This window comes from Streptomyces sp. NPDC005805 (assembly GCF_040630445.1).
Lineage (GTDB): Bacteria > Actinomycetota > Actinomycetes > Streptomycetales > Streptomycetaceae > Streptomyces.
The window spans coordinates 1-55,291 of sequence record NZ_JBEXXN010000046.1 but is presented as its reverse complement, the minus strand read 5'-3'; the positions used below and the strand labels follow the sequence as shown (position 1 = coordinate 55,291).

At 72.2% G+C, this 55,291-nt stretch carries 54 protein-coding genes and 2 pseudogenes (1 of these 56 cut by a window edge); 26 read left to right on the top strand and 30 right to left on the bottom strand.

The annotated features are described in order from the left end of the window. The 3 genes and pseudogenes from ABZ457_RS22850 to tkt form a co-directional block, all read right to left on the bottom strand. A pseudogene (locus ABZ457_RS22850) lies at positions 1-38 on the bottom strand (glucose-6-phosphate dehydrogenase); its annotated part reaches 640 nt to the left of the window's first position; the annotation flags it as partial. A 6-nt stretch (positions 39-44) separates the two neighbouring features. Next, on the bottom strand, positions 45-1,163 hold the full coding sequence (tal, locus tag ABZ457_RS22845; RefSeq protein ID WP_359160047.1) for a transaldolase: 1,119 nt from the start codon (positions 1,161-1,163) through the stop codon (positions 45-47). A 34-nt stretch (positions 1,164-1,197) separates the two neighbouring features. Next, the gene (tkt, locus tag ABZ457_RS22840; RefSeq protein WP_359160044.1) at positions 1,198-3,300 is read right to left on the bottom strand and encodes a transketolase; all 2,103 of its coding nucleotides are present in this window, start codon (positions 3,298-3,300) and stop codon (positions 1,198-1,200) included. 363 nt (positions 3,301-3,663) lie between these two features. Between tkt and ABZ457_RS22835 the strand changes: the two genes are divergently transcribed. Together ABZ457_RS22835 and ABZ457_RS22830 are read left to right on the top strand one after the other, a co-directional pair. After that, positions 3,664-4,611 carry a heme o synthase gene (locus ABZ457_RS22835; RefSeq protein WP_359160041.1) on the top strand — a complete coding sequence of 316 codons (948 nt, stop codon included), beginning with the start codon at positions 3,664-3,666 and terminating at the stop codon, positions 4,609-4,611. A gap of 133 nt (positions 4,612-4,744) precedes the next feature. After that, the gene (locus tag ABZ457_RS22830; RefSeq protein ID WP_359160038.1) at positions 4,745-5,101 is read left to right on the top strand and encodes a hypothetical protein; all 357 of its coding nucleotides are present in this window, start codon (positions 4,745-4,747) and stop codon (positions 5,099-5,101) included. Positions 5,102-5,252: 151 nt separating this feature from the next. Here ABZ457_RS22830 and ABZ457_RS22825 read toward each other — a convergent pair whose 3' ends face one another. The 4 genes from ABZ457_RS22825 to ABZ457_RS22810 form a co-directional block, all read right to left on the bottom strand. Further along, a complete protein-coding gene (locus tag ABZ457_RS22825; protein ID WP_359160035.1) occupies positions 5,253-6,245 on the bottom strand; it encodes a COX15/CtaA family protein in 993 nt (330 codons plus the stop codon). A gap of 27 nt (positions 6,246-6,272) precedes the next feature. After that, a complete protein-coding gene (locus ABZ457_RS22820; protein WP_359160032.1) occupies positions 6,273-7,391 on the bottom strand; it encodes a hypothetical protein in 1,119 nt (372 codons plus the stop codon). A 48-nt stretch (positions 7,392-7,439) separates the two neighbouring features. Beyond that, positions 7,440-8,207, bottom strand: coding sequence for an ABC transporter permease (locus ABZ457_RS22815; protein WP_359160029.1), 768 nt, complete (start codon positions 8,205-8,207; stop codon positions 7,440-7,442). Positions 8,208-8,274: 67 nt separating this feature from the next. Continuing rightward, entirely contained in the window at positions 8,275-9,198 is a 924-nt protein-coding gene (locus ABZ457_RS22810; protein ID WP_359160026.1) for an ABC transporter ATP-binding protein, read from the bottom strand. Positions 9,199-9,416: 218 nt separating this feature from the next. On the opposite strand from ABZ457_RS22810, the gene ABZ457_RS22805 reads away from it, so the two are divergent. From ABZ457_RS22805 to ABZ457_RS22765, 9 genes are all read left to right on the top strand, one after another. Then, positions 9,417-10,172: a metalloregulator ArsR/SmtB family transcription factor gene (locus tag ABZ457_RS22805; protein WP_359160023.1), complete on the top strand. Its 756-nt coding sequence runs from the start codon at positions 9,417-9,419 to the stop codon at positions 10,170-10,172. Beyond that, positions 10,169-11,590, top strand: coding sequence for a Fe-S cluster assembly protein SufB (gene sufB / locus ABZ457_RS22800; RefSeq protein WP_359160021.1), 1,422 nt, complete (start codon positions 10,169-10,171; stop codon positions 11,588-11,590). The genes ABZ457_RS22805 and sufB overlap by 4 nt, the downstream gene beginning before the upstream one ends. Positions 11,591-11,657: 67 nt before the next feature. Continuing rightward, a complete protein-coding gene (gene sufD / locus ABZ457_RS22795) occupies positions 11,658-12,839 on the top strand; it encodes a Fe-S cluster assembly protein SufD (protein ID WP_359160018.1) in 1,182 nt (393 codons plus the stop codon). Then, positions 12,839-13,156 (top strand): non-heme iron oxygenase ferredoxin subunit, encoded by a 318-nt coding sequence (locus ABZ457_RS22790; protein WP_018848616.1) that lies wholly within the window; start codon positions 12,839-12,841, stop codon positions 13,154-13,156. The genes sufD and ABZ457_RS22790 overlap by 1 nt, the downstream gene beginning before the upstream one ends. Positions 13,157-13,163: 7 nt before the next feature. Then, a complete protein-coding gene (gene sufC / locus ABZ457_RS22785) occupies positions 13,164-13,928 on the top strand; it encodes a Fe-S cluster assembly ATPase SufC (RefSeq protein ID WP_359160016.1) in 765 nt (254 codons plus the stop codon). After that, the gene (locus ABZ457_RS22780; RefSeq protein ID WP_359160013.1) at positions 13,925-15,193 is read left to right on the top strand and encodes a cysteine desulfurase; all 1,269 of its coding nucleotides are present in this window, start codon (positions 13,925-13,927) and stop codon (positions 15,191-15,193) included. The genes sufC and ABZ457_RS22780 overlap by 4 nt, the downstream gene beginning before the upstream one ends. Positions 15,194-15,207: 14 nt before the next feature. Then, complete coding sequence (sufU, locus tag ABZ457_RS22775) at positions 15,208-15,678, top strand: Fe-S cluster assembly sulfur transfer protein SufU (RefSeq protein WP_359160010.1); 471 nt, start codon at positions 15,208-15,210, stop codon at positions 15,676-15,678. Continuing rightward, positions 15,675-16,019, top strand: a complete 345-nt coding sequence (locus ABZ457_RS22770) for a metal-sulfur cluster assembly factor (protein ID WP_359160007.1) — start codon at positions 15,675-15,677, stop codon at positions 16,017-16,019. Before sufU ends, ABZ457_RS22770 begins: the two co-directional genes overlap by 4 nt. Before the next feature lie 92 nt (positions 16,020-16,111). Then, positions 16,112-16,477 carry a VOC family protein gene (locus tag ABZ457_RS22765; RefSeq protein WP_359160004.1) on the top strand — a complete coding sequence of 122 codons (366 nt, stop codon included), beginning with the start codon at positions 16,112-16,114 and terminating at the stop codon, positions 16,475-16,477. Between the two features lie 38 nt (positions 16,478-16,515). On the opposite strand, the gene ABZ457_RS22760 is transcribed toward ABZ457_RS22765, so the two are convergent. Together ABZ457_RS22760 and ABZ457_RS22755 are read right to left on the bottom strand one after the other, a co-directional pair. After that, complete coding sequence (locus ABZ457_RS22760; protein ID WP_359160001.1) at positions 16,516-17,916, bottom strand: helix-turn-helix domain-containing protein; 1,401 nt, start codon at positions 17,914-17,916, stop codon at positions 16,516-16,518. 153 nt (positions 17,917-18,069) lie between these two features. Beyond that, positions 18,070-19,218 carry a hypothetical protein gene (locus tag ABZ457_RS22755; protein ID WP_359159998.1) on the bottom strand — a complete coding sequence of 383 codons (1,149 nt, stop codon included), beginning with the start codon at positions 19,216-19,218 and terminating at the stop codon, positions 18,070-18,072. Positions 19,219-19,473: 255 nt separating this feature from the next. Between ABZ457_RS22755 and dapD the strand changes: the two genes are divergently transcribed. Then, positions 19,474-20,475: a 2,3,4,5-tetrahydropyridine-2,6-dicarboxylate N-succinyltransferase gene (gene dapD / locus ABZ457_RS22750; RefSeq protein ID WP_359159996.1), complete on the top strand. Its 1,002-nt coding sequence runs from the start codon at positions 19,474-19,476 to the stop codon at positions 20,473-20,475. A 522-nt stretch (positions 20,476-20,997) separates the two neighbouring features. On the opposite strand, the gene ABZ457_RS22745 is transcribed toward dapD, so the two are convergent. Continuing rightward, positions 20,998-21,594, bottom strand: a complete 597-nt coding sequence (locus ABZ457_RS22745; protein ID WP_359159993.1) for a DUF4276 family protein — start codon at positions 21,592-21,594, stop codon at positions 20,998-21,000. Next, positions 21,591-22,772 carry an AAA family ATPase gene (locus tag ABZ457_RS22740; protein ID WP_359159990.1) on the bottom strand — a complete coding sequence of 394 codons (1,182 nt, stop codon included), beginning with the start codon at positions 22,770-22,772 and terminating at the stop codon, positions 21,591-21,593. The genes ABZ457_RS22745 and ABZ457_RS22740 overlap by 4 nt, the downstream gene beginning before the upstream one ends. 343 nt (positions 22,773-23,115) lie before the next feature. Between ABZ457_RS22740 and ABZ457_RS22735 the strand changes: the two genes are divergently transcribed. Then, positions 23,116-23,676 (top strand): HD domain-containing protein, encoded by a 561-nt coding sequence (locus tag ABZ457_RS22735; RefSeq protein ID WP_359159987.1) that lies wholly within the window; start codon positions 23,116-23,118, stop codon positions 23,674-23,676. On the opposite strand, the gene ABZ457_RS22730 is transcribed toward ABZ457_RS22735, so the two are convergent. Further along, the gene (locus tag ABZ457_RS22730) at positions 23,664-24,134 is read right to left on the bottom strand and encodes an NUDIX domain-containing protein (protein WP_359159985.1); all 471 of its coding nucleotides are present in this window, start codon (positions 24,132-24,134) and stop codon (positions 23,664-23,666) included. The genes ABZ457_RS22735 and ABZ457_RS22730 overlap by 13 nt on opposite strands. A 51-nt stretch (positions 24,135-24,185) precedes the next feature. Further along, positions 24,186-24,917 (bottom strand): XRE family transcriptional regulator, encoded by a 732-nt coding sequence (locus tag ABZ457_RS22725; protein ID WP_359159982.1) that lies wholly within the window; start codon positions 24,915-24,917, stop codon positions 24,186-24,188. Positions 24,918-25,082: 165 nt separating this feature from the next. On the opposite strand from ABZ457_RS22725, the gene ABZ457_RS22720 reads away from it, so the two are divergent. The 6 genes from ABZ457_RS22720 to ABZ457_RS22695 all read left to right on the top strand — a co-directional run bounded on the left by ABZ457_RS22720 (position 25,083) and on the right by ABZ457_RS22695 (position 29,160). Next, positions 25,083-25,553 carry an ATP-binding protein gene (locus ABZ457_RS22720; protein WP_359159979.1) on the top strand — a complete coding sequence of 157 codons (471 nt, stop codon included), beginning with the start codon at positions 25,083-25,085 and terminating at the stop codon, positions 25,551-25,553. 132 nt (positions 25,554-25,685) lie between these two features. Then, positions 25,686-25,829: a hypothetical protein gene (locus ABZ457_RS22715; RefSeq protein ID WP_359159976.1), complete on the top strand. Its 144-nt coding sequence runs from the start codon at positions 25,686-25,688 to the stop codon at positions 25,827-25,829. 15 nt (positions 25,830-25,844) lie between these two features. Further along, entirely contained in the window at positions 25,845-27,029 is a 1,185-nt protein-coding gene (locus tag ABZ457_RS22710; RefSeq protein WP_359159973.1) for a cupin domain-containing protein, read from the top strand. Beyond that, positions 27,026-27,949: an aldo/keto reductase gene (locus tag ABZ457_RS22705; RefSeq protein WP_359159970.1), complete on the top strand. Its 924-nt coding sequence runs from the start codon at positions 27,026-27,028 to the stop codon at positions 27,947-27,949. The genes ABZ457_RS22710 and ABZ457_RS22705 overlap by 4 nt, the downstream gene beginning before the upstream one ends. 38 nt (positions 27,950-27,987) lie before the next feature. Further along, positions 27,988-28,788: a phosphotransferase gene (locus tag ABZ457_RS22700; protein WP_359159967.1), complete on the top strand. Its 801-nt coding sequence runs from the start codon at positions 27,988-27,990 to the stop codon at positions 28,786-28,788. A gap of 144 nt (positions 28,789-28,932) precedes the next feature. Beyond that, on the top strand, positions 28,933-29,160 hold the full coding sequence (locus tag ABZ457_RS22695; protein WP_359159965.1) for a hypothetical protein: 228 nt from the start codon (positions 28,933-28,935) through the stop codon (positions 29,158-29,160). Positions 29,161-29,172: 12 nt separating this feature from the next. On the opposite strand, the gene dapA is transcribed toward ABZ457_RS22695, so the two are convergent. Then, positions 29,173-30,093, bottom strand: coding sequence for a 4-hydroxy-tetrahydrodipicolinate synthase (gene dapA, locus ABZ457_RS22690; RefSeq protein ID WP_359159962.1), 921 nt, complete (start codon positions 30,091-30,093; stop codon positions 29,173-29,175). 166 nt (positions 30,094-30,259) lie between these two features. After that, complete coding sequence (locus ABZ457_RS22685; RefSeq protein ID WP_359159959.1) at positions 30,260-32,125, bottom strand: endonuclease/exonuclease/phosphatase family protein; 1,866 nt, start codon at positions 32,123-32,125, stop codon at positions 30,260-30,262. 300 nt (positions 32,126-32,425) lie between these two features. Between ABZ457_RS22685 and ABZ457_RS22680 the strand changes: the two genes are divergently transcribed. Both ABZ457_RS22680 and ABZ457_RS22675 read left to right on the top strand, forming a co-directional pair. Further along, entirely contained in the window at positions 32,426-33,967 is a 1,542-nt protein-coding gene (locus ABZ457_RS22680; RefSeq protein ID WP_359159956.1) for a hypothetical protein, read from the top strand. A 285-nt stretch (positions 33,968-34,252) separates the two neighbouring features. Further along, positions 34,253-34,483 (top strand): hypothetical protein, encoded by a 231-nt coding sequence (locus tag ABZ457_RS22675; protein WP_018848602.1) that lies wholly within the window; start codon positions 34,253-34,255, stop codon positions 34,481-34,483. Between the two features lie 97 nt (positions 34,484-34,580). Here the strand turns inward: ABZ457_RS22675 and ABZ457_RS22670 are convergent, their stop codons facing one another. The 8 genes and pseudogenes from ABZ457_RS22670 to ABZ457_RS22635 form a co-directional block, all read right to left on the bottom strand. Continuing rightward, the gene (locus ABZ457_RS22670) at positions 34,581-35,792 is read right to left on the bottom strand and encodes a TerD family protein (RefSeq protein ID WP_359159953.1); all 1,212 of its coding nucleotides are present in this window, start codon (positions 35,790-35,792) and stop codon (positions 34,581-34,583) included. 144 nt (positions 35,793-35,936) lie between these two features. Then, positions 35,937-36,155: a hypothetical protein gene (locus ABZ457_RS22665; RefSeq protein ID WP_359159951.1), complete on the bottom strand. Its 219-nt coding sequence runs from the start codon at positions 36,153-36,155 to the stop codon at positions 35,937-35,939. Between the two features lie 70 nt (positions 36,156-36,225). Continuing rightward, complete coding sequence (locus ABZ457_RS22660) at positions 36,226-37,047, bottom strand: NAD(P)-dependent oxidoreductase (protein ID WP_359159949.1); 822 nt, start codon at positions 37,045-37,047, stop codon at positions 36,226-36,228. A gap of 97 nt (positions 37,048-37,144) precedes the next feature. Continuing rightward, positions 37,145-37,564: a hypothetical protein gene (locus ABZ457_RS22655; protein ID WP_359160055.1), complete on the bottom strand. Its 420-nt coding sequence runs from the start codon at positions 37,562-37,564 to the stop codon at positions 37,145-37,147. A gap of 292 nt (positions 37,565-37,856) precedes the next feature. After that, positions 37,857-39,302 (bottom strand): penicillin-binding protein 2, encoded by a 1,446-nt coding sequence (locus tag ABZ457_RS22650; protein WP_359159946.1) that lies wholly within the window; start codon positions 39,300-39,302, stop codon positions 37,857-37,859. 184 nt (positions 39,303-39,486) lie between these two features. Next, positions 39,487-40,106: pseudogene (locus tag ABZ457_RS22645) on the bottom strand (response regulator transcription factor). Between the two features lie 89 nt (positions 40,107-40,195). Further along, positions 40,196-41,527, bottom strand: coding sequence for a histidine kinase (locus ABZ457_RS22640; protein ID WP_359160052.1), 1,332 nt, complete (start codon positions 41,525-41,527; stop codon positions 40,196-40,198). Positions 41,528-41,631: 104 nt separating this feature from the next. Continuing rightward, positions 41,632-42,624: a hypothetical protein gene (locus tag ABZ457_RS22635; RefSeq protein WP_359159944.1), complete on the bottom strand. Its 993-nt coding sequence runs from the start codon at positions 42,622-42,624 to the stop codon at positions 41,632-41,634. Between the two features lie 185 nt (positions 42,625-42,809). On the opposite strand from ABZ457_RS22635, the gene ABZ457_RS22630 reads away from it, so the two are divergent. Further along, the gene (locus tag ABZ457_RS22630; RefSeq protein WP_359159942.1) at positions 42,810-44,354 is read left to right on the top strand and encodes an aldehyde dehydrogenase family protein; all 1,545 of its coding nucleotides are present in this window, start codon (positions 42,810-42,812) and stop codon (positions 44,352-44,354) included. Between the two features lie 168 nt (positions 44,355-44,522). Beyond that, complete coding sequence (locus ABZ457_RS22625; RefSeq protein ID WP_359160049.1) at positions 44,523-45,239, top strand: DsbA family oxidoreductase; 717 nt, start codon at positions 44,523-44,525, stop codon at positions 45,237-45,239. 98 nt (positions 45,240-45,337) lie between these two features. On the opposite strand, the gene ABZ457_RS22620 is transcribed toward ABZ457_RS22625, so the two are convergent. Further along, the gene (locus ABZ457_RS22620; protein WP_359159940.1) at positions 45,338-45,835 is read right to left on the bottom strand and encodes a GNAT family N-acetyltransferase; all 498 of its coding nucleotides are present in this window, start codon (positions 45,833-45,835) and stop codon (positions 45,338-45,340) included. A gap of 115 nt (positions 45,836-45,950) precedes the next feature. On the opposite strand from ABZ457_RS22620, the gene ABZ457_RS22615 reads away from it, so the two are divergent. Further along, the gene (locus tag ABZ457_RS22615; protein WP_359159938.1) at positions 45,951-47,021 is read left to right on the top strand and encodes an aminotransferase class V-fold PLP-dependent enzyme; all 1,071 of its coding nucleotides are present in this window, start codon (positions 45,951-45,953) and stop codon (positions 47,019-47,021) included. Positions 47,022-47,220: 199 nt separating this feature from the next. Here ABZ457_RS22615 and ABZ457_RS22610 read toward each other — a convergent pair whose 3' ends face one another. Beyond that, the gene (locus ABZ457_RS22610) at positions 47,221-47,748 is read right to left on the bottom strand and encodes a MarR family winged helix-turn-helix transcriptional regulator (RefSeq protein WP_359159936.1); all 528 of its coding nucleotides are present in this window, start codon (positions 47,746-47,748) and stop codon (positions 47,221-47,223) included. 205 nt (positions 47,749-47,953) lie between these two features. Here ABZ457_RS22610 and ABZ457_RS22605 point away from each other — a divergent pair, with 205 nt between their 5' ends. Continuing rightward, entirely contained in the window at positions 47,954-49,024 is a 1,071-nt protein-coding gene (locus tag ABZ457_RS22605; RefSeq protein WP_359159934.1) for an alkene reductase, read from the top strand. 151 nt (positions 49,025-49,175) lie between these two features. Here the strand turns inward: ABZ457_RS22605 and thpD are convergent, their stop codons facing one another. From thpD to ABZ457_RS22580, 5 genes are all read right to left on the bottom strand, one after another. After that, complete coding sequence (gene thpD / locus ABZ457_RS22600) at positions 49,176-50,072, bottom strand: ectoine hydroxylase (protein WP_359159932.1); 897 nt, start codon at positions 50,070-50,072, stop codon at positions 49,176-49,178. 5 nt (positions 50,073-50,077) lie between these two features. Next, positions 50,078-50,476 (bottom strand): ectoine synthase, encoded by a 399-nt coding sequence (locus tag ABZ457_RS22595; protein ID WP_018848584.1) that lies wholly within the window; start codon positions 50,474-50,476, stop codon positions 50,078-50,080. A 135-nt stretch (positions 50,477-50,611) separates the two neighbouring features. After that, the gene (gene ectB, locus ABZ457_RS22590) at positions 50,612-51,880 is read right to left on the bottom strand and encodes a diaminobutyrate--2-oxoglutarate transaminase (RefSeq protein WP_359159929.1); all 1,269 of its coding nucleotides are present in this window, start codon (positions 51,878-51,880) and stop codon (positions 50,612-50,614) included. Positions 51,881-51,931: 51 nt separating this feature from the next. Next, positions 51,932-52,489, bottom strand: a complete 558-nt coding sequence (ectA, locus tag ABZ457_RS22585; RefSeq protein WP_359159927.1) for a diaminobutyrate acetyltransferase — start codon at positions 52,487-52,489, stop codon at positions 51,932-51,934. A gap of 376 nt (positions 52,490-52,865) precedes the next feature. Further along, positions 52,866-53,969: an aminotransferase class V-fold PLP-dependent enzyme gene (locus tag ABZ457_RS22580; RefSeq protein ID WP_359159925.1), complete on the bottom strand. Its 1,104-nt coding sequence runs from the start codon at positions 53,967-53,969 to the stop codon at positions 52,866-52,868. A gap of 145 nt (positions 53,970-54,114) precedes the next feature. Between ABZ457_RS22580 and ABZ457_RS22575 the strand changes: the two genes are divergently transcribed. Next, a complete protein-coding gene (locus tag ABZ457_RS22575; protein ID WP_359159923.1) occupies positions 54,115-55,200 on the top strand; it encodes an amidohydrolase family protein in 1,086 nt (361 codons plus the stop codon). Positions 55,201-55,291 lie beyond the last annotated feature (91 nt).

Genomic DNA, 55,291 nt, shown 5'->3' with positions numbered 1-55,291 from the left:
GCATCACGGAGCGGATTGGCTCCGTCAATACCGGACAAGGTAGGTCAGCCCTCCGAGGGAGCGAGGCGCTTGAGCTCCGCCTCGGTCGAGGCCAGCAGCTCGTTCCAGGACGCCTCGAACTTCTCCACGCCCTCGTCCTCCAGGAGCTGGACGACGTCGTCGTAGGAGATCCCGAGCTTCGCCACGGCCTCCAGGTCGGCGCGCGACTGGTCGTAGGTGCCGCGCACCGTGTCGCCGGTGATCCGCCCGTGGTCGGCGGTGGCCTCCAGGGTGGCCTCCGGCATGGTGTTCACCGTGCCCGGGGCGACCAGGTCGTCCACGTACAGGGTGTCCTTGTACGCCTTGTCCTTGACGCCGGTGGAGGCCCACAGCGGACGCTGCTTGTTGGCCTGCGCCTTGTCCAGGGCCGCCCAGCGGTCCGAGGAGAACACCTCCTCGAAGGCCTCGTAGGCCAGGCGGGCGTTGGCGAGGGCCGCCTTGCCGCGGGCCTCCTTCGCCTCCGGGGTGCCCAGCGCGTCGAGGCGCTTGTCGATCTCGGTGTCCACCCGGGACACGAAGAAGGACGCCACCGAGTGGATCTTGGAGAGGTCCAGCCCGCGCTCCTTGGCCTTCTCCAGACCGGCCAGGTAGGCGTCCATGACCTCGCGGTAGCGCTCCAGCGAGAAGATCAGCGTGACGTTGACGCTGATACCGAGGCCGATGACCTCGGTGATCGCCGGCAGGCCCGCCCTGGTGGCCGGGATCTTGATCAGGGTGTTGGGGCGGTCCACCAGCCAGGCCAGCTGCTTGGCCTCGGCCACCGTCGCCCGGGTGTTGTGGGCGAGGCGCGGGTCGACCTCGATCGAGACCCGGCCGTCCTGGCCCTGGGTTGCCTCGAACACCGGGCGCAGGATGTCCGCCGCGTCCCGCACGTCCGCGGTGGTGATCATGCGGACGGCTTCCTCGACGGTCACCTTGCGGGCGGCGAGGTCGGTGAGCTGCGTGTCGTAGCCGCTGCCCTCGGAGATCGCCTTCTGGAAGATCGACGGGTTGGTGGTGACACCGACGACGTGCTGCTGGTCGATCAGCTCGGCGAGGTTGCCGGAGGTGATCCGGGTGCGGGACAGGTCGTCCAGCCAGATCGCCACGCCCTCGTCGGAGAGGCGCTTGAGTGCGTCTGTCATGAGAGTTGCATCTCCTGTTTGTCGTATACGGGCGTCAGCGCGCGGCGGCGGCGATCGATTCCCGGGCGGCCGCCACGACCGCCTCCGGGGTGAAGCCGAACTCGCGGAAGAGGACCTTGCCGTCCGCGGAGGCGCCGAAGTGCTCCAGCGAGACGACGCGCCCCGCGTCGCCGACGTAGCGGTACCAGGTCAGACCGATGCCGGCCTCGACCGCGACCCGCGCCCTCACCGACGGCGGCAGCACCGAGTCCCGGTACCCCTGGTCCTGCTCCTCGAACCACTCGACCGAGGGCATCGAGACGACCCGGGTGGGCACCCCGGCGGCCTGGAGCTGCTCGCGCGCCTCGACGGCGAGCTGCACCTCGGAGCCGGTGCCGATGAGCACGACCTGCGGCTCGGCGTCCTGCCCGTCCGCCCCGGCGGCCTCGAAGAGGACGTAGCCGCCCTTGGCCGCGTCCTCGTTGCGCTCGTAGGTGGGCACGCCCTGGCGGGTCAGCGCGAGGCCGTGCGGGGCGCCCACGCCGTACTGCTTGGTCCAGCGGCGCAGGATCTCGCGCCAGGCGACCGCGGTCTCGTTGGCGTCCGCCGGGCGGACCACGTTGAGGCCCGGGATCGCGCGCAGCGAGGCCAGGTGCTCGACCGGCTGGTGGGTCGGGCCGTCCTCGCCGAGGCCGATCGAGTCGTGCGTCCACACATAGGTGACCGGCAGGTGCATCAGCGCGGAGAGGCGGACGGCGTTGCGCATGTAGTCGGAGAACACGAGGAACGTGCCGCCGTAGATGCGGGTGTTGCCGTGCAGCGCGATGCCGTTCATCACGGCGGCCATCGCGTGCTCGCGGATGCCGAAGTGCACGGTGCGGCCGTACGGGTCGGCCTCCGGCAGCGGGTTGCCCTCGGGGAGGAAGGACGAGGTCTTGTCGATCGTGGTGTTGTTGGAGCCCGCGAGGTCGGCCGAGCCGCCCCACAGCTCCGGGATCACCGCGCCGAGCGCCTGGAGGATCTTGCCGGAGGCGGCCCGGGTGGCCACGCCCTTGCCGGTCTCGAACTCGGGCAGCTTCTCCGCCCAGCCCGCCGGCAGCTCGCCCGCGCGGATCCGGTCGAACTCGGCCGCCCGCTCCGGGGCGGCCGAACGCCACTCCGCGAAGCCCTTCTCCCACTCGGCCCGGACCTCGCGGCCCCGGTCGAGCGCCCCGCGGGTGTGGCCGAGGACCTCCTCGGAGACCTCGAAGTGCCGCTCCGGGTCGAAGCCGAGGACGCGCTTGGTGGCCGCGACCTCCTCCTCGCCCAGCGCCGAACCGTGCGCCGCCTCGGTGTTCTGCGCGTTCGGGGCGGGCCAGGCGATGATCGAGCGCATCGCGATGAACGACGGTCGGCCGGTCTCCGCCTTGGCGGCCTCGATCGCCGCGTACAGCGCGGCCGGGTCCAGGTCGCCGTTCTCCTTGGGCTCCACGCGCTGGACGTGCCAGCCGTACGCCTCGTACCGCTTCATGGTGTCCTCGGACACGGCGGTCTCGGTGTCGCCCTCGATCGAGATGTGGTTGTCGTCCCACAGCAGGATCAGGTTGCCCAGCTTCTGGTGCCCGGCCAGCGAGGACGCCTCGCCGGAGATGCCCTCCTGGAGGCAGCCGTCACCCGCGATGGCGAAGATGTGGTGGTCGAACGGGGAGGTGCCCGGGGCCGCCTCCGGGTCGAACAGGCCGCGCTCGTAGCGGGCGGCCATGGCCATGCCCACCGCGTTGGCGACACCCTGGCCGAGCGGGCCGGTGGTGGTCTCCACACCGGTGGTGTGCCCGTACTCCGGGTGGCCCGGGGTCTTGCTGCCCCAGGTGCGGAACGCCTTCAGATCGTCCAGCTCCAGACCGAAGCCGGCCAGGTAGAGCTGGATGTAGAGGGTCAGCGAGGAGTGGCCCGCGGACAGGACGAACCGGTCGCGGCCGGTCCAGTCCGCGTCGGACGGGTCGTGCCGCATCACCTTCTGGAAGAGGGTGTAGGCGGCGGGGGCCAGGCTCATGGCCGTACCCGGATGGCCGTTGCCGACCTTCTGTACGGAATCCATGGCCAGGACGCGGGCGGTGTCGACTGCCCGCTGGTCCAGTTCGGCCCACTCGAGGTCTGTGGTGGTCGGCTTGGTGCTCACCCTGGGTCAGGGCTCCTCTCCACATGTCGAATCCCGGTGACGAGGGGTGTACCGGGCGCTGTCGAGCCTACCCTCGCAGCACAGCCCGTCCCTTCGTACAAGCGTCTTACCAGTCGGCCGGGCCCACATCCGCACACGTGCCGGGGTGCGCCCACCGGGTGCCGCCCGCCTGTCGGGCATGTGTACGTGCGGTGGCGGCGCGGGGCTCAACACGAGCCCACCCCCGCGAAGATCGGCGTACGGGCAACGTCTAGAGTGGCGTGGTACGCGCAGGCCGTACCGGGTCTCCATATCCCCCCTCGCCCACCGGCAGGGGTGGCTCCTCCCCGGGGGCCTGCTGGGATTTCTCTGTCAGGGGTGTACGTGACGGCCGTCGAGTCCCGACCCGCAGGGGTCGTCTTGGCCACCGGCCCGGGGGGCCATCGACCGTTCGGGGCCCGTGTCAAGGCGTTCGTCGCGCTGACGAAGCCGCGGATCATCGAGCTGCTCCTCATCACGACGGTGCCGGTGATGTTCCTGGCCGAGCAGGGTGTGCCGGACCTCTGGCTGGTGCTCGCCACCTGCTTCGGCGGCTATCTGTCGGCGGGCGGCGCCAACGCGCTGAACATGTACATCGACCGCGACATCGACGCGCTGATGGACCGCACGGCACAGCGTCCGCTGGTCACCGGGATGGTCTCGCCGCGCGAGGGCCTGGTCTTCGGCCTCACCCTGGCGGTCGTCTCCACCCTCTGGTTCGGCCTGCTGGTCAACTGGCTCTCCGCGGCTCTCGCCCTCGGCGCCCTGCTGTTCTACGTCGTCGTCTACACGATGATCCTCAAGCGGCGCACCGCGCAGAACATCGTCTGGGGCGGCATCGCGGGCTGTATGCCCGTCCTCATCGGCTGGTCCTCGGTCACCGACTCGATGTCCTGGGCCGCGGTCGTCCTCTTCCTCGTCATCTTCTTCTGGACGCCGCCGCACTACTGGCCGCTGTCGATGAAGGTGCGCGAGGACTACGCGCGGGTCGGGGTGCCGATGCTCCCCGTGGTGGCGGGCAACGCCACCGTCGCCCGGCAGATCGTCCTCTACAGCTGGGTGATGGTCGCGGTCTCGCTGCTGCTCACCCCGCTCGGCTACACCGGCTGGTTCTACACGACGGTCGCGCTGGCGGCCGGCGGCTGGTGGCTGTGGGAGGCGCACGCCCTCCAGAACCGGGCCAAGGGCGGCGTGACCGGGGCCAAGCTCAAGGAGATGCGCCTGTTCCACTGGTCCATCACCTATGTGTCGCTGCTCTTCGTGGCGGTGGCCGTGGACCCGTTCCTGCGCTGAGCACGCCCGCACCGCCCCCGTCCGACCGCCAGGCCCCGGTTCCGCCGGGGCCTTTCGCGTGGGCCCTGCCGGGTGGGGTACGCCACTCGCCCCGGCGTCGCCACGCCGTATACCCGCCGGTAGCATCCTGGCCATGGCAGACACCGAGGTTGACGACAACGCGCAGGACGCCAAGCGGGACGCCCGGGCCGAGCGCAGGGCGGCGAAGCTCGCCAAGCAGATCCAGGCGTTCTCCAAGGCGCACGGCGGCGCCGAGGGCCAGCTCGCCTACATCGGTCAGGCGGGCACCCGCATCGTGCTGGTCGGCGGGGACGGCGACTGGGGCGACCTGGTCGCGCCCAGCCAGGCCGTGGCCGTCAGCGCCGCCGAGAAGTCCGGGATCACCCTGCACGACGAGTTCGACGGGGACTTCGCGGCCAAGGTCCGCACCGGCCCCTACGAGTGGACCCGCATGGCGGGCATCCAGGTCGGCGGCCCGTCCAACGGCTGAGGCCCGTTCCGGCGGCTGACGCCCCGACGCGGCCCGGACACACCACTGCCCGCCTGTTCCCCGCCCCGCTTCGGCGGGTCCGGGAACAGGCGGGCAGTGGTGTGCGCCGAGGGGCCCGGGCCGGGAGTCCGGCGGGGGCCCGGGCCGGGTCTCAGGCGCGGGTGAGCGCCGGGTCCGCCTGGGCCGGGACGACCGCCGCGGGCAGGGCCTCGCGCTCGCGCAGACTCAGCGCCAGGCGCACCACCGCGATCCACATCAGCGCCGAGCCGAGCATATGCAGGCCGACCAGCAGCTCCGGCACGTCCAGGAAGTACTGCACATAGCCGATCACGCCCTGCGCCAGCACCACCAGCAGCAGGTCCCGGGCGCGGGCCCGGATGTCGTCGGGGGCGTCCACCACCCGCAGCACCAGCCACATCGCCACGGCCAGCGCGCACACCACCCACGCGGCGATGGCGTGGACATGCGCGGCCACCGCCCAGTCCCACGGCATCCGCGGCACATCGCTGCTGTCGCCCGCGTGCTTGCCCGAGCCGGTCACCGAGGTGCCCAGCACGATCAGCACGGCGCTCACGCCCACGATCGCCCAGGACAGCTTCCGCACCGGCCGGGGCACCCGGGGGCGCGGCGGCCCGTCGCCCTCACCGGCGCGCACCCAGGTCACGGTGGTCACCGTCAGCAGCCCGGTCGCCAGCAGGAAGTGCCCGGCCACCGTCCACGGGTTGAGGCCCGCCCAGACGGTGATACCGCCCAGGACGGCGTTGCCCATGACGATCCAGAACTGCGACCACGCCAGCCGGGACAGCCCCCGGCGGCGCGGCTTCACGGACCGGCTCGCGACGATCGCCCAGCCGACGGCCGCCGACAGCACATAGGTCAGCAGCCGGTTGCCGAACTCGATCGCCCCGTGGAGCCCCTGCTCCGGGGTCGCGAACAGACTGTCGTCCGTGCACTTGGGCCAGGTGTCGCAGCCGAGGCCGGAACCGGTCAGCCGGACGGCGCCGCCGGTCACGATGATGACGACGCTCATCACGACGGCGGCGAGCGCCGCGCGTCGCACGATCCGGGTCGACGGCGTCCAGCGCCGGGCGATGAGGGAGAGGGGGGTCTGCACGGCCCCTATCGTAGGCGGGGGCTTGTGCACGCTTTCACGAGGGGGCCGTGGCCCGCGTCACGACGGCACCGGACCGGGCGGGGAGGTCATCCGGAACCGCGACCCGTCCAGGTGGTCCTCCTCGTCCCACCACAGGGCGAAACGCCAGCGTGCCGGGGCCGGGGGCAGGGCGGCGGAGTCCCGGAACGCCTCCGTCAGCTCGGTGGCCACCGCGTGCGCCGTGCGGTCCGTCACCGCGTCCATCCCGCGCCACGGGTACGCCAGCGGCCGCCAGGAGCCGTCCGCGCCGCACACGTCGAACCGCCAGACCGCGCGCCAGCAGTGCGCCCGCAGGATGCGCCGCACCTCCGTGCGTTCCAGGCCCAGCCCCTCGGCGATCGCGTCCGGGCCCACCCCCTCGATCCGGCCGGCGACCACCGCCAGCGGAAGCAGCCGGTCCGGCAGCAGTTCCCGTTTGCGCAGCTGGGTCAGCCCGCCGTCGAAGGGGCAGCGCCGCAGCCGCCGCTGCAGCTGGTCCCCGAGGTGCTCCAGGACGGCCGCGTGCGCCCGCCGGGCCGGGTCCGGCTCGGTCCACACCGCGTGGAAGGCCCGCTCCGCGCGGACCGCCCACTCCGCCGCGTCCACCGGCCGGCCCAGCTCCTCCAGCCGGTCGCCGAGGAAGGCGTGCGCCTGGGCCAGGCCCTCCTGGTTGCGCGGGTCGCCCTGGTCCAGCCCCTCCCAGACCGCGATCGCCCGGTGGGTGGACTCCACGGCCGCGAGGCCCGCGAGCCGGTCCTCGGCGGACGGCTGCTCGCCGTGCGGGTGGAAGGCGTAGCGCGGCAGGCCCAGCTCGTCGCTGAGGGGTTCGGCGAGGTAGACGGCCTGGCTGATCAGGGCCCGCGCGTACTGGCGGGCGTGCTCCGGGTCGTGGGCGGCGGGGCCGGCGGAGTGCCGGACGGCGGCGGAGGCGGCGGCCAGCGCCTCCTCACGTCTGCCGATGTCGAAGTGGTGCCGGGCGAGGTCGCCGTACCGCAGCCCCAGGGTGGCGGTCAGGGCCGGGTCGTCCACGGCGTGCGGGGCGAGCGCGGTGATCAGATCGGTCAGCATGCGTTCGCGTCTCTCGGGGGCGGAACCGGGCCGTCCGGCCCTTACCTTCGCCCACTGGGCGTCCAGTCGCAGTGCTGCGCGTCGTTCCATCCAGACCTCCGGTCGAGCGGGCCCGATGGAAGCATCCTGGCGCGCGCCTCACTCCCAGCGGAAGAGCCGGGCTGCGGCACCCAGTCCGAGCACGGCCCACACGGCGAGGATGCCCATGTCACCCCACGGCACGCCGGACCCGTGCTGCAGGATGTCCCGCAGCCCCTCGGAGAGGGCCGAGATGGGCAGCAGACCCAGCGCGGCTGCGGCCGGCTCCGGGAAGCGGTCCAGCGGCACGATCACCCCGCCGCCGACGAGCAGCAGCAGGAAGACCAGGTTGGCGGCGGCGAGGGTGGCCTCCGCCTTCAGCGTCCCGGCCATCAGCAGCCCGAGCCCGGAGAACGCGGCGGTGCCGAGCACCAGGAGCAGCAGCACGGCGAGCGGGTTCCCCTGCGGCGACCAGCCCAGCGCGAGGGCGATCGCCGTCAGCAGCGCGATCTGGAGTACCTCGGTGACCAGCACCGCCAGCGTCTTGGCGCACATCAGCGCCCAGCGGGGGAGCGGCGAGGCGCCGAGCCGCTTGAGGACCCCGTAGCGGCGCTCGAAGCCGGTGGCGATGGCCTGCCCGGTGAACGCGGTCGACATCACGGCGAGCGCGAGGACCCCGGGGGCGAGGAAGTCGACGGCCGGCCCGTCTCCGGTGTCGACGATGTCGACGGTGGAGAACAGCACCAGCAGCAGCGAGGGGATGACCACGGTGAGCAGCAGCTGCTCGCCGTTGCGGAGCAGCATCCGCGTCTCGAACGCGGCCTGCACGGCGATCATCCGCCCGAGCGGCGCCGCGCCCGGCTCCGGCGTGTACGTACCCGTGCTCATGCCTGCGGCTCCCTGGCGGTCCCGTGCGGTGTCGTCCCCCGGCCGGAGCCGGTGTCGTGGTGTGTCGTCACCGCAGCTCCCGCCCGGTCAGCTCAAGGAACACGTCCTCCAGCGTGTGCCGCTCCACCGAGATGCCCTCGGGCATCACACCGTGCTGGGCGCACCAGGAGGTCACCGTGGCGAGGAGCTGCGGGTCCACCTGGCCGCTGATGCGGTACGCCCCGGGGGTGAGTTCCGCCGCCGCCGTGCCGTCCGGGAGGGCCTTGAGCAGGGAGCCCACGTCCAGGCCCGGGCGGCCGGTGAAGCGCAGGGTGTTCTCGGCGCCGCCGCGGCACAGCTCCTCGGTGGTGCCCCGGGCGATGACCCGACCCGTGTCCACGATGGCGACGTCGTCCGCCAGGGCCTCGGCCTCGTCCATGAAGTGCGTGGTCAGGACGGTCGTGACGCCGTCGGCGCGCAGCTCGCGCACCAGGTCCCAGGTGGAGCGTCGGGCCTGCGGGTCCAGCCCGGCGGTGGGCTCGTCGAGGAAGAGCAGCTCGGGGCGGCCGACCACCGCCATCGCCAGCGCGAGGCGCTGCTGCTGGCCGCCGGAGAGCCGGCGGTAGGTGGTGCGGCCGCAGCCGCCGAGGCCCAGGCGCTCGATCAGGGCGTCCACGTCCAGCGGGTGGGCGTGCAGCTTCGCCATGTGCCGCAGCATCTCGTCCGCCCGCGCGCCGGAGTAGACGCCGCCCGACTGGAGCATCACGCCGACCCGGGGCCGCAGCCGCGCCGCGTCGGCGACCGGGTCGAGGCCCAGGACGCGCACGGTGCCCGCGTCCGGGCGGCGGTAGCCCTCGCAGGTCTCGATGGTGGTCGTCTTCCCGGCCCCGTTGGGGCCGAGGACGGCGGTCACCCCGCCGGGCGCGACATCGAGGTCGAGACCGGCCACGGCCGTCTTCGGTCCGTACCGCTTGACCAGGCCCCGGACCTGGACAGCAGGCTCGTTTGACATGCCGGGAAGTCTAGGCGCGCGGTGCGGCGCGCCGGTCCGCGGGGCGGTGGGGGAGAGGTCCCCGAGGGGGTCCCGGGGCCCCTGCCGTGCCTGGCCGGGGCGGCCCCGGAGTGATCGTTTCCGCAGGTCAGCTTAGGTATGCCTAAGTGATGCACGGCACCGCGCGGTGATCGCTTCGCGGCTTGTCAGTCCCCGAGGAATTACGCAACAATGGTGTTGTGAAAAACGTCGGCGAGCCCCTTCAGGCGGAACTCGCGGCGGGGATGCGGTCGGACCACTCGACCCGCAACCGCGTCGCGCGCTCCATCCTGGACCACGGCCCGTCCACCGTCGCCGACCTCGCCGGCCGCCTCGGCCTCACCCAGGCCGCCGTCCGGCGCCACCTCGACTCCCTCGTCTCCGAGAACGTCGTGGAGGCCCGTGAGCAGCGGGTCTACGGCGCCCGCACCCGGGGCCGCCCCGCCAAGGTGTTCGCCCTCACCGACTGCGGCCGGGACGCCTTCGACCAGTCGTACGACGCACTGGCCGTGGACGCCCTCCGCTGGATCGAGGAGAACGCCGGCGGCGAGGCAGCCGTCGCGGCCTTCGCCCGGGACCGGATGGAGGCGCAGGGCGAGCGCTACCGCGCCGCCGTCGAGGCCGCCGCGCCCGAGGACCGGGCCGACGCCCTCGCCAAGGCCCTGAGCGCCGACGGGTACGCTGCTACGGCCCGGACCGCGCCGGTCGGTGAGCAGCTCTGCCAGCATCACTGCCCGGTCGCCCACGCGGCGGAGAAGTACCCACAGCTCTGCGAGGCGGAGACCGAGTTCTTCTCGAGACTCCTCGGGACACACGTCCAGCGCCTCGCCACCATCGCGCACGGCGACGGGGTGTGCACCACCTTCATCCCGCGCAGCTCGCCCCCGGGCGGCGGCGCCGCACAGACCACCACACCATCAGCATCCGCCAGCAAGGCCGGGAGGAACCCCGCATGACTCTCCCCACGGAGACTGCCCACCCCGAACTCGAGGGTCTGGGTAAGTACGAATTCGGCTGGGCCGACTCCGACGCGGCCGGCGCCGTGGCCAAGCGCGGCCTCTCCGAGGACGTCGTCCGCGACATCTCCGCGAAGAAGAACGAGCCGGAGTGGATGCTGAAGCTGCGGCTCAAGGGTCTGCGCCTGTTCGACAAGAAGCCCATGCCGAGCTGGGGCTCCGACCTCTCCGGCATCGACTTCGACAACATCAAGTACTTCGTGCGCTCCACCGAGGCGCAGGCCGCCTCCTGGGAGGACCTGCCCGAGGACATCAAGAACACGTACGACAAGCTCGGCATCCCCGAGGCGGAGAAGCAGCGCCTCGTCGCCGGTGTCGCCGCCCAGTACGAGTCCGAGGTCGTCTACCACCAGATCCGCGAGGACCTGGAGGCGCAGGGCGTCATCTTCCTCGACACCGACACCGCGCTGAAGGAGCACCCGGAGCTCTTCCAGGAGTACTTCGGCACGGTCATCCCGGTCGGCGACAACAAGTTCGCCTCGCTGAACACCGCCGTGTGGTCCGGCGGCTCGTTCATCTACGTGCCCAAGGGCGTCCACGTGGACATCCCGCTCCAGGCCTACTTCCGCATCAACACGGAGAACATGGGCCAGTTCGAGCGGACGCTGATCATCGTCGACGAGGACGCCTACGTCCACTACGTCGAGGGCTGCACCGCCCCGATCTACTCCTCGGACTCGCTGCACAGCGCCGTGGTCGAGATCATCGTCAAGAAGGGCGGCCGCTGCCGCTACACGACCATCCAGAACTGGTCGAACAACGTCTACAACCTGGTCACCAAGCGCGCTGTCGCCTACGAGGGCGCCACCATGGAGTGGGTCGACGGCAACATCGGCTCCAAGGTGACCATGAAGTACCCGGCCGTCTACCTCATGGGCGAGCACGCCAAGGGCGAGACCCTGTCCATCGCCTTCGCGGGCGAGGGCCAGCACCAGGACGCCGGCGCCAAGATGGTCCACATGGCCCCCAACACCTCGTCGAACATCGTCTCCAAGTCGGTGGCGCGCGGCGGCGGCCGGACCTCCTACCGCGGTCTGATCGAGATCGGCGAGGGCGCCCCCGGCGCCAAGTCCAACGTGCTGTGCGACGCGCTGCTCGTGGACACCATCTCCCGGTCCGACACCTACCCCTACGTCGACGTCCGCGAGGACGACGTCTCCATGGGCCACGAGGCCACCGTCTCCAAGGTCTCCGAGGACCAGCTCTTCTACCTGATGAGCCGCGGCCTCTCCGAGGACGAGGCGATGGCGATGATCGTGCGCGGCTTCGTCGAGCCGATCGCCAAGGAGCTCCCCATGGAGTACGCCCTGGAGCTCAACCGGCTGATCGAGCTGCAGATGGAGGGTTCGGTCGGCTGACGCCGGCCGTCCCCCGCCACCCGCACTTCTCACGCAGTTCACGCAGGAAGAGAGCAAGACGACAGCCATGGCTGAGGCTCAGAATGTCCCGGTGGGCTCCACCACCGCCGGTTCGATCGCGGTCGCCGCAGAGTCGACCGTCGCCACCCGTATGAGTGCGCCCCCGTCCTTCGACGTGGCGGACTTCCCGGTTCCGCACGGCCGCGAGGAGGAGTGGCGCTTCACTCCGCTGGAGCGGCTGCGCGGGCTGCACGACGGCACCGCCGTCGCCACCGGCTCGGGCGTCAAGGTCGCGATCGAGGCGCCCGAGGGCGTCACCGTCGAGACCGTCGGCCGCGAGGACGCGCGGCTGCGCACGGCGGGCACGCCCGTCGACCGGGTGGCCGCCCAGGCGTTCTCCGCCTTCGAGCAGGCGTCCGTGATCACCGTGCCCAAGGAGACCGTGCTCACCGAGCCGGTCCGGATCGCGGTCCACGGCGAGGGCGGCACCGTCTTCGGCCACCAGGTGATCGAACTCGGCGCCTTCGCCGAGGCGGTCGTCGTCATCGACCACACCGGCGACGCCGTCCTCGCCGCCAACGTGGACTACGTCCTCGGCGACGGCGCCAAGCTCACCGTCGTCTCCGTGCAGGACTGGGACGACAAGGCCGTGCACATCGGCCAGCACAACGCCCTCGTCGGCCGGGACGCCTCCTTCAAGTCGGTCGTCGTCACCTTCGGCGGCGATGTCGTCCGCCTCCACCCGCGGGTCTCCTACGCGGGCACCGGCGGCGAGGCCGAGCTGTTCGGGCTGTACTTCACCGACAAGGGCCAGCACCAGGAGCACCGCCTCCTCGTCGACCACAACGTCCCGCACTGCACCTCCAACGTGGTCTACAAGGGCGCCCTCCAGGGCGACGAGGCCCACGCCGTGTGGATCGGCGACGTCCTGATCCGGGTCGCCGCCGAGGGCACCGACACCTACGAGATGAACCGCAACCTCGTCCTCACGGACGGCGCGCGGGTCGACTCGGTGCCCAACCTGGAGATCGAGACCGGCGAGATCGCCGGCGCCGGCCACGCCTCCGCCACCGGCCGCTTCGACGACGAGCAGCTCTTCTACCTGATGGCCCGCGGTATCCCGGAGGCCGAGGCCCGCCGCCTCGTCGTCCGCGGCTTCTTCGCCGAGCTGGTCCAGCAGATCGGGCTGCCCGACGTGGAGGAGCGCCTCATCGCCAAGATCGAGGCCGAGCTGGAGGCGTCGGTCTGATGGCCTTCGTCAAAGCCTGTGCGCTGAGCGAGCTGGAGGAGGACACCCCCAAACGGGTGGAACTCGACGGCACGCCGGTGTCCGTGGTCCGCACCGAGGGGGAGGTGTTCGCCATCAACGACATCTGCTCGCACGCGAACGTGTCCCTCTCCGAGGGCGAGGTCGACGACTGCGCCATCGAGTGCTGGCTGCACGGCTCGGCCTTCGACCTGCGCACCGGCAAGCCGTCCGGCCTTCCCGCGACGCGCCCCGTCCCCGTATACCCCGTAAAGATCGAAGGGGACGATGTGCTCGTCTCCGTCACCCAGGAGTCCTGAGTCACCCATGGCAACGCTTGAAATCCGCGACCTGCACGTCTCCGTCGAAGCCGACAACGCTTCCCGGGAGATCCTCAAGGGCGTCGACCTGACCGTGAAGCAGGGCGAGACCCACGCCATCATGGGCCCCAACGGCTCCGGCAAGTCGACCCTCGCGTACTCCCTCGCGGGCCACCCCAAGTACACGATCACCGGCGGCACCGTCACCCTCGACGGCGAGGACGTCCTGGAGATGTCCGTCGACGAGCGCGCCCGCGCCGGCGTCTTCCTCGCCATGCAGTACCCGGTCGAGGTTCCCGGCGTCTCGGTCTCCAACTTCCTGCGCACCTCCGCCACCGCCATCCGCGGCGAGGCCCCCAAGCTGCGCACCTGGGTGAAGGAGGTCAAGGAGGCCATGCAGCGCCTCAACATGGACCCCTCCTTCGCCGAGCGGAACGTCAACGAGGGCTTCTCCGGCGGTGAGAAGAAGCGCCACGAGATCCTCCAGCTCGAACTGCTCAAGCCGAAGATCGCGGTCCTCGACGAGACCGACTCCGGTCTGGACGTCGACGCCCTGCGCATCGTCTCCGAGGGCGTCAACCGCGTCCGCGAGAGCGGCGAGGTCGGCACCCTGCTGATCACCCACTACACGCGCATCCTGCGCTACATCAAGCCGGACCACGTCCATGTCTTCGCCGGCGGCAAGATCGTCGAGTCGGGCGGCCCCGAGCTCGCCGACAAGCTGGAGGCCGAGGGCTACGAGGCGTACACCAAGGGAGGAGTCACCGCGTGACTGACGCCCATCAGGGGCTCACCGGCCTCCTGGACACCGAGGCGATCCGCAAGGACTTCCCGGTCCTGGACCGGGTGCTCCACGACGGCAAGAAGCTCGTCTACCTGGACAACGCGGCCACCTCGCAGAAGCCGCGCCAGGTCCTGGACGCGCTCAGCGCCTACTACGAGCGGCACAACGCCAACGTCCACCGCGGCGTGCACGTCCTCGCCGAGGAGGCCACCGCGCTGTACGAGGGCGCCCGCGACAAGGTCGCCGCCTTCATCAACGCGCCCAGCCGCGACGAGGTGATCTTCACCAAGAACGCCTCCGAGTCGCTGAACCTCGTGGCCAACATGCTCGGCTGGGCCGAGGAGCCCTACCGGGTGGACCGCGAGACCGAGATCGTCATCACGGAGATGGAGCACCACTCCAACATCGTGCCGTGGCAGCTGCTCGCGCAGCGCACCGGCGCGAAGCTGAAGTGGTTCGGCCTCACCGACGACGGCCGCCTCGACCTGTCCGACATCGAGGAGATCATCACGGAGAAGACGAAGATCGTCTCCTTCACCCTGGTCTCCAACATCATGGGCACCGTCAACCCGGTCGAGGCGATCGTCCGCCGCGCCCAGGACGTCGGCGCGCTGGTGCTGATCGACGCCTCGCAGGCCGCCCCGCACATGGTGCTGGACGTACAGGCCCTCCAGGCCGACTTCGTGGCCTTCACCGGCCACAAGATGTGCGGCCCGACCGGTATCGGCGTGCTGTGGGGCCGGCAGGAACTCCTGGAGGACCTGCCCCCGTTCCTCGGCGGCGGCGAGATGATCGAGACCGTCTCGATGCACTCCTCCACCTACGCCCCCGCGCCGCACAAGTTCGAGGCGGGCACGCCCCCGATCGCGCAGGCCGTCGGCCTCGGCGCGGCCGTGGACTACCTGTCCTCGATCGGCATGGAGAACATCGCCCGGCACGAGCACGCCATCACCGAGTACGCGGTGCGGCGGCTGCTGGAGGTCCCCGACCTGCGCATCATCGGCCCCACCACGGCCGAGGACCGCGGCGCGGCGATCTCCTTCACGCTCGGCGACATCCACCCGCACGATGTGGGCCAGGTCCTCGACGAGCAGGGCATCGCGGTGCGCGTCGGCCACCACTGCGCGCGGCCGGTCTGCCTGCGGTACGGAATTCCCGCGACCACGCGGGCGTCGTTCTATCTGTACTCCACGCCGGCGGAGGTCGACGCCCTCGTCGACGGCCTGGAGCACGTCCGTAACTTCTTCGGATGAGGGGCTGACGACGCGTGAAGCTGGATTCGATGTACCAGGACGTCATCCTGGACCACTACAAGCACCCGCACGGGCGGGGCTTGCGGGACGGTGACGCCGAGGTGCACCACGTCAACCCGACGTGCGGCGACGAGATCACGCTCCGCGTGAGGTACGAGGGCTCGCGCATCGCGGACGTGTCGTACGAGGGCCAGGGCTGCTCCATCAGCCAGGCCAGCGCGTCCGTCCTGAACGAGCTGCTGGTCGGCAAGGAGCTGGCCGAGGCGCAGAAGATCCAGGGCACCTTCCTGGAGCTGATGCAGTCCAAGGGCCAGATCGAGCCCGACGACGCGATGGAGGAGGTGCTGGAGGACGCGGTCGCGTTCGCCGGCGTCTCCAAGTACCCCGCGCGGGTGAAGTGCGCGCTGCTGAGCTGGATGGCGTGGAAGGACGCGACCGCCCAGGCGCTGGGCGACTCCGCCGACGCCGAGAGGAAGACGGCATGAGCGAGAACGAGACCGAGACCGTGACGGCCAAGCCGGCCTCCGAGGAGGAGGTCCGCGAGGCGCTGTACGACGTCGTCGACCCGGAGCTGGGCATCGACGTCGTCAACCTCGGGCTGATCTACGGCATCCACATCGACGAGTCCAACGTCGCGACCCTGGACATGACGCTGACGTCGGCGGCCTGCCCGCTGACCGATGTGATCGAGGACCAGGCGAAGGCCGCGACCGACGGCATCGTCAACGAGCTGAAGATCAACTGGGTCTGGATGCCGCCGTGGGGCCCGGACAAGATCACGGACGACGGGCGCGAGCAGCTGCGGGCGCTGGGCTTCAACGTCTGAGCGATCTTTCGGCGTCTGAGCGCTCTTCGGCGACGCGCGTGAGACGCGGGTCGCCCGGTGACGGCCGTGTCCGCCAGTGCAGACTGGCGGACATGGCCGTTTCGCTGTATCAGATCTCCGTCGACTGTCACGACCCCGCCCGGCTCGCCCGCTTCTGGTGCGAAGTCCTGGACTGGCGCGTCCTCTTCGAGGACCCGGAGGAAATCGTCATCGGCGCCGCGCCGGACGCCCTGCCGGGCATGGTCTTCCTCCCCGTCCCGGAGACCAAGGCGGTCAAGAACCGCCTCCACCTCGACCTGACCCCCGACGACCGCGACGCCGAGGTCGCCCGCATCCTCGCCCTCGGCGCCCGCCGGGTGGACGTGGGGCAGGGTGCGGACGCGACCTGGGTGGTCCTGGCGGACCCGGAGGGGAACGAGTTCTGCGTGCTCAGGCCGAAGCGGACGCTGCTGGACTGAGGGCGTGTGGGGCGCCGGCCCGGGGCGTGCGGACGCGTTCAGGCCGTGCGGCGCTCCGGGGCCGGGACCCCCGGGGGCCGGTCCGCGGCCCGGTCCCGTTCCTGAGCCCGGTCCCGGTCCGGGAGCAGGCCGGGCTCCGTGGACGTGGCACGCGCGTCGTAGGCGCTGAGGGCCGCGCGGACGCGGACGACGTCGTTGCCGGAGGTGGCGTCCAGGCCGGTGGCGTCGGCGGCACGGCGGAGGCGGTAGTCGACCGTGTTCGGGTGGACGCGCAGGCGCTCCGCCGTGAGCTGGCGGCTCAGCCCGCACTGGAGGAACGTCCGCAGCGTGGCGAGGAGTTCGGGGCGGTCCGCGAGCGGGCCCATCAGGTCGGCGAGGGCGTCGCGGGCCGGGCCCGGCTGCATCAGCTGGTACTCCAGGAGGACGTCGGAGAGCCGGTGGACGCCCGGGCCCCGGCCGGAGGCGATCGCCACCCGGCGGATGTCCTGGGCCAGCCGCGCGGCCCCCGGCACGTCCTCCGGGGCGGCCGCGGCGGCCCCCGCCACGATCTCCACCCCGGCGACCCGGCTCATGTGCGAGACCGCCGCCGCAAGCCGCTCCCAGTCCGCGGCGGTCGGCTCGCCGGGCCGCTCCCCGCGGTGCGGGACCAGGGCGATGCCGCCGCCGCTGTCCAGCGAGGAGAGCACGGTCCCGTCCCCGTGCCGTTCCAGCTCGACCCGCAGCCGGCGCAGTTTCCGCTTGGCGGCGATCACCGGGCTCACGCCGTCGGCCGTCTCGTCCGGATGGCTCCCGACGGCGAGGGCGAGCACCAGATAGCCGGACGGCAGGTCGAAGCCCCACTGCCGCGCCCGGAGCCGTACGTCCCCGCCCTCCAGCAGGGCGCTCAGCACGGCCTGCCGCACCGACTGCTCCTCGCCCGCGACCGCCGTGCGCTCGGCGAAGTAGCCCTCGACCACCGTCGCGGTCATCTGCTCCACGAAGCGCAGCACCAGCAGCCCGACCTGCTGCACCGCCGCCATGTCCGCGGGCGTCGCGTGCGGCAGCATCCGCTCCAGGCACTCCTGCGCGCCGACGTGGTACGCCCGGATCACCGCCGCCGCCTGGATGCCCTCCTCCGCGCGCTTGGCGGCGGACTGCCGCAGCACCTGGAGCTGCGCCTCGTCGGGGAGTTCGCCCGTGCGCAGGATCGCGACGAACGCGCGGATGCCCTGCTCGATGACCCGCCGGACCTCGCTGCGCAGCTGCTCGGCGGGGAGGGTGCCGTATACGGGCACATGGTCGACGAGCCGGTCGAGGACGGCGGAGGAGAGGTCGGGCAGGGCCGCCGCCAGCCGCTTGTGGAGGGGGACACCGCCGAAGGAGAGCGGTGCGCCCTCGTCACCGTCCACGTTGCCACCGCCCACGCTGTCACCCCCACGGTGCGACGTCGTCGGCGCCATCGGCACCTCCGACCTTACTTCCGGGTAACCTCCCGGATACCAAGGTCGCCGCAGCGGCACGGAGTGTCAAGCACTGGCCCACGCTCGCGTTTCGACTCCGGCGGCCGGGTTCGGCTCCGGCCGGGTGCCCGGCCGCCGTGGGGGCGGTCGCCGTCAGGGCGCGGGAGCGTACGGCGGGGCCTGGGGCGGGGCCCCCGGAGTCCCCGGCGGGGTCTGCCTTGCCGCCGCCGCTGCCTCCGCGAGCGCCGGCGCCAGGTTCTCCTTCCGGAACCGCGCGTCCATATAGAGCAGTCCGAGCACCAACTGCGGGAACGCGGCGGTCAGGATCTGCGAGACCAGGGCCGCGAGCATCATGATCACCATCATCACGACCATGAAGACCGCGAACGCCCCGCCGTCGAAGGAGTCCCCGGTCGCGCTCAGCGGACCCGGCACCAGGCTCAGCATCTGGAACGGGAGCTGGATGAGGTACGCGGCCACCATGGCGATCAGATAGGCCAGCAGCGAGATGCCGAACACCCGCCACCAGGCCCCGCGCACCAACTGCGCGGACCGCTTGAGCGAGTCGACCGCGCCCCGGCCCTCGATCACGGCGACGGCGGGCGCGAAGGAGAAGCGCACCCACAGCCAGATCGCGAGGGGCCCGGTCGCCAGCATGCCCAGCAGTCCGACGAAGAACAGCCAGCCCCAGCCGAAGGTGCTGTCGTCGACCGTGGCCACGAACCACAGGACGACGGAGATGAACGCCGCCATCATCAGCACCACCGGCACCGCGATGATCAGGGCGACGAGGAGCTGGGCCCCCAGCACCGCCCACACCCTCGGCCGCACCCGGTTCCACACCGACCGCAGCGTGGACGGCACGCCGAGCACCGCGTCCTGGAGGACCGCGGGGCAGCTCCCGTAGAGCAGGGCGTTCGCCAGCATCAGGGCCAGCGCGCCCACGAGGTACACCGCGCCGAAAGCGCCGACGATCGTCAGGACCTCGTCGAGGACGACGTCGGCCGAGGGGCCACTCCCGGCGCGCGACTGCTCTTCGAGTACGTCGAAGGAGTCCGCGAACACGGCGAAGGCCGCGACCACCAGCAGCGTGAACAGCACCGCCGCCGCGCCGTAGACCAGGGCCGCGAAGCCGAGGAGCTGCTTCCAGTGGCGTCCGATCGTGGTGAAGGCGCCGCCCAGGACGTCACCGAGGCCGAGCGGCGCCAGCGGTATCACGCCGGGCTTCGGCGGCGCGGGCGGTGGCATCCAGCCGCCGCCCCAGCCGTGCGGGCCGGGGTGGGGCGGGTGCGGGTACGTCATGTCAGGTCCCCCTGTTGGTGCGTTGTCTGTGCTGTCCGCACTGTCTGTGCTGTCCGCGCCGACTGCCGGACGTGCCGGTCGCTGTCGGACGGTGCCGGTCCGGGCGCTGCTCGGCCGGACTCCGGCGAACAAGGTAGCCCCCGGCCCGGACACTCCCCGGCGAGGGGGCCCCGCGGACACGACCGGGAGAGCGGACACGACCGGGAGATGAGACCGGTTCGCCCGCGCCGGGTCCGGACGGTTAGGTTTCCTGTCATGACTGACTCGCCCGACAGCACCACCGCTCAGCGCACCACCGGCGCCGTGGCCGCCGGTCTCGCCACGATCACGTCCGAGGGCGTCGTCCTCGACACCTGGTACCCCGCCCCCGAGCTCACTGCCGAGCCCGGCCCGGCCGGCACCGAACGGCTGACCGCCGAGCGGGCCGTCGAACTCCTCGGCGCGGGCGCGGCCAAGGCCGTCGGCCCGGACGCCCGCCGGGGTGTCGAGGTCGTCGCCGTCCGCACGGTGATCGCCTCCCTGGACGACAAGCCCCTCGACGCGCACGACGCCTATCTGCGCCTCCACCTGCTCTCGCACCGGCTGGTCAAGCCGCACGGGCAGAACCTGGACGGGCTCTTCGGCCTGCTCGCCAACGTCGCCTGGACCAGCCTCGGCCCGGTCGCCGTGGACCAGCTGGAGACCGTCCGCCTCAACGCGCGTGCCGAGGGCCTGCACCTCCAGGTCACCTCGGTCGACAAGTTCCCGCGCATGACGGACTACGTGGCCCCCAAGGGCGTCCGCATCGCCGACGCGGACCGGGTCCGCCTGGGCGCGCACCTGGCCGAGGGCACCACGGTCATGCACGAGGGCTTCGTCAACTTCAACGCGGGCACCCTGGGCACCTCCATGGTCGAGGGCCGCATCTCCGCGGGCGTCGTCGTCGGCGACGGCTCGGACATCGGCGGCGGCGCGTCCACCATGGGCACCCTCTCCGGCGGCGGCAACGTCCGCATCGTGATCGGCGAGCGCTGCCTGGTCGGCGCGGAGGCGGGCGTGGGCATCGCCCTCGGCGACGAGTGCGTCGTCGAGGCCGGCCTCTACGTCACGGCCGGCACCCGCGTCACCCTCCCGGACGGCCAGGTCGTCAAGGCCCGCGAACTCTCCGGCGCGAGCAACATCCTCTTCCGCCGCAACTCGGTGACGGGCACGGTGGAGGCGCGTCCGAACAACGCGGTGTGGGGCGGGCTGAACGAGGTCCTGCACAGCCACAACTGACGACGGCGGGCGGCCGCGCTTTGCGGCGGCCGCCGCATCGACCGACGCCCTGACCTGCTGCTGCGCTGTCGGCGGCGGGTCGGGGCCGGTCAATGTAGAGCGCCCTCCACGGCCAGAGGACGGCCGGGGAGGGCGCTCGCGTGTGAGCACCACACTGGGATTTCGATACTCGGCATTTGCCAGAAACAGTGCAGCTACGGTCAACTGGGGATGCCTTCAGGTATGCAATCACTGGCCTGGTCAGGATCCCAGAACATGTGCGTTTCCTTGGTTGGGCAACAGCTCGCGGTCGGCGTTCCCCGCAGCCGCCATGTTTCGGCGAGCGTTCAGCGACTACCAAGCCAGGTACCACGCGGTGTTCGCCTAGCGCTGGGCAATCTCCGGGCTTAGGTATGGCCGTACTGCCACTTGCGTAGCCGTCGGTCACTGTTGAGCGGCCTCGGATGGCCAGAGACGGCCCGAGGCGCTCACTGCCACGCTTGTCACGCTGCGGGTCGATCGAGTGCTGGCTCCCCTCTGGTCCTAGGGGGCCAATCCGCTCAGCTTCTCAACAGCATGGATCATTCTCCGAAACGAGCGACTTTTTTCAGATGCTGCGGACAAGTCAATCAGTGATGAGAATTTCGCTTGATGCAAGGTCTCCCTGTACGACTCATGCATCATGGACTCCAGCTGCCCCTTGGCGCTCCTCCTCTTCTCTGGATCTGCAGGGGAAGTCGCATCGTCACGGACAGACGAATGATTTCGAACAGATTCCATCGAGGCTAGGAACCACGTTTCATACTCGTGATAAGCAATCACGACCTCCACGGGCACTGCAAATTTGCCAGCATTTGGAGCTATCAGTTTAGCCAGCTCCACCGGGCAGCGAATGTCATTGTCATCACCGTCACGCAGAATCAAAACTCCGCCTTTTCGGGCTTTGACCCTCGCTTCTTGCAGGCGAATAGCCTTATCCAGCTCCTCAGGCTTCCTCATTTTCCCTGCGTCGAGCCTGAATGGCTGAGCCACTTCGATCCAAACGCCGTGTTTCTCTCCGACCAAACTAATCAGCTGTCGCACGGCTGCAACTTCACCATACCCCTCGACAATGGGGGCCAGGATTGGCGCTTGAGTCACGATGCGACTCCTGGGAGAAGCTGGTCGTTACGAAGGAGCTCTCCTGGTGTGTATAGGTGCTCACGAAGGGCCAAAGCCCCAGCCTCATCCAACTCGCCGATCCGCGTGTCTCCGGCGATGGAGCGTACTGCGCGAATTTCCTTCAAGGTGAAGTCATCTCGATCAAGCAGGTCAGGGCTGTGGCTGGTGACAATGACCTGGCGACGTTCACTGGCATCACGCAGCGCATCAAGCAAGACACCGGCCGCCGCTGGGTGCAACGCGCTTTCCGGTTCTTCAATCCCGACTGTGCTGAGAGTTGATCCCGTACCTGCAAATAGGGAAACTAGGACACCTAGCGCACGCAAGGTGCCATCGGAAACCGATTGAGCTTGAAACCGCCACGGGTTCTTCGCTCCCGGGACATCTTGATTAAATACCAGGGTTTCCCAGTTTCCAAGTTCGGAGCGCGAAACCCCGTGCATGCCTGGCACGATATTTTGCAGGTAGCTTTCAATCCGTGCCTTGTCTTGCCGTCCTCGCTCACTGCGTTCTAGTCGGTGCAGCACACTGGCGATATTGGATCCGTCGCGATGGAGAAATTCTCCAGCGTCCGGGGTTTGCGGCTGCCGTATCACGTCAGGGTTCAGACTGAATACGCTCATACCAGCAAGCCCGTCAAAAATCGGTCGAAAAACCTCCAGGCCAGCAGCAGATACCAAATAAAGGCGCTGCTCCGTCGCTGGAGGCATCACAGGCTCGCTGTGCTCGGTTAGTTGGCCACTTTCCACCCGGAAATGAGCGCGCGCAGGGAGTGGCCCATTGTCGCCTCGGGGGTCACTCGAAACAGTGCAATACTCCTTAGAGATTCGATACCCAAGCCCCTTTACGGCGCCCACCTCAAAGCCGTACTCGCCTGAAAATTCAGGGGACTCAAAGGATAGATCGATCGAGAAGTGGGTGGGGTGACCTGTGGAGCGGCGTCGAACTTCAGAGACTCCTCCACGTGTACGCAGTGCCTGGTCCAAAGAAGTCTGCAGGGACTCAGACACGAGCCGCAGGGCGTCCAGGAAGTTGCTCTTCCCTGAGCCGTTAGGGCCGACGAGTAGTAGGAGGCGACCCAGTTCAACATTGGCCGCAGCGATGCTCCTGTAGTGCCGCAGCCGGACGCGGGTAAGCGAGAAGTAGTTGTCCTGCATGTGATCAGTCTGGCATCGGCTAGGCAACAGATACGAGCACCTGGTCGGTACATCGCAGAGATGATGCCCTAGGTCAACGAGAGCGTCGGGTGATTTATCCGCTTTTGTGTGCGCTAGTGTCAGTGACGCAGGTTGGTGGAGCGGCTTTGGGGCGAGTGATCATGGCCCGGTAAGCATCCAGTGCGTCGGGCAACCTGTGGACAGCCTCAGGCAGTGTCCCCACTTCGTGCCCGCGCGGGGCGAGGGGCTTGATGGAGGAGGGATAGTTCTACCCGCGTCCATGATCCGGAACGGACACTTCCGAGCCGTCGGCTACGCGCCCGTCTCGACTACCGTGCGATCTATGCCCGCTGGATTGGACACGCCCCAAGGCGCGGCCGAGTTGGCCGAGTTGCTGTTGGCCCCGCTCGGGAGCCGGTGGCTGCACACTCAGGCCGTCGCGGCTCGTGCCGGGCAGGCATCCGTGGCCGTGCCCGAGAGGGATCGCGAGCTGCTCGTCGCTGCGGCCTGGCTGCATGATCTCGGCTACGCGCCCGAGCTTAGGGACACAGGGTTCCATCCGATCGATGGTGCACGGTATCTGGAGTCGCTCGGGGCGCCGGCGCGCCTCGTGTGCCTGGTCGCTCACCACTCCGGTGCTGTCTATGAGGCCGAACAGCGCGGGCTGACTGCGGAATTGGACGTCTACGAGCGGGAGGACTCCCCGGTCCTGGATGCCCTGATCTACGCGGACATGACGACCGGTCCGGCCGGTCAGTCCTTCGACTTCGATCGCCGCGTTGACGAGATCCTGGAGAGGTACGCGCCCGGCAGCGAAGTGCACAACGCGATCAGCAAGGCTCGTCCGTACCTCGGGGCGGCCGTCGAGCGGACGCGCGCTTGTCTCGCTGGTCAGCCGATATAGGGCTCGGGTTCGTCCGAGAGGCCGCGATCGATCCGCATGCGCATCGACGGGTGGATGTTCAGGCCGTCGAGTCCGCTCGGGTCCACGAACGCCACCTCCTTGCTCTCGCTGCTCGTGCGCAGCTCGCCGCCGACGATGCGGGCCCGGAAGCAGATGGAGAACTGCTGGCGGACCTCGCCGTCGTCGTACGCCATGACGTGAGCCGGGTTGGTGTAGATGCCGACCAGGCCCGTCACCTCGACGTCGAAGCCCGTCTCCTCCTTCGTCTCCCGTACGGCGGCGTCGGGGGCCGACTCGCCCACGTCGACTCCGCCGCCGGGCAGGGCCCAGAGGTTGTTGTCGGTCTTGTGGATGAGCAGGACTTCCCCGGCCTCGTCGACCGCCACTGTGGTTACCGACGGGACGATGCTGTTCGCCTTCGGGGCGTCCGGGTCGTTGAAGTAGTCGATGCGGGCCATGGGGCAAGCCTCGCACGCCCGGGGGCTGGTGGCGGTTGTGCCGGCATACCCCTACGCGGGGCCTCCGCGTTTCCAGGCGTAGTCGAAGCTGCGCATGTAGTGCCGGAAGGTGCGGGCTCCCGGGATGTAGCGGAAATGGAGAACCGGGTTCTGTCCGGCGGGGGCTCCGAGGACGTGAGGGTTCACCAACACGTCGTCGTCGAAGCGGTAGATCGAGTTGTAGAGGATCGTGTCGTGCAAGCGGACCTCGACGCCGGGTGTCGTCATCGCCGGTTCGAGGTAGCGACGGGTGATCCGCGCGCGTGCGGCCAGGTCGCTTCCGATGCCTTCCTCTTCGCCGCGCAGGCGGACCGTGTCGGAGTCGGGGTCTCCGAGCAGGACGCGGATCTGTGCCCCGGCCTTGGCCTTCTCCGCCAACTGGTCCGGCAGGTCGGGTTGGCTGTCGAACAGGAACAGCCCCGCGTACACGAGGACGTCCACCTGGTCCTTCGCCTTTCCGATCAGCGATGACCACAGCGCCGCCGGTACCGCCCCACGGTGGGGGTAGTACGTGATCAGCTCGGACGTGCTTGCCGTTTCGGCCTGCTTCTCGACCGTGGGCCAGAGGTAGACCTCGTCGACGCCGAGGAAGTTCGCTGCCTTCCAGCGGTGTCCCCGGTGCGGCGTGCGATTGGTCGTGATCCACCGCTCCACGCTCTTGGGGTCCACGCCGACGTGCTGAGCCACGGACTGGACCGTCTGTCCCTTGACCGAAATCACCGCGCGCAGACGCTCGTTCGCCATGACGTGTCCTCCCCCTGGGACGCCGCAGGGACGTTGTGACGATAGCTCAGACGTCCCTGAACGTCCACACGGACCGTGATGCGTCCGCAACCCTGCGTGGTCCTCTGATCTCGCCGACGTAAGCAGTCGGTCCCACCCCAGTGAGTTCAGAAAGGTCCGGGCTCCATGCCGCTCCGAGTACCCGCCCCGCAGTCCTCGTCGCTCCGTGTCCCGTCCGAACTCGGCGCGGTCTCCGCCGCTCGGCGCGAGGTTGTCGCGATCGTTCGTGACTGGGACGTGCCGCTGGCGCAAGAGACGGTCGAGACCTTGGAGCTGCTGGCCGGTGAGGTCATCGCGAACGCCGTGGTGCACACCGCGAAGGGGTGCCGGGTCACGGTGTGCTGGGACGGCACCCGGGTGCGTCTGGAAGCCGAGGACGAGGAGGCGGGTCCCCTTCCCGGTGGGCGGTCGGCCGACGGGGAGGACGAGAGCGGTCGCGGGCTGCGGCTGGTCGACTCCCTCGCCCTCGCATGGGGCTGCCACCCGACCGTGGGAGGGAAAGCGGTCTGGTTCGAGGTCGGCGGCCGCCTGTCATCGGAACCCCGTCCGCATGGCGCGCCCCGGCGCCCCGTCATCGACCACCTGACACCCGGCTGATCGAGCACCGGGGTCAGGTACCGGCGGCCCTCGGCGCCCGACCGCTCCCGTCAGGGCGGCTGGTCACCGAGGGCGCCACCACCAGGAAGCGCGCAACCGGCTCGCTTCCGCCGAACCGAAGGAGATACCGCCATGCCCGAACAGAACGTGACCACGAACCGTGGCCAGGAGGACGACGGCCTGCTGGTCGCCCGTCGTCGGATCGCCGCCGCCCGGTCGCGGGCCGAGCAGCCCTCCGACGGTGGTTCCACCGGTCGCTCCGACGGCAACGACTGAGAAGGGCCGTATCCGATGACCACCGAGGTATCCGCGGTGGTCGCGCACCTGGGCGAGGACTTCCTCGCCCAGGTGTACGGCCGCACCTACCGCCACTTCCCCGGCCGACCGGATCGCTTCGGCGGCCTGCTCCGCTGGGACGACCTGAACGCCCTGCTCACCCACCATCGCCTCGAACCGCCCCGCCTGCGTCTGTCGACGGACGGCAAGACGCTGCCCCAGCACACGTATTCCGTGCCGGTCACCACCCGTCGCAGCACGGTGTGGCACCGGCTCAAGCCCGCCGAACTGCACCGGCATCTCGCCGACGGCGCCACCCTCGTGCTCGACCCGATCGACGAACTGCACCCGGGTGTCGGCGCCCTCGCCCAGGAGCTGGAACGGCAGCTGCGCACGGGAGTCCAGGTCAACGCGTACGCCTCCTGGACGCCCGAAGAGGGGTTCGGCGTCCACTGGGACGACCACGACGTGCTCGTCCTCCAGCTCGACGGTGCCAAGCGGTGGCGTATCCACGGCCCCACGAGGCAGGCGCCGCTCCACCGGGACACGGATGTGCCCGAACCGCCGCCCGGTGAACCGCTCGTCGAACTGGTCCTGAACGCCGGTGACATGCTCTACCTGCCACGCGGCTGGTGGCACGCGGTCGCGGCCTCGGAAGGCGTCCACTCCCTCCATCTCACCTGCGGCATGCAGACGACGACCGGCGCCGACCTCCTGCAATGGCTCTCCGAAGACCTGCGCCGTGAGGCGACCGTGCGGAGCGAGCTGCCGCGCTTCGGTACGGACGAGGAGAGGGCGGACTTCCTGAGGTCCCTCGGTGACCTCGTCAGGAAGGAGTTCGAGGACGGGACCCTCCTCGATCGGTTCCTCAGCGTGCGGGACGCGACGGAACGGGCCCGCCTCGTGCCCTCGTTGCCGTTCGTCGAGGGTGTGCCGCCCGCCCCGGCCCTCGCCGTGCGGCTGGTCACCGCCCGTGCCCGCCTGTGCGAGGACGGGGAGGGGCGTGCGGTCCTGGCGGCGGGAGGCGAGGAGTGGGCCTGCGCTCCCCAGGTCGGGCCCCTGCCGGCCCTCCTCGTGGGCGGCGGGAGTCACCGCCTGGACGCCCTTGCCGAGTCGGCGGGCCTGCGCCTCGGGCAGGCGGCGAGACTCGTGGACGAGCTGGTGGCGGGCGAGGTCGCTGCCGTGGCAGGTGCGGGATGAACGTGTTCCTCGCAGCCGGGACGTATCGGTGTCGAGATGTCGCCCGGTCGGTGGGCGCGGCCGTGGACGCCGGGGTGACCTGGGTCGACACGGCACCGAACTATGGGGCAGGGGCAGCGGAAGGAGCACTGCGACCGGTTCTGGAGGCGCACCCGCAGGTCGGTGTCTCGACCAAGGTCGGTTTCGTGCCCCGCTCCGACCGCCGCCCCGCCACGGACGCCGGTGTGCTGCCGTACGACGGGCACGCGGACCACTGCATCGCCGGTCCCTACGTCACCTGGCAGCTCGCCCGCAGCCGCACCCGCCTTGGTCGGGACCCGGACCTCGTCTTCGTCCACAACCCGGAGCACGGAGCGACGGACCGTGCCGGACTCTCACGCGCGTTGACGGGCGGCTTCGAGGCCCTTGAGGCCGCTGCGGATGCAGGCCACATCGGTGGCTACGGTGTCGCAACCTGGTCGGGACTGGCGAGCGGTAGGTTCACGGTCACCGAACTCACGGCTGTCGCGGAGGCGGTCGGCGGGCAGCACCACCACTTCCGGGCTGTGCAGTTCCCGGTCTCGCTGGTGCGTCTCGCGGTGGTCGCGGACGCGCTCGGCGGACGCGGGACACTGGCGGACGCACGGGACGCCGGGCTCGACGTTTTCGCGTCGGCCCCACTCGGAGGGGGTGAGCTCCTCGGAACGATGACGGACGAGTTGGTGCGTGTCATCGCTCCCAGAACCACCCCGGCGCAGGCCGCGCTCCTGGTCGCCCTGTCGGCTCCGGGGGTGTCGCGTGTCCTGTTGTCGGCGAGTACGCCCGCACATCGGGCCGATGCCCTGGGCGCGGTGGCTCGGGAGCCCCCTGTCGCCGGACCGGTTGAGAAAGGTCATCGATGTCCTCGGAGCCTGACGACCCCGGGACCGCCGCCCGGATGAGGACGGCTCGGGCTGCGGCGTGCGCGGTGCTCGGGGTCGTGTTGGACACGGTGTGCGGCGGCGGGGGAGTGCGGGAGGCATGGGGTTGGTGGGGCCGGACCCTGGGCGGCCCCGTCACCGGGCCGGACGGGGCGGCCTGGCTGCGCGTCGCGCACAGCCCGGTGGAGAAGGCCGGCGGCAAGTTGTGGACCGGGCCGGAGGACGCCGAACGCCTCGTGCCGGAGCCGGTGCCCCGTCCCCGGCTGCGGCTGGTACGGCAGTGGACGGACGGAGGCGACGCGTACAAGGCGGAACTGTACGACCGGGTGGCGGGCGGAACCCTGGCCTCCGGCCCGGTGCTCACGGACGCGCCCTCCCTGCCGGTGGCGTGGTGGAGCGGCCTGCGCGCGGCGCTCGGTCTGCTGTCGGCGGTCCGCACCGAGCGCACGGCGGTACGTCAGGCGTACCTGGATCGCGCCATGCCGAAGTACCTCGGCTTCCTCGACGGTGGCGGCCCGGTGCCCACCACTGCGCCGGCGTGGTCCACCGCGCACGGCGACCTCCACAGGGCGAACCTCGTCGGCCCCGAACTCGGCATCCTGGACTGGGAGGGATGGGGCTCCGCCCCGGCCGGCTACGACGCCGCCCTGCTGCACGTCTACAGCCTCGCGGTCCCCGAGACCGCCCGGCGCGTCCGTGCGGAACTGGCCGCCGTGCTCGACAGCGACGCCGGGCGCTTCGCCGAGCTGGTGGTCGTCACCGAACTCCTCCAGAGCGCCGAACGCGGGGACAACCTGGCCCTGGTACCGGCGCTGAGGCGGCGAGCCGGAGAGGTGTGGCGGGCGTTCGACGGCCGGTGACTGCCCCCGGGACTGCGCGGGGCGCGCGGCGGCCGATGCGCGCCCCCGGCCGGATCGGGTGATGGACCGTGACCCCCGCAGGGGGCGGGCCGATAGTCGGGTGGGCACAGGGTCCTACGAACAGGAAAAGGGGAGGGGTTCGGGATGGGGAGCACGAAGAGGGCGCTCGGCCGGGTGGTGGCGGGCGTGGTGATCGGGGCGCTGCTGGCGGGCTGGGCGGGCGGCGGGGTGGCGTCGGCGGATGAGACGCATGACCGGTCGCACAACGGGTTCGCGGTCACGCTGCTGAAGACGGGGCAGATCGACGATCCCCTGGAGGACGTGCTGGAGCACGCCTCGATCCTGGGTGGCAGCACCAGCACCCAGGAGTAGGGGCGGCGGGCGTCAGGCCGGGAGGGTGCGGTAGGCGGTGAGGAGGCGCGTGGTCGTGGACGTGTCCGCCGGGAGGAGGGGTTCGCGGACCGGGCCCGAGGGGTGGCCGAGGGCGCCCAGGAGGGCCTTCGCGGTCACCGTGCCCGGCAGCCCCGCCGCCATCATCAGTTCGACCAGCGGCAGGAGCCCGGCGTTCCGCTCCCGCGCCCCCGCCGTGTCGCCCGCGTCGAAGGCGTCGAGGACGTCCCGGAGCCGGCGCGGCACGACGTTGGCGACGGTGGAGACGAAGCCCGCGCCGCCGATCGCGTACAGGGGCAGGTTCAGTTCCTCGGCGCCCGAGTAGTACGCCAGCGGGGAACCGGCGGCGACCCGCGCGCTGCCCAGCAGGTCGAAGGAGCAGTCCTTGACCGCGACGATCCGGGGGTGCTCCGCGAGGCGCAGCAGGGTGGCCGGTTCGATCCGGACGCCGGTGCGGACGGGGATGTCGTAGAGCATCAGCGGGATGCCCACGGAGTCCGCCACCCGCCGGAAGTGGGCCTCGACGGCGGCCTGCGGCGGGCGGCTGTAGTACGGGCTCACCACCAGCACCCCGTCCGCGCCCGACTTCTCGGCCGCGCGGGCCAGTTCGACGGTGTGCCGGGTGTCCGCCGTGCCGACGCCCGCGACGAGGGCGGCCCGGTCGCCGACCGCCTCGGACACGGCCCTGACCAGGGCGGCCTTCTCGGCGTCGGAGGTGGTGGGCGACTCGCCCGTGGTGCCGGAGAGGACGAGGCCGTCGCAGCCCTCGTCCACCAGATGCGCGGCGAGCCGCTGGGCGCCGTCGAGGTCCAGGGCGCCGTCGGCGGTGAACGGGGTGACCATCGCGCACAGGGCCCGGCCGAACGGGCGCGGGGGGACGGAAACGGAGGAGGAAACAGGGGAAGGAGTGGGCATGGGGGAAGTCTCGCGGGCGGCCGCGCCCGGGACCAGCGAGGAAAACTGGGGATGACCGTGAAGCGCTGCTGATGGATCGCGGGAGGGGAGATCGCGCGCGAGGGGAGGGGGAAGGGTGAAGCCCCGGGCCGTGGGGACGGCGCCGGGGCTTCGGACAGGGAAAGCGCTACGGGCGGAAGCGCAGCACCTGCGGGTCGTGGTCGCTGTTCTGCTGGGCGAACTCCGCGTTGATGTGCACGCTGTCGTACGAGAAGTCGTCTATCGCCGGGCTGGTCAGGATCTGGTCCAGGACCTGGCTGTTGCCGTCGTAGACGTACGAGTAGCGCTCGCCGCGCGGCAGCGAGGTGATCGCCGCGCGCAGGGCGCCGCCCGCCGTGAGGGCCTTGGTCGTGCCGGAGAACTCGAAGTCGTTGATGTCGCCGACGACCAGGACCTGCGCCCGGCGGTCCGTCTTCAGGACCTCCTTCACGAAGGTGTTGACGGACTGCGCCTGGAGGAGGCGCTTCGCCTCGGAGGAACGGTTCGGCGGCTGGTGGTGGGAGACCAGGGATTCGTCGCCGCCCTTGGAGCCGAAGTGGTTGGCGATGACGACGACCGGCTTGCCGCGGAAGCTGAACTCACCGGCCAGCGGCTTGCGGCTGCTCACCCAGGCCGCGTTCGCCGGGTCGATCCGGCCCGGCGAGTGGGTGAGGGCCGCGCGGCCCCGCTCGCGGACCACGCCCGTGGCGGTCGTCGCGTCGCCGGCGCCCCGGTCGGTGAAGGACACCCGCTCCGGGTTGAACAGGAACACCTGGCGGATGTTGCCGCCGGGCTCGCCGCCGTCCTTGTTGTTCTCCGGGTCCACCGAGCGCCACTCGTACGCCGGGCCGCCCGCCGCCTTGATCGCATCCGTGAACTTCGCGATCGTCTGCCCGGCCGAGACCGTGCCGTCGTTCTTCGCGCCGTTGTCGTCCTGGATCTCCTCCAGGGCGAGGATGTCGGGCGAGGCGAGGTTCTCCACCACGCCCTTCGCCAGCGCGTCGAACTTCTCCTGCGGGTCGGACGGGTCCAGGTTCTCCACGTTGTACGTGGCCACGGCCAGTTCGCCGGAACGCTGCGGGCGGGTGCGCTCGCGCTCCAGGCCGCGGTCCTTGACCGTGCCGAGGGTGCGCGCGGTCAGGGTGTAGCCGCCGTACTGGTTGAAGTCGAGCGGGCCCTCGGTGGCGCCCGCGAGGATGTCGCCGACGTTCGCGGACGGGAACGGCTTCTCGGCGAGCGGGGTCAGCGACTGGACCTTGAGACGGCCGGTGTTCTGCGCCGTGTACGAGCCGTAGACCGTGCCGCCGCGGCGGTTGTCGTTCTCCCACGGCTTGACCGTGACCCACAGCTCCGCGTGCGCGTTGGTCGCGCCCACCACGCGGGAGGCCCCGATCCGGACGTTGGTGCCCTCCAGGGACTCGTAGTAGTCCAGGGCGTAGGAACGCGGGCGCAGGGTCAGCCCGTTGATGCTGCCGCCGTTCGCCGGGTCGCCCTTCGGGGTGTACGCGGCGGGCACGGTCCAGTCCGAGACGGTGACCGGGGCCGGCACCTTGTTGCCCTGGGACAGGACGGTCACGGTCGGCTTGGCTATCTGGGTCAGCGACTGGTTGCCGGACGCCGCACCGCCCGGTACGTACTCGCCGACGGTGCCGGAGACCAGCACGCTGTCCCCGACCGCCACGGTCGGCACCGAGCTGGTGAAGACGAACACGCCCTCGCTGGTGGCCGGGTTGCCGTCGCCGCGCGGGTCCTGGAACCAGAAGCCCCGCGAGCCGTAGGTGCGCACGCCCGTGACGATGCCGGGGACGTCGGCGACCTGCTGCCCCACCAGCGGGGAGACACGGGTGGCGCCCTGGATGTCGTGGATCTTGACCTCGCCGGCGGTGGCGGTGGTGCTGGCCCCGGGGGTCTCGGCGGCGGTCGCGCCGGTGGAACCGGCGAGCAGGCCCGCGGCCAGGGCGGCGACGACGACGGCCGCGACGGCGGACGTTCTCGGGACGACAGAGGAAGACATCGAGCAACTCCGGGATGAGGGTTGAGGGGTGGCGCCGTCCCGGCTGGTCGTGCACAGGACAGCTCTACGCGCGTCAATCTCTTGGCTGGACCGCCCACTTGTCAAGGGTGGTCAGGTGTACGCGGGCGCACGGGCCGGTGAACGCCCGCGCCACCGCCCCCGAAGGGCCCGCGGGATGCACCGGCGCGCGGCGGGAGGGGTGCGGAACGTCTAGGCTGGGATGCCGCCCGGCCCACGAGGCCGTGTCGGTACGTCCGTGAGGCCGCCGGTATGTCCGTACGCGCGGAGGAGAACCGCCAGATGCCAGAAGACCGCCCCACCCTTCCGCCGGTCCTGCTGCACTCGGATGCGGAGTTGGCGCGGGCGGCGCTCGCCGCGCCGCTGCTGTCCCGCGCGGTGCGGCTGGCCCGCTGGGCGGGACCGCACACCCGGGTCGGCGCCGGGGGCGAGCTCGTGGACGAGCAACTCCCCGACGCCGCACGGGAGCTGGGGCTGCCGACGGGGGAGGACGACGACGGCCCCGCGTACGCGAGCGAGGCATGGCGGGTGGCGGTCGACACCGGGCTGGTGGAGGTCGACGACCCCGCCGACGGCGACCCCTCCGCCGACAGCGACCTCGCCGACGACGGCGACGGTGAGGACGGGGCGGCGGCCGCCGGAGCCCGGAGCGCCGTCGCCGGCGGGAACCTCGCGCTGGTCACCCAGGGCTCGCCCCAGGACGTCCTCGGCCTCTGGCTCGACGCCCTCGACGTGGTCCTCGCGGACGCCGAGGCGCCCGTCGTCGACGACCTCCAGTCGCTGGTGGGGGAGGACGGCGAGATCGACTTCGACGCCCTCGACTGGGACCCCGAGGCCGAGGCCGAGTTCCTGGAGGGCGTGCTCGGCAATCTGTACCTGCTCACCGTCTCCGAGGGCGGCGCGGGCGAGGTGCCCGTACCGCTGCCGGTGCTCGCCGCCTCCGTGGTCGTCCCCGAGGACATGGGCGAGCCGACGGACGAGGTGCTGGAGCAGGTCTCCGACGCGATGATGCGCCTGGACGACCAGTTCCGGCTGCTGGAGCCCATCGGCCTCGTCGAGTACCGGCCGGTCGACGAGTCCCTGATGGCCGAGGAGGACGAGGCAGCCGCCGACCCGGTGGCGGACGACGGCGCCCCGGCGGACGAGGTCTCGGAGGACGACGTCGCCCGCTACGGCCTGGTGCGGCTGACCCCCCTCGGCCTCTACGGCATCCGCGCGCGGCTGCTGGAGGCGGGGGTGGACGCCCCGGCCGTCGGCGACCTCGCGGACAAGGGGGCCGACGCCCTCCTCGACGGCCTGGCCCGCTACCCCGACCCGGCCGCCCGCGCCGAGACCGAGCTGTGGCTCACCCCGCGCGACCCGGCCGCCGCGGCCCGGGACCTGCTCGCCGCGGCCCGGGGCGCGGACCGGGGAGCCCCGCTGCGCAGGCTCCACTGCCAGCAGGCGCTCGCCCTGGTCGGACCGCACGCCGAGCCCGCCGTGCGGGAGGTGCTGGAGGACGCCGAGCTGGGCGGTCTTGCCCGGGTCTGGCTCGCGGAACGCGGCGCGGCGGACGTCCCGCCGCCGCCCGAGTCGATGATCTTCTGGCTGGCCGTGGACACGATCGCCGCCCAACTGGACGCGGACGGCGAGGTCGACGAACTCCAGGACCTGATCGAGGGCCTGGTCGGCCAGCACAGCGGCTTCTTCGACGCGGCCTGGCGGGTCGGGCACCCGGCGACGGCGGACGTGCTGGAGGCGATGGGCCGGTTGCACCGGGACAAGGGGCTGGCCAAGGAGGCGCGGAAGGCGGCCTTCAAGGCGCGCTCGCACGGCGGCGGCTAGGGGCCGCGCTCGCACGGCGGCTGGGGCCGCGTACGGGGGGCGGCTGGGACCGCGCACGGGTGGCGCCGCGCCGCCTGGGGACCGACCGCGCACGGGTGGCACCGGCCCGGGAGTCGCACGGCGGCGCGGGCCGGCCCCCGGGGCCCCGCGGCGCGCCCGCCGCGGTCACGAGGGGGTCACGACGGCATCACGGTGCTGCGCGGGAGCCCTGGAACGCCGGGGTCGCGCGAAGCCCGGAAGCCACGGCCGTGGCTTCCGGGCTCCGGAAGGCGCATACTCGCCTCAATGACCATGTCAGCCGGATCCCGGCGCCAACTGGCCACCAGTCCCTTCAACCGTCCCGCCCCCGAAGCACCCCCCGTCGAGCTCTACGCGGTGGGTGACCGGGTTTCGCACGATCAGTTCGGCCTCGGCCGCGTCCTCGCGGTGGAGGGAGACAACGCCGCGGTGCTCGTCGACTTCGCGAGCCGTCACGGCCGCATCGTCAATCCCTTCACCAAGCTCACCAAGCTCTGAAGCGGTCTCGGACCCGGCAGGGTTTCCGGAACCGGCAGGGTTTCCGAACGGTCCCCGGGGCGGACGTCACCGACGCCCGCCCCGGGGACCGGCCGTTTCAGAGCGCCTGGGCGGCCGGCTTGACCATGCCGCGCACGGTGCGGGACTTCACGAAGTCGCCCATCGCGGTCATCTCCCACTCGCCGGAGAACTGCCGGATCAGCTTGGCCATCATCACGCCGGTCTGCGGCTCCGCCGAGGTCAGGTCGAAGCGGACCAGCTCCTCGCCCGTCGCGGCGTCCAGCAGGCGGCAGTACGCCTTGGCCACCTCGGTGAACTTCTGCCCGGAGAAGGAGTTGACGGTGAAGACCAGGCCCGTCGCGTCCGCGGGCAGTCGGCCGAGGTCCACGACGATCGTCTCGTCGTCGCCCGCGCCCTCACCAGTGAGGTTGTCGCCGGAGTGCTTGATCGCGCCGCCGAGGATGGACAGCTTCCCGAAGTAGCAGCTGTCCAGATGGTTGCGCTGGGGGCCGTACGCGATGACGGAGGCGTCCAGGTCGATGTCCTTGCCCCGGTACGCGGGCTCCCAGCCGAGGCCCATCTTGACCTGGGAGAGCAGCGGGCGGCCGCCCTTGACCAGGGAGACGGTCTGGTTCTTCTGGAGGCTGACCCGGCCCTTGTCGAGGTTGATCTTCCCGACGCCGGGCGCGGGGGCGGCGGGCGCCTGCGGGGCGGGGGCCGGGGGCGGGGGCGTGGCGGCGAGGCGCGGGTCGGCCACCGGGGGAGCGGGCGGCGCGGCGGGTGCGGCCGGGGTCACGGGGGCGGCGGCCGCGGGCTCCTCGTCGACGGAGACGCCGAAGTCGGTGGCGATGCCCGCCAGCCCGTTCGCGTACCCCTGGCCGACGGCGCGGGCCTTCCAGGCGCCGTTGCGCCGGTAGACCTCGATGACGACCAGGGCCGTCTCGGCGCCGAGGCGCGGCGGGGTGAAGGTGGCGAGGGTGGTGCCGTCGTCGGCGTTGCGGACGGTGGCGGTCGGTTCGACGCCCTGGAAGGTCTGCCCCGCCGCGTCCGGGCTCGCCGTGACGACGATCTTCTCGATGGCGGGCGGCAGGGCGGTGGTGTCCACCACGATCGCGTCGGGCGCGGTGCCGCCGCCGGAGCGGTAGGTCACGCCGGGGCCCTGCGGCTGGTTGTAGAAGATGAAGTCGTCGTCGGAGCGCACCTTGCCGTCGGCGGTGAGCAGCAGGCCCGAAACGTCGAGCCGCACCGGGGCGGCGACGTCGACCGCCACGCGCGCGGCGGTGAGAGGGATGTTCGAGCCGGGGGTCATAGCTGTCATGCCAGACGTAACGAGCGAGTCCGCTTTACCGTTCCCTTACCCTTCGCCGGGCTTCGCCGGACCCTCCGTTCGGCCCAGGCGCCCCTGCGAAGGCCCCTGCGAAGGCTCCGGGTGCGCAGGGCGGCGGCGGGGGCATCAGCGGTTGCGCGGGTGGTTCCGCGCCGTCCGCTCGTTGCCGAAGCGGTAGGCGCCCGTCCAGCGCGCCATCACGAGCTGGGCGTCCCCCGACTCGGCCTGAGCGAGGAACTTCGCCGCGCGGTCGCCGCGCAGGGTGCCGGCGGCGCGGCCGCGGTGGGTGATGACGACCGTGCCGTCACCGCGCCGCTCGTAGCTGAATCCGGAAGGTCTGGCCATGCCCGCCATCCTGGCGCGCCCGGCCGCCCGCCGGCATCCGGTTTTCCCCGACCGAAGCGCGACGGCGCTGCTACGGCCGGCGCGGCGGGTCCGTGGTGAACGGCCCGCCCACGCGGGTGTGCTCCGGATTGTCCGGGTCCAGTTCACCGTGCTCGGCGAGGAGCTTCTCCGCGTACTGCTCGGAGTCGTCCTGCGGTTCGTAGCCGAGGGCGCGGGCGCTGGAGAGGTCCCACCAGAGCCGGGTGTTCGCCGAGGAGCCGTAGACGACGCTGTGGCCGACGCCCTCGGCGGTCAGGGCCGCGTCGAAGAGCCGGGCCGCGTCGCCGGGGCTCAGCCAGGTCGACAGCATCCGCACCGAGGACGGCTCCATGAAGCAGGAGCCGATCCGCACCGAGACGCTCTCCAGCCCGTGCCGGTCCCAGTAGAGCTGGGCCAGGTCCTCACCGAAGCACTTGGACAGGCCGTAGTAGGTGTCCGGGCGGCGGCGGGTCTCGACGGGGATGAGGTCGGCGGGGGCGACCGGCACCGGCCCGGCCGGGCGGGGGACGAAGCCCACGGCGTGGTTGCTGGAGGCGAACACGATCCGGGGCACGCCCTCCGCCCGCGCCGCCTCGTAGAGGTTGTGGGTGCCCACGATGTTGGCCGCGAGGATCTTCTCGAACGAGGACTCCAGGGAGATCCCGGCGAGATGGACGATCGCGTCCACGCCCCGGACCGCCTCCCGCAGCGCCTCGGTGTCCGCGAGGTCGGCCGTGACCGCGTCCGGTTCGCCCGCCAGCGGGACGGTGTCGAAGAGGCGGAGGGTGTAGCCGTAGGCGGGCAGCAGCCCGCGCATCAGTGTGCCCAGTCCACCGGCGGCGCCGGTGAGCAGGACGGTACGGGGTGCCGGCATGGGTACTCCTCGCTCCTCGCGACTGGTCGGGGCGGGCGGTCGGGCCCGTGAACCCCGGCTACCCGCCGGGGCGGCCGGTGATCCGCGATCCGCGGCGTCAAGTGTCGCGCAGCGAGGGCGAGTCGGGGGCCGGAACGCCGATCCGCTCCCGCCGGCTCTCGTGCCGCAGGGCCGCCCAGGTGGCGAGGGCGCCGGCGCCCTCCCAGACGGCGACGCCGAGGAACCCGGCCGGCGCCCGGTCCATGACGACGGCCAGGGTGAACACCGTGCAGGTCAGCAGCCGGAACGGCACCGTCCAGCGGAAGAAGGGCCGCCAGCCGGAGAGGGCTGCGAGGACGTAGTAGACACCCATGTTCAGCGCGGCCATGGAGGACGCGGTGAGGAAGGCCGTGGTCAGATCGCCGTCCGCCCGGCTGCCGTCCGGCACGGTCGCCAGCCGCAGCGAGGCCAGCAGGGCGTCCGGCGCCAGCAGCCCGGTCACGCCCGAGAGCACCGCGAGGACGCCGAAGACGGCCATGGTCCAGCCGGACGGGGTCAGGGCCGACAGGGACAGGGACGGCACGGAACGGGACCGGGGCGGCGCGGGCACGGGAGCCTCCAGGGGGCGGACAGGCCGGACGGATGGGGTGGGCGGGACAGGCACGGTACGGCGGGACCGCGCGCCCCCTTGCCTACCGCGCCGGGCCGCCCCTGCCCAGCCCCTTTCCGCACCCGGTTGCCGCCGTACCCGTTGCCCCGCACCGCGTCGCCCCGGACCGCCTTCCGTCGCACCCGGTTGCCGGCGCACCGCGTTCCGCACCGGCGCGGCGCTACCGCAGTGCCGCGCGCATCATCTTCTCCGCGACCGGGGCCGCCAGGCCGTTGCCGCTCACCTCCGAGCGCGCCGCGCCCGAGTCCTGGATCACCACGGCCACCGCGACCCGCTTCCCGCTCGCCGGGTCGTGCGCGTAGGAGGTGAACCAGGCGTACGGCGTACGGCTGTTGTTCTCGCCGTGCTGGGCCGTGCCCGTCTTCCCGCCCACCTCGACGCCGTCGATCCGGGCGTTGGACCCGGTGCCCTCCTCCACCACGGTGACCATCGCGCTGCGCAGCTCCTCGGCGACCGAGGAAGAGACGATCCGGTGCGCACCCCGGTCCGGGGACTCCAAGGTGTCCCCGTCCGAGTCCACCACCTCGGACACCATGTGCGGATCCGCCATGACCCCGTCGTTCGCCAGGGCCGCCGACACCATGGCCATCTGGAGCGGGGTGGCGGTCACATCGAACTGGCCGATCCCGCTCAGCGCGGTCTGGGCCCTGTCCATCCCGGTCGGGTAGACGCTCGGGTACGCCCGCACCGGGACGTCCTGCTCCTTGTCGTTGAAGCCGAACTTCTCGGCCTTCTCCCGGACCGTGTCCTGCCCCAGGTCCACGGCGAGCTTGCCGAAGACGTTGTTGCACGAGTACTGCAGCGCGGTGCGGATCGAGGCGTTCTCGCAGGGCGCGGACGGGTTCTCGTTCGGCAGGTCCCGGGTGGAGCCGGGCAGGCGGTACGGGACCGGGCTGTCGGTCCGCTCGTCGACCGAGCCGTACAGCCCCTCCTCCAGCGCCGCCGCCGCGACCACCAGCTTGAACGTGGAGCCCGGCGGCAGAGGCTGGCGCAGGGCCCGGTTCACCAGCGGCTTGTCCGGGTCGTCCAGCAGCTTCCGCCACGCCTCGCCGTCCGAGGCCCCGCTGATCGCCGACGGGTCGTAGGAGGGTGTGCTCACCAGGCCGAGGATCTCGCCGGTCGCCGGATCGATCGCGACCGCCGCGCCCTTGGTGTCGCCGAGCGCCTCGAAGCCCGCCTTCTGCACCGCCGGGTCGATCGTGGTCAGCACGTCGCCGGGCTTCTGGCGCTCGCCGGTCAGTACGTTCAGCGGGTTCTTCAGCCGGTCGTCGGTGCCGTCGAGGACATCGGCGTAGATCCCCTCCAACTGGGTGGAGCCGAACGCCTGCGAGCTGTAGCCGGTCACCGGCGCGTACAGCGGGCCGTCGGTGTAGTCCCGCTGGTACGCGAGATCACCGCTCTCGGTCCGCGCCGAGCCGGTGACGGGGGACCCGCCCACGACGATGTCCCCCAGCGGTGCCGCGTACTGCTCGACGACGTTGCGGTGGTTGTACTTGCTGTCGGCCAGGGCCTTGGCGTCGTACGCCTGGAGCCAGGTCGCGCGCACCAGGAGCGCGAACACCAGCAGCAGGGTGAAGACGGAGGCCCTTCTGATCGTCTTGTTCATCCCGACCGGAGGACGAGCCGGGAGCGGCGGATCGTTCCGCCGTGCGGCTTTTCTCAGGGCTTTCTCAGGTGCGGAGGCCCTGTGTGCGGAGACTCCATGTGCGGAGGCCCTGTGTGGGGAGACTCCATGTGCGCGGGCCCTATGTGGCCGCGCCCCATGTGCTTGGGCCCTGTGTGCCGGGTGCCTATGTGCGCGGCGGGACGAAGCCCGACTCATAGGCCGCGATCACCGCCTGGGTCCGGTCCCGCGCCCCGGTCTTCGCCAGGACGGCCGCGACATGCGACTTGGTGGTCGCCGGCCCCACCCCATCCGCTCCGCGATCTCCGCGTTGCTCAGGCCCCGGGCCATCAGGCGCAGCACCTCCGCCTCGCGGCTGGTCAGCCGGGCCGCCCAGGCGGGCGGCGCGCTCGCCGGGCGGGGAGCGTGCTCGGCGGCGAGCGCGCGCACCGCCGCCGGGAACAGCAGGGAGTCGCTGCGCGCGACCAGCCGCACGGCCTGGACCAGCTCCTCGGCGGCGGCCCGCTTCAGCAGGAAGCCCGCCGCGCCCGCGCGCAGCGCGTCGTACACATAGGAGTCGTTCTCGAAGGTGGTCACGACCACGATCCGGGGCGGGTCGTCCAGGGTGGCGAGGATCTGCTCCGTGGCCCGGATGCCGTCGGTCTCGGGCATCCGCACGTCCATCAGCACCACGTCCGGCCGCAGGGCGCGCACCACCGAGACCGCCTCCGCGCCCGTCGCGGCCTCGCCCACCACGGCGAGGCCCGGCTCGGCGTCCAGGATCACCCGCAGGGCCGTGCGCACCATCCGCTCGTCGTCGGCGAGCACGATCCGCACGGGGGCGGTCCCGTCCGTGGGCCCGGGCCCGCTCCCGGGGGCGTCCGGTGCCGGGCCGCTCATCGCGCACCCCCGGCCGCGCCCGGGCCGCCGGGGCTGAACGGGCCGCCGGGGCCGTACGGGAGCGACGCGGTCAGCCGCCACACACCGCCCCCGGGGCCGGGCTCGGGACCGGCCCCCGCGCGGCCGCCCAGCAGCGCGGCCCGTTCGGCGACCCCGCGCAGTCCGCGGCCCCCGCCCGGGCGGACCACCGGCGCCCGGCCGGGCAGCGCGTTCTCCATCGTGATCTCCACCTTCCCGCCGTCCACGGCGATCCTCAGCGACACCGGGAGGCCCCCGGCATGACGCAGGGCGTTGCTCAGCCCCTCCTGCACGATCCGGTACGCCTCCCGGGAGACCCCCGCCGGGACGGCGGCCGGGTCGCCCGCCGTCCGCAGGTCCACCGCCACCCCGCTGCGCGACACCAGCCCGCCGACCCCCGTCAGCAGCGGTCCCGTCCCGCCCGGGGCCGGGTCCCCGCCCGCCTCCGCGCTCCCGGCGGGCGGTTCGTCGTCCCGGCGCAGCAGGCCGAGGACCGCGTCCAGTTCGCCGACCGTGCGCCGGCAGGTCTCCTCGATCGCGCCCAGCGCCTCCCGGACGAACTCCCGGTCGCCCGCGCGGTCGCTGTCCAGCACCCGGCGCGCGGCGCCCGCCTGGAGGGTCACGGCCGACAGGGCGTGCCCCACCGAATCGTGCAACTCCCGTGCCAGCCGGTTGCGTTCGGCCAGCTCCGCGGCCCGCCGCTCGGCCTCGGCCAGCCGGTCGGCGGGCGTCGGACCGAGGAGCACCGGCGCCCGGTTCGCCAGCAGCGCTCCCGCGGCCGCCGAGGCCGCCGCGAGGGCCAGCAGCATCCCGAGGCCCGCGAGCGGCAGGAGCACGTTCCACCAGCCCGAGCCGCCCACGTCCAGCTCCCGGCGCAACGAGGGCAGGAACGGGGCCACGACCAGGGCGGCGGCGAACGGCGGCAGCGCGAGCGACGCCCCGCTGACCAGCGCCCCGACGCCCAGATGCAGGGCGAACCAGCCCGCCGTGCGCACCCGCGCCGCCCGGCCGCGCGCCGGCCCCTCGGCGAACCGGGCCCCCGGCACCCCGCAGAGCGCCCGGGCCGCGGCCACCGAGAGCGGCCGCGCGATCGGCAGCAGCCCGGCGACCGCGGCGAGTGGCACGGCCACGCCGTACGCCGCGAACTGGAGGGCGCCGGAGCCCGCGAACGCGTTGTCCTGCCCCGTCACCGGGCCCATCACGACCGTGCCCACGAGCCAGAACGGCATCAACAGGGCTCCGCCGAGCACCAGATGCACCCAGCGCAGCCGGGCCCGCGTGCCCAGCAGCGCCCGCGCCGCGCCCCGCAGGGCGGAGCCTGTGCCGGGGCTGGAGCCGGGGGCCGCGCCGCGCGCCCGGTCGCCGGTGCCGGGACCGGAACCCGCGCCGGGGACGACGCCGCCCGCCCCCTCGCTCACGCGGGCCGCCGGGTCAGCACGGTGACCGTCACCGCGCTCAGCAGCAGACCGGAGATCATCCCCACAGCGTAGGTGAGCGTCACCACCGCCGTCCGGCTCTCGCCGTCGGCGGGCAGCAGGGAGCCGATCAGCATCCAGCCGCCCCAGGCCGTCCACGCGGCCGTGGCGACCCAGGAGCCCGCCAGCACCGGCCCCAGCCGCAGCCGGGGAGCCGCCCGGAACGCGAGGACCAGCGCGCAGACCACGGCGACCACCGCGAACGCGGCGCGCAGCCCTTCCAGGAGCCGGAAGTCGGCCGGGCCCGACGCCCCGAGCCCGGTCCTCGCCCCGCCCGCCCACGCCAGGTGGACGGCGGCCGGGAAGACGGCGGCGACGGCCCCGAGGACGGCGCAGCACCGGACCCCCTTGGTGGCGGCGGAGTCCGGCAGTCCGCCGACCGTCCCCTGCCACAGCACGCCCCAGCGGTCCCGGGTGTACAGCAGGAACAGCGCGCCGAGGGCGAGGCCCTGGAGGATGAAGCCGCCGTAGACGACGGCGAACACCCAGGCGTCCAGGAAGGTTTCGGCGCGGTCGGCGGCGGTGCCCTGGGAGGTGCCGAACAGGCCCGCCGCGAGCTGGAGCGGGTAGCCGGTCATGATCGGCGCGAGCAGCCCGGTGGCCGTCCACATCGGCACGGTCAGCAGCCAGGGCCGCACCCGAGCCCCCCACGGCCGGGTGAGCAGCAGGGCGAGGACGATCACCGAGCCGTCCATCAGCACGGTGACGGCGTTGGCGACGGCGGTCGCGGTGGGGTGGTCGAGGAGGACGCTGCCCTCCGGGATGCCGACACGGCTGCCGGTGAGCCAGGCGGTCTTGAGCGTCAGATAGGGGAGGCAGGCGGCGATCGCGACGGCCCGCAACCAGGCCCGGGCACGGTCGGTGCGCGCGGCGCCGGGGGTGGTGGTCTGCGCGGCGGCCGGCGCGCCTGCCGTACGAATCACGGGGTCCATGGCGTCCACCCTGCTGGCCCGGGGCGCGGCGCACCTCCTGCGCCCGGAGGATCCCTCTCCGCCGCCCGGCGGAGACGCGCCGCGCGCCGGGTGGTTCGGGCCCGCCCCGGGGGCCCCTGGCCACGACCGGCAACCCCGTCCAGAATGAACCCCGTTCGCACACGCAGAGTCGGGAGGGGCCCGCGGTGGCAGCAGCACAGGTCTGGAGCGTGGACCCGCGTACCGGGCGGCGCCGGGAGCAGGTCGCGGCCGAGGCCACGGCGGGCGAGGTCGACGGCGCCGTCCGGGCCGCCCACGCGGCCCGCGCACAGCTCGCGGACCGCGCCGTACGGGCGGCCTTCCTGCGTACCGCCGCCGCCCTCCTGGAGAAGTCCCGGGACGCGCTCGTCGAGACGGCGGACGCGGAGACCGCCCTCGGCCCCGCCCGGCTCACCGGCGAACTGGCCCGCACCTGCTACCAGTTGCGGGCCTTCGCCGGGGTCGTCGAAGAGGGCGCCTTCCTGGACGTGGTGATCGACCACCCGGACCCGGCCGCCACCCCGCCCGTCCCCGACCTGCGCCGCTACAAGATCCCGCTGGGCGTGGTCGCGGTGTACGCGGCCTCCAACTTCCCCTTCGCGTTCTCCGTCCCCGGCGGCGACACCGCCAGCGCCCTCGCGGCCGGCTGCCCGGTCGTCGTCAAGGCCCACCCCGACCACCCCGCCACCTCCGAGCTGGTCGCGGCGGTGCTGCGGGCCGCGGCGGCCGAACACGGTCTGGACTCGGCCGTGCTCGGACTCGTCCACGGCTTCGACGCGGGCCTGGGGCTGGTGCGCCACCCGCTGGTCGCCGCGGCCGGGTTCACCGGCTCGGTACGCGGCGGCCGGGCCCTCTTCGACGCGGCCGCCGCCCGCCCCGCGCCCATCCCCTTCCACGGCGAACTCGGCTCGCTCAACCCGGTGGTGGTCACCGTGGCCGCCGCGGCCGAACGCGCGGCGGAGATCGGGGCCGGGCTGGCGGGCTCGATGACCCTGGGCACGGGCCAGTTCTGCGTCAAGCCCGGACTGGTGCTGGTCCCGGCGGGGGAGGCCGGGGACCGGCTCGTGGGCGCCCTCGCCGAGGCGGTGGCCGAGGCCCCGGCCGGGGTCCTGCTCGACGCCCGGATGCGGGAGAACTTCCTCGGCGGCGCGGCGGAGCGGGCCGCCCTGGACGGCGTCGCCGCGCCCGTCGCCCCGGGCGCGGCCGAGGGGCAGGCCGTCCGGCCCGGCTTCCTGACCGTCCCCGCCGCCCGGCTGACCGGGCCCGGCGCGCACGACGCCCTCCTGGAGGAGTGCTTCGGCCCGCTGACCGTCGTCGCCCGCTACACGGACCCGGCCGAGGCGAGCGCGGTCCTGGCCCGGCTGCCCGGCAACCTCTCGGCCACCGTCCACCTCTCCGCCGAGGAGGCCCACGGAGGCGGTGACGGCCCCCGCCTCCTCGCGGAACTCACCCCGCTCGCCGGCCGGGTCCTCGTGAACGGCTGGCCCACCGGCGTCGCCGTCGCCCCCGCCCAGCACCATGGCGGCCCCTACCCGGCGACCACCTCCACCTCGACCTCCGTCGGTGCGACCGCCGTCGAACGCTGGCTGCGCCCGGTGACCTACCAGACCACCCCCGAGCCGCTCCTCCCGCCGGAACTCCGCGACGACAACCCCCTCGGCCTGCCCCGCCGCGTGGACGGCCGCCCGGAACACGGCCGCCTGGAGCCCTGACCTGCACGGCTCGCCCACCCCGTCCCCTCCCGGGGCGGAATGCGGACGGGGGCGTGCGCGTTGTCGTGACGAGGTGCGCGCAGCCTGCGCGCCCGGGTCCCACCGCGCGAATCCGCACGCGATTCCCGCGACCCCGCACGACACGTACGACCTGGAGTGATGACAAGCATGCGCGTCGAGATCTGGAGCGACATCGCCTGCCCGTGGTGCTACATCGGCAAGGCCCGCTTCGAGCAGGGCCTCGCGGCCTTCGCGCACGCGGACGAGGTCGAGGTCGTGCACCGTTCCTTCGAGCTGGACCCGGACCGGAAGCGAGGCGATACCGCCCCCGTGATCGACATGCTCGCGCGGAAGTACGGCCGGACCCTGGACGAGGCCCGCGCGATGGAGGAGCACGTCGCCGCCAACGCGCGCGCCGAGGGCCTCGGGTACCGCACGGAGGGGCGCGACCACGGCAGCACCTTCGACATCCACCGGCTGCTGCACCTCGCCCGGGCCCGCGGACGTCAGGACGCCCTGCTGAACCTGGCCTACCGAGCGAACTTCGCCGAGGAGCGCTCCGTCTTCGACCCCGAGGTGCTGGTCGCGCTCGGCGTCGAGGCCGGGCTCGACGAGGCCGAGGTCCGGGGCGTCCTCGCGGACCACTCCGCCTACGCGGAGGAGGTGCGCGCCGACGAGCGGGAGGCGGCCGCGCTGGGCGCGACGGGCGTGCCGTTCTTCGTCTTCGACCGCCGCTACGGAGTCTCCGGCGGCCAGCCCGCCGAGGTCTTCACGCAGGCCCTGGAGCAGGCATGGCGCGGCCGCGCCCTCACCCCGGTCGGCCCCGCCGACGCCCCCGACGCGGCGGCCTGCGGCCCGGACGGCGCCTGCGACGTTCCGGCGTAACCTTTCCGGTCGGTCAAGCGGGTCGGTCGGTTAAGGCTTCCGGTCGGTCAACCTTTCCGGTCGGTCAAGCGGGCCGCCCGGTCAACGCTTCCGGCCGGTCAAAGCGTCAGCCGGCGGGTGAAGGACGTGCCCGGGCGGCCCGCCACCTCCGTCGGGCCGGTGGGGGTGAAGCCCGTGCGGGTCAGGACCGTCAGGGAGGCGGTGTTGTCCAGGGTGGTCACCGCGCGGAGCGCGGTCAGCCCGTACGCGTCCGCCGCCAGGGCGCACACCTCCCGCACGGCGGCGGTCGCCAGGCCCCGGCCGGCCGCGCTCCGGGCGATGCGGTAGCCGAGTTCGGCGCAGCCCTCCGCCACGTCCACCAGGTTGACCCGGCCGAGGACCGTGCCCGCCTCGTCCACCAGGACGTGGAAGTAGCAGGCGCCGGTGGCCTGTTCGGCGAGCAGGGCCGCGTGCCGGGAGTCGAACTCCGCGAAGTACGCGTTGCCCCGGTCCGGGACCGAGGCGGCGAAGTACGCGCGGTTCTCCCGTTCGAAGGCGAGCAGGGCGGGGGCGTGGTCGGCGCCCAGCCGCTGGAGGAGAGGGTGGGGTGCGGGCATGCGCGGCACGCTACCGAGGGTCCGCCCGCCCCGCACCGGGATTCCGGCCCGCGCCGACGGCTCCCGCGGCGAGGCGCCATTGACCGGTGGGCACCGGGCGACGGAGGGTGACCGCATGGACCGTACACAGAGTGCCGGGGACCTCCACCCGTCGGCCGCCGGTGAGTTCGCGCCCGCGTCGACGTATCTGAACACCTCTCTCTGCGGACTGCTGCCGCACCGCTCGGTGCGCGCGATCACCCGCCTCGCCCAGGAACTCGCCGAGGGCCGGACCGGCGGGTCCGGCGACTGGGACGCGGTGGAGGACTCCCGCGCCTCGTTCGCCCGGCTCACCGGCGTCGACGCGGCCCGGGTCGCGGTCGGCGGCTCGGTCTCGGTGCACGTCGGGCTGATCGCCGCGTCGATGCCGCCGGGGGCCGAGATCCTGTTCCCCGAGGACGAGTACGCCTCCGTCATCACCCCGTTCACCGTCCGGGGCGATCTGCGCACCCGGTTCGCGCCGCTGGAGAAGCTGGCCGATGCGGTGGGGCCGGAGACCGCCCTCGTCGCCCTGTCCTCGGTGCAGTCCTCGGACGGCCGGATCGCCGACCTGGCCGCCGTCCGCGCCGCCGCGGCCGCCCACGGGGCCCGCACCCTGCTGGACGCGAGCCAGTCGGCGGGCTGGCTGCCGCTGCGCGCGGGGGAGTGGGACTACACCGTGACCGGCGCCTTCAAGTTCCTGCTCTGCCCGCGCGGTGTCTCCTTCCTGACGGTCACCGAGGACGCGCAGCGGGAACTGGTTCCGCTGCACGCGGGCACCTTCGCCGCCGAGCACCTGTGGGAGACGACCTACGGGCCGATCACCGAACTCGCGCACTCGGCACGCCGGTTCGACGCCCCGCCCTCGTTCCTCTCGTACCACGGGGGCCGCCGGTCGCTGGCGCTGGTCGAGGAGATGGGGGTGGACGCGCTGGGCGGGCACGCGCTGGCCCTGGCCCGGCGTTTCCGCGCGGGCCTCACGGAGCTGGGACGCCCGGCGGTGGAGGCGGACTCGGCGGTCGTCGCCGTCCCGGGGCTGGGCGACCGGGCGGGTGCGCTGGCCGCCGCGGGCGTGGCGGTGTCGGCCCGGGCGGGCGGCTTGCGGGCCGCGTTCCACCTGTACAACACGGCGGCGGATGTGGACCGGACCCTGGACCTGCTGGCGTAGGCCGCGCCCCGGAAGCCGGCCTTGGGACGACGGGCCCGGACCCGCCCCGGTCGGCCCGGACCCGTCCCGGTCGGCCCGGACCCGTCCCGGTCGGCCCGGACCGGGCCCGCGCCCGGCCCGCCCCGCCCCGGAAGCCGAACCACCCCGGGCGGCGGGCCCGCGCCCGCCCCGGACGGACGGGCGGGGCCGGCCCCCGCGGCTAGCCCGCCGCCCGGGCCCGGACCTCCGGGCAGTCCGCCGTCTCGGTGTGCAGGCTCTGCTCCACCTTGCCGAGCAGCCGGGCGAGTTCGGTGCGCTCGTGCGGCGCCAGCCCGGCGAGGGTCTTCTCCTCCAGCTCGGCCCACACCTCGGAGACCTCCGTCAGCAGCGCGCAACTGCGCGGGGTCGCCTCGACCAGCACCGCGCGCCGGTCGCCGGGGTCGGGGCTGCGGCTGACATGGCCGGTCTGCTCCAGGCGCTGGAGCATCTTGGTGACCGTGGAGGGGTCCAGACCGACCTCCCGGATGAGCTCCGACTGGCGCACCGGCCCCGCGCCCCACAGGCGCATCATCAGGAACTCCTGGCCGGGGTAGAGGTCCAGGCGCCGCAGCAGCTTGCCCGCGGCGATGCGGTGCAGCCGGGCGACCCGGGAGAGGGCGTGGCTCACCTCGCCGCCGTCGCAGGCGGCGAGCGGGCGCGCGTCGGTACAGACGGGGTCGCCCTGGGTGCCGGGCGCGGCGGCGGACATGGGGGCCTCCTCGGCCGCGGGCGCGCGGCCCGCGCTGCTCTGCTCGTCTACTCGATGTGTCGGCTGCTCGATTCCCGACCGCGCGGGCGGCGGGCCCGCGCGGCTGGAATGCTCCCACACATTCTATCTTGGTCGGCCAATGAATGGGGTACAGTGTGCCCCAGGCAGTTCATTGGCCGACCATATAAATCCCTTGGGGGCGTTCATGACCACCGCTTTCGACCCCGTCCGGCTCGCCGGCCGGCAGCTCGCCAACCGCATCGCCATGGCCCCGATGACCCGCAGCCGCGCCCACGGCCCCGGCCTGACGCCCACGCCGTCGGTCGTCGAGTACTACCGGCAGCGCGCCGGGGCGGGTCTGATCATCACCGAGGGCACCCAGCCCTCCGCCGTCGGCCAGGGCTACCCGGACACCCCGGGCCTGCACAGCCGCGAGCAGATCGCCGCCTGGCGCGAGGTGACCGACGCCGTGCACGCGGCGGGCGGCACGATCTTCGCGCAGCTGATGCACGCCGGCCGGATCGGGCACCCCTCGCTCCTGCCCGGCGACCTCACCCCCGTCGGCGCCTCCCCGGTCGCCGCCGAGGGGCAGGTCTTCACACACGAGGGCCCGCTCGACTTCGTCGTCCCGGCCGAGCTGAGCGGGGACGGGGTACGGGCCACGATCGCCGACTTCGCCGCCGCCGCGCGCAACGCGATCGAGGCCGGCTTCGACGGTGTGGAGCTGCACGGCGCCAACGGCTATCTGATCCACCAGTTCCTCGCGCCCAACACCAATCTGCGCACCGACGAGTGGGGCGGCGCGGAGGAGAACCGCATCCGCTTCGCGGTGGAGGCCGCGAAGGCCGTGGCCGAGGAGATCGGCCCCGAGCGCACCGCCCTGCGGATCTCGCCCGGGAACCCGTACAACGACATCGACGAGCCGGAGCCGGAGGCGGTCTACACGGCCCTCGCCCGGGAGCTGGCGCCGCTGGGCCTCGCCTATCTGCACATCATCGAGGCGGTGCCCGAGCAGCGGGAGCTGGTCCTCGCCCTGCGCAAGCTGTTCTCCGGGACGGTCGTCCTCAACCCGGCGACCGAGGGCCCGACCGGCCCGGACGCCCTCGCGCTCGTCGAGGAGGGCGTCGCCGACCTGGTCTCCTACGGCGCGCTCTTCCTGGCCAACCCGGACCTGCCCGCACGCCTGCGGGCCGGGGGACCGTTCAACACCCCCGACCCGTCCACCTTCTTCGGCGGCGGCGACCAGGGTTACACGGACTACCCCGCCCTGAACTGACACCCGAGACCCGACACCCGAGACCCGACACCCGACGCCCGAGACCTGACGCCCGAGACCTGACGCCCGACGTCTTACGCCCACCCGGCCCCGGCCCCGCACGGGGGCCGGGACCGGGACCGGGTGAACGCAGCGCGTGGCGCGGGCCGCGCTACCGCACCGGGGTGAAGTCGCGCGCCCCGATGAACTCGGGCCTGCGCACCGGAGCCGCGAACGGCTCCTCCGCCGTGTTCTCCACGCTGTTGAACACGATGAACACATTGCTGCGCGGGTAGGGCGTGATGTTGTCGCCCGAGCCGTGCATGCAGTTGCAGTCGAACCAGGTCGCGGACCCCGCCCGGCCGGTGAACAGCCGGATGCCGTGCTCGTCCGCGAAGCCCGTCAGCGCCTCGTCGGACGGGGTGCCCGCGTCCTGCATCTGGAGCGACTTCTTGTAGTTGTCCCTCGGCGTCTCGCCCGCGCAGCCGAGGAAGGTCTTGTGCGATCCCGGCATGATCATCAGACCGCCGTTGGTGTCCAGGTTCTCGGTCAGCGCGATCGAGACGGACACGGTCCGCATGTTCGGCAGACCGTCCTCGGCGTGCCAGGTCTCGAAGTCCGAGTGCCAGTAGAACCCGGAGGCCCCGAAACCGGGCTTCACATTGATCCGCGACTGGTGGACGTAGACGTCCGAGCCGAGGATCTGGCGGGCCCGGCCCACCACGCGCTCGTCGCGCACCAGGTTCGCGAAGACCTCGCTGATCCGGTGCACCTCGAACACGGACCGGACGTCCTGGGACGTGGGCTCGATGATCGAGCGCTCGTCGGCCCGCACCGCCGGGTCGGTGATCAGCCGGTCCAGCTCGGCCCGGTAGACCGCCACCTCCTCGTCGGTGACCAGCTGGTCGACGGTGAGGAAGCCGTCCCGCTCGAAGCCCATCAGATCGGCGGTGGCGATCGGGCCCGGAGCCCCGGGGGCCGACCAGACGACCGGGTCCTTGCGCGGGGTCCTCACCTCCGAGGCGCCACGGGTCGGGTAGAGATCGGTGCGTTCGGGTGCGGTGGTCATGGAGATCAGCCCTCCTCCGTGAGCAGGGGGTAGACGCCGTTCTCGTCGTGGTCCTCCCGTCCGGTGACGGGAGGGTTGAAGACGCAGATACAGCGGAAATCGGTCTTCGGGCGCATGGTGTGCTTCTCGTGCCCGTCGAGCAGGTACATCGTGCCGGGCTCGATCCAGTGGGTCTCGCCCGTCTCGTCGTTGGTCAGCTCGGCCTCGCCCTCGACGCAGAGCACGGCCTCGATGTGGTTCGCGTACCACATCGACGTCTCCGTACCCGCGTACAGCACGGTCTCGTGCAGCGAGAAGCCGACCTTCTCCTTGGCGAGCACGATGCGCTTGCTCTCCCATGTGCCGGACGCGGCCTTCACATGGCGGTCGGTGTTCTCGATGTCCTTGAACGATCGGACGATCACAGTGCCTCGCTACCTCTCTGTCTCTCCGTGTGGGTGCGTGTCGGTGCGTGTCGGTCTGTCGGTGGTGCCCCGGGAGTCCGTGGTGCCGGGGAGTCCGTGGGGTCGGACGGTCTCGCGGACCGCGCGACCGTGGGGTCAGACGGTCTCGCGGACCGCGCGCGCCAGGATGCGCAGGCCCTCGTCCAGCTCGTCGGGGGAGACGGTCAGCGCCGGCAGCAGCTTGACGACCTCGCTCTCCGGCCCGGAGGTCTCCAGCAGCAGGCCCAGCTCGAAGGCGCGGGCGCAGACCCGCCCGGCGCGCGCCTTGTCCTCGAACTCCACGCCCCACACCAGGCCCCGGCCCCGGAAGCTGACGCCCTCGCCGCCGGCCTCGTCGACGATCGACAGCAGCGCCCGCTCGACCTGCTCACCGCGGGCGATGGTCTGCTTCTCCATCTGGCCGTCGGCCCAGTAGGTGTTCAGCGCGGCGGCCGCGGTCACGAAGGCCGGGTTGTTGCCGCGGAAGGTGCCGTTGTGCTCGCCCGGCTCCCAGATGTCCAGCTCCGGCTTGAACAGGCAGAGGGACATGGGCAGTCCGTAGCCGCTGATGGACTTGGAGAGCGTGACGATGTCCGGCACGATGCCGGCCTCCTCGAAGGAGAAGAAGCCGCCGGTGCGGCCGCAGCCCATCTGGATGTCGTCGACGATCAGCAGCATGTCCTGGCGCTCGCACAGCTCCTTGAGCGCGCGCAGCCACTCGGGCCGGGCCACGTTGATGCCGCCCTCGCCCTGGACCGTCTCCACGATCACGGCGGCGGGCTTGTTGAGACCGGAGCCCTGGTCCTCCAGCAGCCGCTCGAACCACAGGAAGTCCGGGACCTGGCCGTCGAAGTAGTTGTCGAAGGGCATCGGGGTGCCGTGCACCAGCGGGATGCCCGCGCCCGCCCGCTTGAAGGCGTTGCCGGTGACCGCGAGGGCGCCCAGCGACATGCCGTGGAAGGCGTTGGTGAAGGAGACGATGGCCTCGCGCCCCTTGACCTTGCGGGCCAGCTTCAGCGCGGCCTCGACCGCGTTGGTGCCCGTCGGCCCCGGGAACATGACCTTGTAGGGCAGGTCGCGCGGGCGGAGCACCACGTTCTGGAAGGTCTCCAGGAAGGCGCGCTTGGCCGCGGTCGCCATGTCCAGGCCGTGGGTGATGCCGTCGCGCTCGATGTAGTCGATCAGGGCGCGTTTCAGGACCGGGTTGTTGTGCCCGTAGTTGAGCGATCCGGCGCCCGCGAAGAAGTCCAGGTAGGTGTGGCCGTCCTCGTCGTGGAGGTAGCTGCCCTGCGCGCGGTCGAACACGGCGGGCCAGCCGCGGCAGTAGCTGCGGACCTCGGACTCCAGGGTCTGGAACACGCTGAGAGCGGGCGGGGTGATGGTCATGACGTCTCCAAGAAGTGGGGGTGGCGGAGTGCGGCGGATCGGGGCCTGCTGCTACGCGGCGAGAGGGCCGATGCGGTAGAGCACCTCCGGCTGGTGGGTGCCCTCCGGGAACAGCCCGCCGTCGAAGAGGACTTCGCGGCTCAGGGGCGCGTCGTGGCGCTGTGCGTAGGAGGTGAACAGCCGGTCGGACGCCGTGTTGTCCGGCGTGACGGTGGTCTCGATCTCACGGACCCCGCGCCCGCCGGCCACCTTGGCCGTCAGCGCGTCCAGCAGGACGCCGGCGAGCCCCCGGCCGCGGTGCGCCTTGTCGACGGCGACCTGCCAGACGACGAGGGCCTCCGGGCGGTCGGGGCGTACGTAACCGGTGACGAAGGCGATCGGTTCGCCGTCCCGGCCCCGCGCCACCACGGAGGTGGCGGCGAAGTCGCGACACCACAGCAGGTAGCTGTACGAGGAGTTGAGGTCCAGGACCTCGGAGTCGCGGGCGATGCGCCAGATCGCGGCTCCGTCCTCCACTCGCGGGGTGTCGATCTGCAGCGGCTCCGGGGAGTCCGCGTTTTCCGGGAATGCGTCTCGGGCTCGTACAAGGTCTTCTTGTGCGGCGGTCATGCGAATTGAATTTACCGAGCAAATTCGCAGATTGCATCGGGCGGAAGGGTTGGGCGGGTGCGTCCGATGTGTTATCGCGCGGGCGCGACCCGAGGACCGTCCGGGAGCGGGAACGCCCGATATTGCACGGGAAAGTCCGGGCAAAACGACCTTTGTGTAATCTCGGTCACACCCCTGTAACCTCGTGGGAACCCGCCCCGAACATCATGAGAATCGTTGAAGGTCCGGGCGTTTAGCCTCTTGGATCGGGGGCAGCAGAATGAGGGAAGCTATTCAAGGGAAATCGCCACCCGTGTCGCCGCACTTGTTTATCGGGTGAATTCCTGTACGCATCCCTTCGCGCTGTCGCGGCGGATGCGCACAGGAATTCATCGCGTTATCCGGTGAACGCCTCGCCGACCGCCCGCAGCGCCCCCTCCAGGTCCACCCGGCCGCCCCGGGCGGCCACCGCCGCGCCGAGCGCCGCCAGCGAGGACTGCACCGTGCCGCGGGTCGCGGCCGGGCCGTAGTGGTTGACGCGGATCATCACCTCGGCCGCCGCCCCGGCGCCCGCGACCAGCGGCAGCGAGGGGTCGGCCGCCAGGGCCGTGGTCACCAGGTCCCGGGCGTCCATCCCCCCGGGCACCCGCAGGGTGGTCGCCACCGGAGCGGCCTCCGCCGCCCGGCGCACGAACGGCGCGAGCCCGCCGCCGAGGGCCAGCACACCCGCCCGGGTCGCCGCCGCGGCCGCGGCGTGCCGCGCCCGCACCGCGGCCGGCCCGTCGGCCTCGATCCGCTCCACGCACGCCTGCAGGGCCAGCATCTCCAGCTGCGCCGGCGTGTGCGGCAGGGCCCTGCGCCCGGCGTCGATCCAGCGCTCCTTCCAGTCCAGCAGCGACAGATACGAGCGCCGGGGCGCGTCCGGGTTGGCCGCGATCCGCTCCCAGGCCCGCTCGCTCACCGAGACCGCGGACACCCCGGCGGGCCCGCCCATCGCCTTCTGGGCGCCGATCACGCACAGATCGACGCCCCACGCGTCCGTCAGTAGCGGCTCGGCGGACACCGAGGCGACCGCGTCCACCATGAAGAGCGCGCCGTGCGCCCGGACCACCTCGCCGATCTCCGCGACCGGGTTGGTGTTGCCCGTCGCCGCCTCCGCGTGCACCAGGGAGACGAAGCCGATCTCCGGGTGCTCCGCCAGCGCCTCGGCGACCTGCGCGGCCGTGACGGCGGTGTCGAACGGCACCGTCAGGTCCACCACCGTGGCGCCGCAGTCCCGCAGCCAGTCGCCGAAGGTCTGCCCGTAGGGTCCGGTGACCACGTTCAGCGCCGTGGACCCGCGGGGCGCACCGCCGCGGATGCACCCCTCCAGCGGCAGCAGCGCCTCGCCCTGCATGATCACCACGTCCTGCTCGGTGTTCATCAGGGCGGCCACCGAGCGCTCGATCTCGGCGAAGTGCGCCGCGGTCAGCGGGGCGAGGTCCAGCAGGGGGTGCGTCACGGCGGTGCTCGGCTCTCTCGTGTTCTGGTGCTTCTCATGTCCCGGGCGGTCCGCCCGAGCTTAGGTCGTACGGGCCGGTCCCACGGGCGGAGCCTCCGCCGAGGGGCCTCGTACCGGGCCCGGCACGCCTCGTACAGTGCCTGGTATGAGCGAGCAGACGGTGCTGCATGTGACGGGACGGGTGCTCGTCGGCCCGGACGAGGCGCGGGACGAGCTGTGGGTGGTGGACGGCCGGATCACCTATGAACGCCCCCGTGCCGAGGCCCTCACCGTGCGCGGCTGGGCCCTGCCCGGCCTGGTCGACGCCCACTGCCACGTCGGCTTGGACGCGCACGGCCCGGTGGACGCGGAGACCAGCGAGAAGCAGGCCCTCACCGACCGGGACGCGGGCACCCTGCTCATCCGCGACGCCGGTTCCCCCTCCGACACCCGCTGGATCGACGACCGCGAGGACCTGCCGAAGATCATCCGGGCGGGCCGCCACATCGCCCGCACCCGCCGCTACATCCGCAACTACGCCCATGAGATCGAGCCCGGGGACCTCGTCGCCTACGTCGCCCGCGAGGCCCGGCGGAGCGACGGCTGGGTCAAGCTGGTCGGCGACTGGATCGAGCGGGAGGCCGGCGACCTGACCCCCTGCTGGCCGCGCGGCGAGGTCGAGGCGGCCATCGCCGAGGCGCACCGCCTCGGCGCCCGGGTCACCGCGCACTGCTTCGCCGAGGACTCCCTGCGGGACCTGGTGGAGGCGGGCATCGACTGCATCGAGCACGCCACCGGCCTCACCGAGGAGACGATCCCGCTCTTCGCGGAACGCGGCGTCGCCATCGTCCCCACCCTGGTCAACATCGCCACCTTCCCGCACCTCGCGGACGGCGGGGAGGCGAAGTTCCCCCGCTGGTCGGCCCATATGCGCCGGCTCCACGCACGCCGCTACGACACCGTCCGCGCGGCCTGGGACGCGGGCGTGCCCGTCTTCGTCGGCACCGACGCGGGCGGGTCCCTCGCCCACGGGCTGGTCGCCGAGGAGGTCGCCGAGCTGGTGAAGGCGGGCATCCCGCCGCTGGACGCGCTCTCCGCGACCACCTGGGGCGCCCGGCGCTGGCTCGGCCGCCCGGTCCTGGAGGAGGGCGCCCCGGCGGACCTGGTGGTCTACGACGAGGACCCGCGCGCCGACGTCCGGGCCCTGGCCGGGCCGCGGCGGGTGGTGCTGAACGGGCGGATCATCGGCTGAGAAAGTGTTGGGTAAGCCGTTGATCACTCGTGGTTGAGGTCTTCGGTGAGGCGTCGGGCTGCTTCGGTCTCGATGGGGCCGTGCGGCTCGA

Bases quoted from the DNA above. Each gene is read 5' to 3' on its own strand.
- tal (WP_359160047.1), bottom strand. From the start codon at position 1,163: ATGACAGACGCACTCAAGCGCCTCTCCGACGAGGGCGTGGCGATCTGG.
- ABZ457_RS22830 (WP_359160038.1), top strand. From the start codon at position 4,745: ATGGCAGACACCGAGGTTGACGACAACGCGCAGGACGCCAAGCGGGAC.
- ABZ457_RS22820 (WP_359160032.1), bottom strand. From the start codon at position 7,391: ATGGAACGACGCGCAGCACTGCGACTGGACGCCCAGTGGGCGAAGGTA.
- ABZ457_RS22815 (WP_359160029.1), bottom strand. From the start codon at position 8,207: ATGAGCACGGGTACGTACACGCCGGAGCCGGGCGCGGCGCCGCTCGGG.
- ABZ457_RS22810 (WP_359160026.1), bottom strand. From the start codon at position 9,198: ATGTCAAACGAGCCTGCTGTCCAGGTCCGGGGCCTGGTCAAGCGGTAC.
- sufB (WP_359160021.1), top strand. From the start codon at position 10,169: ATGACTCTCCCCACGGAGACTGCCCACCCCGAACTCGAGGGTCTGGGT.
- sufD (WP_359160018.1), top strand. From the start codon at position 11,658: ATGGCTGAGGCTCAGAATGTCCCGGTGGGCTCCACCACCGCCGGTTCG.
- ABZ457_RS22790 (WP_018848616.1), top strand. From the start codon at position 12,839: ATGGCCTTCGTCAAAGCCTGTGCGCTGAGCGAGCTGGAGGAGGACACC.
- sufC (WP_359160016.1), top strand. From the start codon at position 13,164: ATGGCAACGCTTGAAATCCGCGACCTGCACGTCTCCGTCGAAGCCGAC.
- ABZ457_RS22770 (WP_359160007.1), top strand. From the start codon at position 15,675: ATGAGCGAGAACGAGACCGAGACCGTGACGGCCAAGCCGGCCTCCGAG.
- ABZ457_RS22765 (WP_359160004.1), top strand. From the start codon at position 16,112: ATGGCCGTTTCGCTGTATCAGATCTCCGTCGACTGTCACGACCCCGCC.
- ABZ457_RS22760 (WP_359160001.1), bottom strand. From the start codon at position 17,916: ATGGCGCCGACGACGTCGCACCGTGGGGGTGACAGCGTGGGCGGTGGC.
- ABZ457_RS22755 (WP_359159998.1), bottom strand. From the start codon at position 19,218: ATGACGTACCCGCACCCGCCCCACCCCGGCCCGCACGGCTGGGGCGGC.
- dapD (WP_359159996.1), top strand. From the start codon at position 19,474: ATGACTGACTCGCCCGACAGCACCACCGCTCAGCGCACCACCGGCGCC.
- ABZ457_RS22740 (WP_359159990.1), bottom strand. From the start codon at position 22,772: ATGCAGGACAACTACTTCTCGCTTACCCGCGTCCGGCTGCGGCACTAC.
- ABZ457_RS22735 (WP_359159987.1), top strand. From the start codon at position 23,116: ATGCCCGCTGGATTGGACACGCCCCAAGGCGCGGCCGAGTTGGCCGAG.
- ABZ457_RS22730 (WP_359159985.1), bottom strand. From the start codon at position 24,134: ATGGCCCGCATCGACTACTTCAACGACCCGGACGCCCCGAAGGCGAAC.
- ABZ457_RS22725 (WP_359159982.1), bottom strand. From the start codon at position 24,917: ATGGCGAACGAGCGTCTGCGCGCGGTGATTTCGGTCAAGGGACAGACG.
- ABZ457_RS22720 (WP_359159979.1), top strand. From the start codon at position 25,083: ATGCCGCTCCGAGTACCCGCCCCGCAGTCCTCGTCGCTCCGTGTCCCG.
- ABZ457_RS22715 (WP_359159976.1), top strand. From the start codon at position 25,686: ATGCCCGAACAGAACGTGACCACGAACCGTGGCCAGGAGGACGACGGC.
- ABZ457_RS22710 (WP_359159973.1), top strand. From the start codon at position 25,845: ATGACCACCGAGGTATCCGCGGTGGTCGCGCACCTGGGCGAGGACTTC.
- ABZ457_RS22705 (WP_359159970.1), top strand. From the start codon at position 27,026: ATGAACGTGTTCCTCGCAGCCGGGACGTATCGGTGTCGAGATGTCGCC.
- ABZ457_RS22695 (WP_359159965.1), top strand. From the start codon at position 28,933: ATGGGGAGCACGAAGAGGGCGCTCGGCCGGGTGGTGGCGGGCGTGGTG.
- dapA (WP_359159962.1), bottom strand. From the start codon at position 30,093: ATGCCCACTCCTTCCCCTGTTTCCTCCTCCGTTTCCGTCCCCCCGCGC.
- ABZ457_RS22685 (WP_359159959.1), bottom strand. From the start codon at position 32,125: ATGTCTTCCTCTGTCGTCCCGAGAACGTCCGCCGTCGCGGCCGTCGTC.
- ABZ457_RS22680 (WP_359159956.1), top strand. From the start codon at position 32,426: ATGCCAGAAGACCGCCCCACCCTTCCGCCGGTCCTGCTGCACTCGGAT.
- ABZ457_RS22675 (WP_018848602.1), top strand. From the start codon at position 34,253: ATGACCATGTCAGCCGGATCCCGGCGCCAACTGGCCACCAGTCCCTTC.
- ABZ457_RS22670 (WP_359159953.1), bottom strand. From the start codon at position 35,792: ATGACCCCCGGCTCGAACATCCCTCTCACCGCCGCGCGCGTGGCGGTC.
- ABZ457_RS22665 (WP_359159951.1), bottom strand. From the start codon at position 36,155: ATGGCCAGACCTTCCGGATTCAGCTACGAGCGGCGCGGTGACGGCACG.
- ABZ457_RS22660 (WP_359159949.1), bottom strand. From the start codon at position 37,047: ATGCCGGCACCCCGTACCGTCCTGCTCACCGGCGCCGCCGGTGGACTG.
- ABZ457_RS22655 (WP_359160055.1), bottom strand. From the start codon at position 37,564: ATGGCCGTCTTCGGCGTCCTCGCGGTGCTCTCGGGCGTGACCGGGCTG.
- ABZ457_RS22650 (WP_359159946.1), bottom strand. From the start codon at position 39,302: ATGAACAAGACGATCAGAAGGGCCTCCGTCTTCACCCTGCTGCTGGTG.
- ABZ457_RS22635 (WP_359159944.1), bottom strand. From the start codon at position 42,624: ATGGACCCCGTGATTCGTACGGCAGGCGCGCCGGCCGCCGCGCAGACC.
- ABZ457_RS22625 (WP_359160049.1), top strand. From the start codon at position 44,523: ATGCGCGTCGAGATCTGGAGCGACATCGCCTGCCCGTGGTGCTACATC.
- ABZ457_RS22620 (WP_359159940.1), bottom strand. From the start codon at position 45,835: ATGCCCGCACCCCACCCTCTCCTCCAGCGGCTGGGCGCCGACCACGCC.
- ABZ457_RS22615 (WP_359159938.1), top strand. From the start codon at position 45,951: ATGGACCGTACACAGAGTGCCGGGGACCTCCACCCGTCGGCCGCCGGT.
- ABZ457_RS22610 (WP_359159936.1), bottom strand. From the start codon at position 47,748: ATGTCCGCCGCCGCGCCCGGCACCCAGGGCGACCCCGTCTGTACCGAC.
- ABZ457_RS22605 (WP_359159934.1), top strand. From the start codon at position 47,954: ATGACCACCGCTTTCGACCCCGTCCGGCTCGCCGGCCGGCAGCTCGCC.
- thpD (WP_359159932.1), bottom strand. From the start codon at position 50,072: ATGACCACCGCACCCGAACGCACCGATCTCTACCCGACCCGTGGCGCC.
- ectB (WP_359159929.1), bottom strand. From the start codon at position 51,880: ATGACCATCACCCCGCCCGCTCTCAGCGTGTTCCAGACCCTGGAGTCC.
- ectA (WP_359159927.1), bottom strand. From the start codon at position 52,489: ATGACCGCCGCACAAGAAGACCTTGTACGAGCCCGAGACGCATTCCCG.
- ABZ457_RS22575 (WP_359159923.1), top strand. From the start codon at position 54,115: ATGAGCGAGCAGACGGTGCTGCATGTGACGGGACGGGTGCTCGTCGGC.